Origin of the sequence: Pseudarthrobacter sp. AG30 (assembly GCF_003116525.1) — a bacterium.
Lineage (GTDB): Bacteria > Actinomycetota > Actinomycetes > Actinomycetales > Micrococcaceae > Arthrobacter.
The window spans coordinates 1-56,855 of the sequence record NZ_QEHL01000006.1 but is presented as its reverse complement, the minus strand read 5'-3'; the positions used below and the strand labels follow the sequence as shown (position 1 = coordinate 56,855).

The following is a 56,855-nucleotide window of genomic DNA, read 5'->3' as shown; positions in this document are numbered from 1 at the left end:
CGTCCTGACCATGATCCGCATCGCGCTGGTCCCGTTCTTCGTGTGGTTCCTTGTGGCGGATGCCCCCGGCCTGCACAGTGGGGCAGGGCCGTGGCGCTGGGCCGCAGTGGCGGCGTTCGCCGTCGCCATCTACACGGACAAGCTCGACGGCGACATCGCCAGGAGCCGGAACCTTGTCACGGACTTCGGCAAGATCGCCGACCCCATCGCGGACAAGCTGCTCATCGGATCGGCCCTGGTCATGCTTTCCCTGCTGGGTGAACTGCCGTGGTGGGCAACGCTGGTGATCCTGGTCCGGGAATGGGGAATCACGGCCCTGCGCTTCTTTGTCATCCGCTATGGGGTCATTCCCGCTTCCCGCGGCGGAAAGCTCAAGACCGTCGTGCAGACCGCAGCGATCTTCCTGTATTTGCTCCCCTTGGGCGCCTTTGCGCCGTGGCTGGTGTGGGTTGCTTTCGCCGTCATGATGGCGGCGCTGGCCATCACCGTGTGGACCGGCGTCGAGTATGTCATCGAAGCCCTGCGCCTGCGCGCGAAGGGGCGGCAGGCAGGAACGGCGAAAGGACAGGAACCGTGAGCAACCTCCACCATCTCGCCGGACAGGCCGTGCGGCAGGCACTTGACGCGGGACTGACCGTTGCCACGGCAGAGTCCCTGACCGCCGGCATGGTATCCGCCGTCCTCGCCGACACCCCCGGCGCCTCCGGCATGCTTCAGGGCGGCGTCGTGGCGTACCAGAACTCGGTCAAGGAAGGCGTACTCCACGTCCCCGCCGGGCTCCTGGCAAGGGTCGGCTCCGTCGACCCGGACGTCGCCCGCGCCATGGCGGCAGGAGCCCGCGACGTCCTGGGCGCCCACCTCGGGGTTTCCACCACCGGCGTGGCCGGTCCCGAGCCGCACGACGGCAAACCCGTGGGGCGGGTCTATGTGGGGATTGCCACCGCCGCCGGTACCGCGGCATTTGAATACTCCTTCACCGGCAGCAGGCCTGATATCCGCGCCGAAGCGTGTGCGGCGGCCCTCGAAAGACTCCTCGAGGCGATCTCCGCCTGACGCTTGCCCGCTCAAGTTACCGCACGTAAAGTTGCCGGGAACAAAAGCCGGTACCGATTAGTTATTACATTGTGTCGCTTCCGGAGAGCGGAGGCGCCTAGGATGAAACGACCAGACGGTCCGCCTTTCGGCGGACCTGACCAATGAGGGAGCAAGGCGATACAGATGGTAAAGCAGCCCGTATCCGTAAACGGCGTTGTCCGCTGGAAGGATGTGGGCCTCGCCGAACAGGCTAAGAGCGAACAGAAGGAGCGCAAGATGGTGGTACTTCGTCACGAAATCGGTGATGTGCTGCGCGATGTCCGCCAGCGTCAGGGGCGCACGCTCCGTGAAGTTTCGCACAGCGCCCGCGTTTCCCTGGGGTACCTCAGCGAAGTGGAGCGTGGCCAGAAGGAAGCCTCGTCGGAGCTCCTGTCCTCGATTTGCTCTGCCCTGGACGTGCCGTTGTCCAGCATGCTTCGGGAGGTCAGCGACCGGGTGGCGGTAGCCGAGGGCGTTGCAGTTCCGGACACCGTACCGCAGGAATTCTCCCAGCGTTACGGCCGTGACCTGGAACGCGACCTCAACGCTGAACTGAACGACGAACTCTCCACAGGCCTTCTCTCCGGCGCCCGTTAGGGGCAGCCCCCACCCGTTGGGTGGGCCGTGGAACCAGGAAGCCCCCGGCATGGCCGGGGGCTTCCCTGCGTGAAGGCGGTTAGCTCTCCTGTGCCGGCGACGCGCCCGGTGCTTCCTTCGGGAATCCGTCGGGCTCGTAGGTGGCGTTCAACTTGGCCATGTAGCGGGCCAGCTCCTGCAGGTCCTCCACCGGCCATTCCCGCAGCCGTTCCTGAAAGACCTGGCGCCGGGCGTCCTGGACCTGGTGCATCTTTTCCTCCCCCTTGGGCGTCAGCCGGATGGCCTGCGCCCGGCGGTCCAGCGGGTCGGCCTCCTTGGAAACCAGCCCCAGGCCTTCAAGGAATGCGATCTGCCGGCTGACGGAGGGCTTGCCCACCCCGATGTTCATTGCCAGTTCGGTCAGCCGGATGGGCCCCTCCCGGCGGATCACGGTCAACAGCCCGTACGCCGCAGGCTCCATGTCCGGGTGCACTTCCCGGGACAGCTGGTTCGAGATGGCCCGGGCCCGCCGCCAAAAAAGACTGATCTGGTGTTCGACGTTCTGCAGGGCCGTGTCGGCGGCAGCCTCGATTGAGACATCAGCCGGCGTGCCATCGGGGGAGTTGCTCATGGCAACAATTCTAGGGTCCCCAATCATGAGAGGATTTACCGATGCGAATCAGCGACTACTGGCGGCTCATGGATGACGAGTTCGGCGCGGGCTACTCCCGAGTGCTGAGCAGTACCCTGGTCCTGGCCGGGGTGGGCGGGCGCACCGCGGACCAGGCGCTGGCCGCCGGCGTGGAACCGCGCAAGGTCTGGCTTGCCGTCTGCGATCTCCAGGACGTGCCGGCGGACCGCCGGCTCGGCCGGGACATAGCCCCCCGCCGCGACTGATTCCCGCGGGGCACCCTCCATCCGCCGGCCGGCCGGGCCCTCCTGCCGACCGGTCCGGGAACCCTTGCCGGACACGCCGCGCGGCCATCCTCTTCGAATACCTGTTCGGATAACGCTATGCTTTTTGTATTGGGTTTATCCACATAGCCGATGCCCTGAGGCCGGAATGTCAGTGGGTCCCCTTAGCGTCAGAGATGACCAACAAGACGGCCGCACAGGCCACCATCGAGAAAGCATTAGAGGTGTCAACCATGGCGGCAGCCCCGGATCGTGCAAAAGCGCTGGAAGCAGCACTTGCCCAGATTGACAAGCAGTTCGGCAAGGGATCGGTGATGCGCCTGGGCGACGAAGTCCGTGCCCCCATCGAAGTCATCCCTACCGGGTCCATTGCCCTGGACGTCGCCCTGGGCATTGGCGGGCTGCCCCGTGGCCGTGTGGTGGAGATCTATGGGCCGGAATCGTCAGGTAAGACCACCGTGGCACTGCACGCCGTTGCCAACGCCCAGCGGCTGGGCGGCATCGCTGCCTTCATCGACGCCGAGCACGCCCTGGACCCGGACTATGCCGCGAAGCTCGGCGTGGATACCGACGCCTTGCTGGTCTCGCAGCCGGACACCGGTGAACAGGCCTTGGAAATCATGGACATGCTGGTGGGCTCCGGCTCCCTGGACATCGTCGTCATCGACTCCGTCGCCGCCCTGGTTCCGCGTGCTGAAATCGAAGGCGACATGGGCGACAGCCACGTTGGCCTCCAGGCACGGCTCATGAGCCAGGCACTGCGTAAAATTACCGGCCGCTTGAGCCAGACCAAGACCACCGCCATCTTCATCAACCAGCTCCGCGAAAAGATCGGCGTGTTCTTCGGTTCCCCCGAAACCACCACCGGTGGCAAGGCGCTGAAGTTCTACGCGTCGGTCCGCATCGACGTCCGGCGCATCCAGACCCTGAAGGAAGGCGCTGATTCGGTCGGCAACCGGACCAAGGCCAAGATCGTAAAGAACAAGATGGCCCCGCCCTTCAAGGTGGCCGAGTTCGACATCATCTACGGCCAGGGCATCTCCCGCGAAGGCGGCATTATCGACATGGGCGTCGAGCACGGCATCATCAAGAAGTCCGGCTCCTGGTTCACGTACGATGGCGACCAGTTGGGCCAGGGCATGGAGAACTCGCGCCGGTTCCTCCGCGACAACCCCGAGCTTGCCGCCGAACTGGAGCGCCTCATCAAGGAGAAACTCGGTGTGGGCGTGAAGCCGGCGGAGGACGAGTCCAAGGACACGCCCAAGCTGAAAGCCGTCGACGGGTTCTAGCCCTTGACATGGTCTCCCGAGGCGCATCCTCCCGACGCCAGGTCACCCAAATCCGGTTCCCGGCGGCGCCGCTCCGCCAACCCCGCCCGTGGGGCAACGGAGCGGTCTGCTGTGCCCGAAGATCCCCTGGCAGAGGACGCCGAACCGGATCCTGCCGGGGTGGCCAAGGCCATCGTGTACCGGCAACTGACGGCCTCGCCGAAGAGCAGGCTGCAGCTTGCCCGGAAACTGGCCGAACGGAACATTCCGGAACGCGTTGCAGAGGAAGTCCTGGACAAATTCCAGGAAGTCCGCCTGATCGATGACGCCGAATTTGCTGACATGTGGGTCAGGAGCCGATCCCAGTCCCGCAAGCTCGCCAGGGGAGCCCTCCGGCGCGAGCTGTCGGAGAAGGGCATCGACCCCGAAACCGCCGCCGCGGCCCTGGAACAAGTGACGGACGCCGACGAGGAAACTGCCGCCAGGACCCTGGTTGAGCGCAAGCTGCGGCCCGGAACAAACCTGTCGGACCCGGCCGAACGGGATAAAGCAGTGCGCCGTCTGGCGTCCATGCTGGCGCGAAAGGGCTACCAACCCGGGCAGGCGTTCAGGATCGTCAATGAGGTACTCGGTTCAGTCCAGGATCCCGACGGTGACCCGTTCCAAAGCCGGTACCCTTAACGGGTGAGTTTGACCATTCCTTCCCCCCATTCCGGCACCACCCCTTCCGTTGAACCCGGGACGGGTCCGCAGCCCGGAGCCCGGCCGCGTACCTACCAGGTGCGGACGTTCGGGTGCCAGATGAACGTCCACGACTCGGAGCGGATGGCGGGACTCCTTGAAGACGCCGGGTACGTTCCCGCGGAAGGCGAGCAAGCCGACGTCGTGGTGTTCAACACCTGTGCGGTGCGCGAAAACGCTGACAACAAGCTCTACGGAAACCTCGGGATCCTGGCGCCCGTTAAGGCGGCGAACCCCGGGATGCAGATCGCGGTGGGCGGATGCCTGGCCCAGAAGGACCGGGAAACCATCCTCAAGAAGGCGCCCTGGGTTGACGCCGTTTTCGGCACCCACAATGTTGGTGCGCTCCCGGCCCTGCTCGACCGGGCCCGGCACAACGACGAAGCACAGCTGGAAATCCTGGAGTCCTTGGACGTGTTCCCGTCCACGCTGCCCACCAAGCGCGACTCCGTGTACTCCGGCTGGGTGTCCATCTCCGTTGGCTGCAACAACACCTGCACGTTCTGCATCGTGCCGGCCCTCCGGGGTAAGGAAAAGGACCGCCGCCCGGGTGAGATCCTCGCCGAAATCCAGGCCCTGGTGGACGACGGCGCCATCGAAGTCACGCTGCTTGGCCAGAACGTCAACTCCTACGGAGTGGAGTTCGGCGACCGCCAGGCCTTCTCCAAGCTCCTCCGTGCCTGCGGCGAAATCGACGGGCTGGAACGGGTCCGTTTCACCAGCCCGCACCCGGCGGCGTTTACCGACGACGTCATTGAGGCCATGGCGGAAACACCCAATGTCATGCCCCAGCTGCACATGCCGCTGCAGTCCGGCTCGGACAGCATCCTGAAGGCCATGAAGCGGTCCTACCGGTCCACCAAGTTCCTCGGCATCCTGGACAAGGTCCGGGACAGGATCCCGGACGCCGCCATCTCCACCGACATCATCGTCGGCTTCCCCGGCGAGACGGAAGAGGACTTCCAGGCCACGCTCGACGTCGTCGAGAAGTCGCGCTTTGCCACCGCCTTCACCTTCCAGTACTCCAAGCGGCCGGGGACCCCTGCCGCCGACCTGCCGGACCAACTGCCCAAGGCCGTGGTCCAGGAAAGGTTCGAACGGCTCACCGCACTGCAGGACAGGATCGCCGCGGAGGAGAACCGGAAGCAGCTCGGCCGGCGGCTGGAGGTCATGGTCACCGCCCAGTCGGGGCGCAAGTCCGAGGAGACGCACCGGCTCTCCGGCCGGTCCAGGGACCAGAGGCTGGTACATTTCTCGGTTCCTGAAGGCGCGCCGGCCCCGAGGCCGGGCGACCTCGTAACAGTCACCATCACCGAAGCCGCTGCCTTCCACCTGGTGGCCGACCCCACGCCCGAGGACTACCGCCTGCGCAGGTCGCGCGCCGGGGACGCCTGGGACCGGTCGCAGGCCGATTCCTGCGGCGCGCCGGTGCCAGGGAGCGGGGCTGGACAAAAGGGTGTCTCGCTGGGCATGCCTTCGCTGCCGCTGCGCACCCGCTGACCGGTGGCCGCCCCGCCCGTCATCGCCGTCGTCGGTCCCACTGGCTCCGGCAAATCGGATCTTGCCGTCAACCTTGCCCTGGAACTCGACGGCGAGGTCATCAACGCCGACGCCATGCAGTTCTACCGGGGAATGGACATCGGCACCGCGAAGATCTCCGTGGCCGAGCGCAAGGGCGTGCCGCACCACCTCCTGGACATCATGGACGTCACGCAGGAAGCGAGCGTCTCCACGTTCCAGGAGCAGGCCCGCAACGTGATAGCGGCTGTCCATGCCCGCGGCAAGAGGGCCATCCTCGCCGGCGGCTCGGGGCTCTACGTACGGGCCGCCCTGGACGTACTGGAGTTCCCCGGTACGGACGCCTCATTGCGCGCGCGGCTTGAGGCCGAATACGCGGAACGCGGGACGGCAGAACTCCTGGCAAGGCTCCGCGCCGTGGATCCCGTATCGGCCGAGCGGCTCTCTGATGCCCGGCGGATCATCCGCGCCCTGGAAGTCCACGAACTCACCGGACGGCCCTTCAGCTCCTTCATGCCCCGCCGGGAGTACCACCAGCCGGCTGTCCAGGTGGGCCTGGCCGCGGACCGTGATGTCCTGCGGGAGCGCCTGGCAGCCAGGGTCCACCGGATGGTGGACGCCGGGCTGCTGGCAGAAGTGGGGACGCTTGACGCCCAAGGCCTGCGGACCGGGAAGACAGCCTCCCGGGCCCTCGGCTATTCACAGTTCCTGCGGGTCCTCGACGGCGCCTCAACCGTGGCGGACGCTGCGGAGGAAACCATTGCGGCCACCCGCCAATTTGCCCGCCGCCAGCTCACATGGTTCCGCGCCGACCCCCGCATCACGTGGCTGGACTGGCAGGATCCGGAACTTGCCGGCAAGGCTGCACTGCTCTGCAGGTAGCCGCGGTTTCAGCGGCAGCGGCATCCGCCGCTACGCTTGGGACCATGAATGCTACCCCCGTCGAAACGTCCGGATCCGCCCTTCGTGCCATGGGCGGCCTCCGCTTTTCCAAGGGGCACGGCACGGGCAACGACTTCGTCCTGGTGGCCGATCCTGAGGGCACCCGCAGCTTCGATGCGCACCAGGCAGCGGCCCTGTGCGACCGGCACCAGGGAATCGGCGCCGACGGGCTGATCAGGGCCGTGCCCTCCCGCTTCCTGACGGAGGGCAGGGAACTGCTGCTGGACACCCCCGGCGCGGAATGGTTCATGGATTACCGGAACGCGGACGGTTCGCTGTCCGAAATGTGCGGAAACGGGGTCCGGGTGTTCGTCCACTTCCTGCGAACCGAGGGGCTGATCGACCTGCCCGACGGCGGTTCACTAGCCATCGGGACGCGCGGCGGGGTAAAGACCGTGGTCCGTACCGGGAACGACTACGCGGTGGACATGGGCCCCTGGGAGTTCATCTTTCCCGGCGAAGCCAGTGCCAAGGCCATGGATTCCCTCGTCGCTGCCGACGGGCTGGAGGTTCCCCGGCCGGCCTTGTCCGTGAGCATGGGCAACCCGCACACCGTGGTGGCCCTCGCCGAGCTGTCCGAGCTGGCCGGCACCCGGCTTTTCACCGCGCCGAAAGTCGATCCCGTCCCGGCAAACGGAACCAACGTGGAGTTCGTCGTTCCGGCTGAGCCCCTTGTGCACGACGGCGTCGGATCGGTGACCATGCGCGTGCATGAGCGCGGTGTGGGGGAGACGCAATCCTGCGGCACGGGCGCCTGCGCGGCCGCCGTCGCCATCCGGCACTGGGCAGGTGCCGAGGCTCCCGACGTCTGGCGCGTCCATGTTCCCGGAGGGGTCGTTGGCGTCAAGTTCTTCGCCGGACCCGGCGGCCACGAGCATGTTGAGCTCAGCGGTCCGGCGGTCATTGTGGCGAGCGGGACGCTTTCCTGACCTTCAGGATCCGGAAGGACTTGGCGGTCGATTCGCGCGTCACGGTGAAGGAGCTGTCCAGTTCGGCGGCCAGCCAGCGCTGCAGCGAGTCCGAGCCCAGGTTCTTCTGGACCACCAGCCACGCCGTCCCGCCCTCAGCCAGGCGGGGGAGCCACAGCTTCAGCAGGGCATGCAGTTCTTCCTTGCCGATCCTGATGGGCGGATTAGACCAAATGGTGTCGAAACGCACTTCGGGGTCTACGGCCTCAGGCGTGCTGGCAACGACATTGGACAGGCCCAGCGCCTCGGCATTCTCGTTGGTCAGGGTGATGCACCGTTCGTTGACGTCCACCGCGTAGACCCTTGACTGGGGCGCCAGCAGAGCCATGGTGAGGGCCACCGGCCCCCAGCCGCAACCAATGTCCAACAGGTTGCCGTGGGGGTTCGGCGCAGGGACCTCCGCCAGAAGTACTGCAGTGCCCTTGTCGATGCCGTCCGGGCTGAAAATGCCCGAGGAGGTCTGGAGCCTGCGCGTTCCGCCGGCCAGTTCCACGGTGAGGGGCTTGCGGGTAAAGGGCCCGGCGGGGGACGTGCTGAAATAGTGAGCGGACTCCATAACTGGCCAGAGTAGTTCCCCCTGCAGCGTAATGGGAAACTGTGCCTGCGCCCCTCTGTTAGGCTAATGCGCATGTTCTTGATCTTCGAGTAGCCGGTACGGGCCCCGCCCGTTCCTGCCGCTGCCCAGCAGAGGCAGCCCGTCCCACAGCGACGCAGGTTCCCATGCCTTCCGCTTGTGCACCGGACCGGACCATTCCGTCCAGGCCCGGCCGCCGGACAGTACTCGAACGTCAGCCTTCTGCTGCGCTTCCTGCAATTCTCCGGCCTCGCCCGCCCAGCCGCCCCTGCAACGCGGCATCCCGGCCCCGGCACCGCCGCCGGCGGCCCCACCATCAGGAGGACTGCATGACCGCAGGCCGTCAGCCCAGCGCGAATTCTTCCCACCTTCCAACTAATCGGCACTATTCTGGAAATGCCGAATCTTCAAAGGAGACCATGACCAGCCAGCCAAACACCGGGTCCGATCCAGCCGCCCAGGACATGAGTCCCGAGGAAATCCAGGCTGTCATCGACCGGATCCTCGCCAAGGACGTACCGGCCCGGAAAGTCAGCACGCCCAGCGGCGACGGCAGCGGCACCGGAAAAGCTGTGCTCGGCAAGGCCCAGGCCATATCCCGCCTCGACGAAGAACATTCAACGTACGACGGCGACCAGCAGGACCTCGAGGAACGCAGGGCCCTGCGCCGCAGGGCAGGGTTGTCCACCGAACTCGAAGACGTCACCGAGGTCGAATACCGCCAGCTCCGCCTGGAACGCGTGGTCCTGGCAGGGCTCTGGTCCGACGGAACACTGGCCGACGCCGAAAATTCGCTGCGCGAGCTTGCCGCCCTCGCCGAGACGGCCGGCTCCGAGGTCCTCGACGGGCTGGTACAGCGGAGGGCCAAGCCGGATCCCGGAACGTTCCTGGGCTCGGGCAAGGCGCTCGAACTGAAGGACATCGTCATGTCCACCGGTGCGGACACCGTGGTGGTGGACGCCGAGCTCGCACCCTCGCAGCGTCGTGGCCTCGAAGACATCGTCAAGGTCAAGGTGATCGACCGTACGGCCCTGATCCTGGACATCTTCGCCCAGCACGCCAAGAGCCGCGAGGGCAAGGCCCAAGTGGAGCTGGCACAGCTGGAATACCTGCTTCCCCGACTCCGCGGCTGGGGCGAATCGATGTCCCGCCAGGCAGGCGGCCAAGTGGGTGGCGCCGCCGCCGGCATGGGCTCGCGCGGCCCCGGTGAAACCAAGATCGAACTGGACCGGCGCCGGATCCGTACGCGCATGGCCAAGCTTCGGCGCGAGATCGCCGCGATGAAGCCGGCGCGGGAAACCAAGCGGGCCAACCGCCGTCGTAACGAGGTACCGTCGGTGGCCATTGCCGGGTACACCAACGCGGGGAAATCCTCCCTGCTCAACAGGCTCACCGACGCCGGCGTCCTGGTGGAGAACGCCTTGTTCGCCACCCTGGATCCCACCGTCCGCAAGGCCGAAACCGCTGACGGCCTGGGTTACACCCTGGCCGACACCGTGGGCTTCGTCCGCTCGCTGCCCACCCAGCTGGTGGAGGCCTTCCGCTCCACCCTCGAAGAGGTGGCCGATTCGGACCTGATCCTGCACGTGGTGGACGCCTCGCACCCCGATCCCGAGGGCCAGATCGCCGCGGTCCGGAAGGTCTTCAGCGAAGTTGACGCCCGCAAGGTGCCTGAGATCATCGTGCTGAACAAGGCCGATGCCGCCGATCCCTTCGTGATCGAGCGGCTGAAGCAGCGCGAACCACGCCATGTGGTGGTCTCGGCCCGGACGGGTGAGGGTATTGCCGAGCTGCTGAAGGCCATCAGCGACGCCATCCCGAGGCCCAGCGTGAAGCTTGAACTGCTCATTCCGTACGACCGGGGCGACCTGCTCAGCAAGCTGCACGAATCCGACGCCGAAATCATCCACCTCGACCACGTTGAGGAAGGTACCAGGGCCGTGGTGATGGTCCGCGAGGGCCTGGCATCCGAGCTGGAACCATTCGCCCTCAATGACTGACCTCGCGGCCGGGGAAGCTGCGCAGGCGGCCGGCGAGCAGTTCGTCCTTGAACTGCTCGACCGCGCCGTCGCCGGCATGGGCGGACAAAGCCGCACCGGACAACACGAAATGGCCCGCCAGGTGGCCCGGGCCATCAGTTCGGGCAACCATCTCCTGGTCCAGGCCGGCACCGGGACCGGCAAGTCCCTGGCCTACCTGGTACCGCTCATTGCCCACGCGTTGGAAAGCAATAAGCCCGCCCTGGTGTCCACGGCCACGCTGGCCCTGCAAACCCAGATCGTGGGCAGGGACCTGCCCCGGCTCCTGAAGAACATCACCCCGGCCCTGGATCGGCCCGTCAAAGTGGCCCTGGTCAAGGGGCGGTCCAACTACCTCTGCCGCCACAAGGTGGAGGGCGGGTTCCCTTCCGAAGAGCCTTCGGAGGGCCAGCTGTTCTCCCTCGGCGAGGACACCAGCGTGCCGCACTTCGCCGCCTCTGTGGGCGGTCCCGCCTCCCAGCTGGGCAAGGAAGTGGTGCGGCTGCGGGAGTGGGCCGAGAAGACCGCCACCGGCGACCGTGACGAGCTTCTTCCCGGCGTGACCGACCGTGCATGGCGGCAGGTGTCCGTGACCTCCATGGAATGCCTGGGGGCGCAAAAATGTCCCATGGCCGCTGAGTGCTTCAGTGAACTGGCGCGGCAGGACGCGGCCGAGGCAGACGTCGTGGTGACCAACCACGCCATGCTCGCCGTCAGCGCCTTCGAGGGGCTCGCCGTGCTGCCCGAATATGACGTCGTGGTAGTGGACGAGGCGCATGAACTGCAGGACCGCGTCACCGGGGCCGTCTCCGGGCAGTTGTCCGTCGCCATGGTGCACGCCGCCGCATCAGGTGCCCGCAAACACACGGCCATCACCGTTGACGCCCTGAACGCTGCGGCCGCCAACCTTGAGCTGGCCCTCGCCGGGGCCCCGAACGGCCTGCTGCCCAACGGCCTGAACGACGAACAGCTGGACTGCGTGGACCAGCTGCGTGAGGCCTGCCGCGCGGCGCTGTCCGATTCCAAGGGGGACAGCAACACCACGGCCGACGGCGGGCGGCAGCTCGCCCGGTCCCGCCTCATGCTGATCCTTGAATTATGCGAACGGCTGCTGGCTGCCCGGGAGAACCGCGAAGTGGTCTGGTTCTCGCGCGCGAGCACCTTCGACCCCGGCCAGGGCTACTCCCAGCCTGACGAGAATGCGCCGGTGCTGGTCAACATCGCGCCGCTGTCCGTTGCCGGGCGGCTGAGGGAAGGACTCTTCGCCGGCCACACTGTTGTGCTGACCTCTGCCACCCTGGCCATCGGGTCCGCGTTCGAACCGGCAGCGGGCGGGCTGGGACTGATAGGCGACGGAGCTCCCAGCTGGACGGGGGTGGATGTCGGCTCACCCTTCGACTACCCCAAACAGGGCATCCTCTACGTGGCGGGACACCTGCCCAAACCGGGCCGGGGTGTTTCGCCGGAAGCCCTGGAGGAGCTCGAGGCGCTCATCAAAGCATCCGGTGGCGGGGCTCTTTGCCTCTTTTCCTCGCGTCGGGCTGCGGAGGAGGCCGCCGATGCCCTGCGGCCCAAGCTCGATATGACCGTGCTCTGCCAGGGCGAGTCAACCATGACCGCCCTGGTCAAGCAGTTCGCGGACGAACCGGATACCTGCCTCTTCGGGACTATGTCCCTGTGGCAGGGGGTGGACGTTCCGGGCGGGTCGTGCCGGCTCGTGGTGATCGACCGGATTCCCTTCCCCAGGCCGGACGATCCCCTCATGACAGCTCGGTCGCGGGCCGTGGCCCAGGCCGGTGGCAACGGTTTCATGTCGGTGTCGGCTACCCACGCGGCCATCCGGCTGGCGCAGGGCGCCGGGCGGCTGATCCGGTCAACCGGCGACAAAGGAGTGGTGGCGGTGCTGGATTCGCGGCTGGCAACCGAACGTTATGCGGGCTTCCTGCGGGCCGCGCTGCCGCCTTTCTGGTCCACTACGGACCGCAGCAAGGCGCTGGCCGCACTCACCAGGCTCGGCGCGGAGGCCTCTGAATAGAGGCCTGCCGCGGCCGGAGGTGACAGGCGGTGTCAGAGGGACCGCAGCACCGAAACCACTTTGCCCATGATGGTCGCGTGGTCGCCCAGGATGGGTTCGTACTGCGTGTTCTGCGGGAGCAGCCAGGTGTGGCCGTCCCGCTGGCGGAAGGTCTTGACGGTTGCTTCGTCATCGAGCAGGGCAGCGACGATATCACCGTTGACGGCGTCCGCCTGGCGGCGCACCACGACCCAGTCTCCGTCGCAGATGGCGGCGTCCACCATGGAGTCCCCGGCCACCTTGAGCATGAACAGTTCACCCTGGCCCACAAGTTGGCGGGGGAGCGGCATGACATCCTCAACGAGCTGCTCGGCGAGGATGGGACCGCCGGCGGCAATCCGGCCCACGAGCGGAACCATGGCGGTGTCCAGCGCGGTAGGCAGCTCCGTTACGGTGGCGCCGGGTGTCTGCGGCGCTGAGGCGGCAATCGGCTTCCCGCCGCCGCCGTCAAGCGTGAGGGGCATGAGCACCTCCATGGCCCGCGGCCGCTTCGGGTCGCGCCGGAGGTAGCCAAGCTTCTCCAGCTGGGACAGCTGATGGGTCACGCTGGACAAGCTCGCAAGGCCCACCGTGTCGCCGATCTCGCGCATTGAGGGCGGGTAGCCGTTGTCATTGACGGACCGCTGGATGGTCTCGAGGATCTTCTTCTGCCGCGGGGTAAGCCCCTTCGGAGTCCTCTTTGGTTGCGGGGCCGTCCTGCCCCCGGCGGCTGCTGCTGCCATGTTCGCCAATGCCTTTCGCTTGCCGCCGGATCTTCCGCCCCACGCCGTAGGCCGGCGTTGCGTGAAGGGTCACCGCTGTCATTGTCAGACCCTGCTGTTCAACTTCAGTGGTGGTTGTTCTTGGTTTCCAAGCTAGGCCAGCCACATTGCTTTTTCAAACATTTGTTCTAGCGAGTCTCGACATTGTTCGTTGATAGGTGCTAAAACTTAGTAAGCAAAGTTCGAATATGTGTTCTAACCATTGCATGGCCTGTTCGAAGACCTGGCCGGAAGAGATTGGTATTCCGGCACGGCAGGCAGGACGGCAGCGGCGGACACCCGGGCAGCACGGCAGGTCCAGGAGGGCTCAGTTCATGTCAGCTTTAACTCTTTCCCACATATCCCGTCCAGAGTTCCTGGCCGGGGAGCGCCACTCGTCCGGCAGCCGGCGGATCAGTGCCGGAACTGCGCCATCACCGGCGCCGCTTCGGTTGACCCGGCGGGGGCGGATCGTCCTGGTGGGAGTGCCGCTGATTCTCCTCGCGGTCCTGCTGCTCTCCTTGGCGGGACTTTTCCACTCCCCGGCCAAGGCCTCCGATTCCGCCGCGGACCTCGCCGTGACGCCCACGGTGACAGTCACGGTCCAGCCCGGCCAGTCCCTGTGGTCCATCGCCGGTGCCGTGGCCCCGAACCGGGATGCACGGGACGTCGTGGCCGACATCGTCCAGCTCAACAACCTGTCCGCCGGCGCGGTCCTGCCCGGGCAGCAGCTCTTCGTCCCCAGCCACTGACCCCTTCTTGAGCGGGTACCGCGGAGCGGCAGCCTGGCGCCGCGGCCTGGTGACTGCGGGTGCGCGTCCCCCGGAGGCTGCCGCCAGCTCTTCGTCCGGGCGTTTCCGAGGCAGGCCAAAAGTGTCATATTTTCCGGTAGTTGCCACGGCAACTAAACTGTTCAGGTGAACGACCAGCTAGAACGCCTGAACCGGCTACCCCTCCGCAGCAACCTTCGCGGGCTGACTCCCTACGGGGCGCCCCAACTGGACGTCCCCATTCTCCTGAACGTCAACGAGAACACCCATGGCGTCCCGGCGGACGTGCGTGCCGCCATCAGCGCCGCCGTGACGGAGGCCGCCGCCGGCCTGAACCGCTACCCGGACCGGGAGTTCACCGAGCTCCGCAAGGCCCTGGCCGAATACCTTGGCCATGGCCTCGACGAAACCAACCTGTGGGCCGCCAACGGCTCCAACGAGGTCCTGCAGCAAATCCTCCAGGCGTTCGGCGGCCCGGGCCGCACCGCCCTGGGCTTCCCGCCCACGTACTCCATGTACCCGCTGCTGGCGAGCGGCACCGACACCGAATACATCACCGGTGTCCGGGCCGAGGGCTACGACCTCAGCGCAGAATCCGCTGCCCGGCAGGTCAGGGAGCTGCAGCCGAACATCGTGTTCCTCTGCTCGCCGAACAATCCCACCGGCACCGGCCTGGGACTGGACGTCGTCGAGGCTGTCTACGAGGCCGGTGCTCCAAGCCAGACCATCGTCATCGTGGACGAGGCGTACCACGAATTCGCCCACGACGGCACGCCCAGCGCCCTGACCCTGTTGCCCGGCAGGGAGCGGCTGATTGTCTCCCGCACCATGAGCAAGGCCTTCGCACTCGCCGGCGCACGCCTCGGCTACATGGCCGCGGCCCCGGAGGTCACCGATGCCCTGCGCCTGGTGCGCCTTCCGTACCACCTGTCCGCGATCACCCAGGCAACCGCCCTGGCAGCCCTGCAGCACCGCGAAGCGCTCATGGCCGATGTGCAGGACATCAAGCAGCAGCGCGACCGCATTGTGGCTGAGCTGACCAGGATGGGCCTCAAGCCTGCCGCGTCCGACTCCAACTACGTGTTCTTCGGCGGCCTGGAGAACCCGCACCAGGTCTGGCAGGAACTGCTGGACGCGGGCGTGCTGATCCGCGACGTGGGAATTCCCGGGCACCTGCGGGTCACGGCCGGTACCGAGCCGGAAACCACGGCCTTCCTCACGTCCCTGGAGCGCATCCTTGCGGGCCACGCCGCGCTTCCCGCCTAGACTTGATACAGCGGCGCTGGGCGCCCTGAACCACTCCTTCTCCCACTAAGGATCCTTCACCATGAGTTCAACCGGTTCGAATACTGCTGCGGCCCGGACCGCCCGCATGGAGCGCGCCACCAGCGAGTCCTCCGTCCTCGTGGAGATCAACCTCGACGGAACGGGTGTGTCCAACATCGACACCTCGGTGCCGTTCTACGACCACATGCTGACCGCCCTGTGCAAGCACTCGCTGATCGACATGACCGTCAAAGCCACCGGCGACACCCACATCGACGTCCACCACACCGTGGAGGATGTCGCCATCACGTTCGGCGAGGTCCTGCGGACCGCGTTGGGAAACAAAGCCGGGATCCGCAGGTTCGGCGAGGCCACCGTGCCGCTGGACGAAGCCCTCGCCAACGCGGTGGTGGACGTCTCCGGCCGTCCCTACCTGGTCCACGGCGGCGAGCCCGCTGGCCAGGAGTACCACTTGATAGGCGGCCACTTCACCGGCTCCCTGACCCGCCACGTCTTTGAGGCCATCACGCTGCACGCCGGCATCTGCCTGCACATGAACGTCCTGGCCGGCCGGGACCCGCACCACATCGTGGAGGCGCAGTTCAAGGCCTTCGCCCGCGCGCTCCGCGCCGCCGTCGAACCCGATCCCCGGGTTGAAGGCATCCCCTCCACCAAGGGTGCGCTGTGAGCGGGCAGGTCCTCAAGGACGGAGCGATCATCGATCCCACCGCCTCACAGAAGCTCCCGTCGCCCGAGGGCAAGCCGACGGTGACGGTGCTCGACTACGGGTCCGGGAACGTCCGCTCGGCCGTGCGAGCCCTGGAGCGCGCCGGTGCGGAAGTGATCCTCAGCGCCAAACCGGACGATGTGCTCAACGCCGACGGCCTGGTGGTCCCCGGCGTCGGCGCATTCGAGACTGTGATGCGCGAACTCAAGGCCGTGGACGGCATCCGCCTCATCGGCAGGCGCGTCGCAGGCGGACGCCCCGTGCTGGGCATCTGCGTGGGTTTGCAGGTCCTCTTCGAGGCCGGTGTGGAACATGGCACGGAAGCCGAGGGCATCGGTGAATGGCCTGGCAAGGTGGAGGCATTGCGCGCCGAAGTTGTCCCGCACATGGGCTGGAACACCGTCAAGGTGCCCGAGGGATCCAAGCTGTTCGCCGGCGTCGAAAACGAACGGTTCTACTTCGTGCATTCCTACGGCGTGCAGGAGTGGAACTTTGAGGTGATCCAGCCGCGGATGGCGCCACCGCTGGTCACCTGGTCCGAGCACGGCGGTCCCTTCATTGCCGCCGTGGAGAACGGGCCGCTCTGCGCGACGCAGTTCCACCCCGAAAAGTCCGGCGACGCCGGCGCCCGGCTCCTGCGCAACTGGGTGGAAGGCCTCCGCAAGCCCGCCACCGGCGACGCCGCCCATGGCACCTCCCCGGCCGAAGCCGGCAGTGGCGCCTAGATGTGGTCCGTACTCCTGATGGGCCTCGCCGGCATCCTGATTGGCGGCGGCATCTCGTTCCGTCAGCAGCACAAGCCGCTCTGGACGCAGGTGTCCTTCTACGTCCTGGCCGCCATGTCGCTGCTGGCCGCCTATTTGCTCACGCTGCCCGCCAGCTGACCCCGCCGGCCGCCGGCGACCATGCCGGCGTCGGCGCCCCAGCCCCTGTCCCGAAGAACCAACACTGAGGATGAGTATGACCACCGCACATGACCTGCCGGTCCTTGAACTGCTGCCTGCCGTCGATGTCGTCAACGGGCAGGCCGTCCGGCTGGTCCAGGGGGAGGCCGGCAGCGAAACCAGCTACGGCACGCCCTTGGACGCGGCACTGAACTGGCAGCAGCAGGGGGCCGAGTGGGTGCACCTGGTGGACCTGGATGCGGCGTTCGGGCGCGGTTCCAACGCGGACCTGCTCCGCGACGTGGTGGGCCGCCTGGACATCAAGGTGGAGCTTTCCGGCGGCCTGCGCGACGACGAGACCCTCGAAGCGGCCCTGGACCTGGGCGTGGCCCGGGTCAACCTGGGCACCGCTGCGCTGGAGAATCCGGAGTGGACCGCGCGGGCCATCGAACGCTTCGGCGACAAGATCGCCGTCGGCCTTGACGTCCGGGGCACCACCCTGGCCGGCCGGGGCTGGACCAAGGAAGGCGGGGACCTCTGGGACGTGCTGGGCCGCCTCGAGGAGGCCGGGTGCTCCCGCTATGTGGTGACCGACGTGACCAAGGACGGCACCCTGCAGGGACCCAACGTTGAACTCCTGCGCCAGATGGTGGAGAAGACCGGCAAACCCGTGGTCGCCTCCGGCGGCATCTCCAGCCTCGATGACCTCAAGGTCCTCCGCTCGCTGGTGCCGCTGGGCGTGGAAGGCGCCATCGTGGGCAAGGCCCTGTACGCCGGGGCCTTCACGCTGCCCGAAGCCCTCGACGTCGCCGGCCGGCGCTAGGCGCCCGGAAGGTCCAGCCAATGCCCAGCGCCCAGGAACCGGGACATCCCCCAGCCCGCCATCTGCCAGGACATATCGCCGCAGCCCTCGCCGGGGCCGGCGGGCCGGCGGACTCCGCGGGCCGGCCATGGGCCGGGCGCAGCCTCGCCGGTGAAGACGGCAAGATCCACAACTTCGAGGACGACGACGGCACGGCCGACGCCGGCTACCTCACCGCTGTTGCGGCGCTCCGGCAGGGGAGCGGCAGCGAGGCCGGGGTGGTGGCGGCGCTGGCAACGGCACGGGTCTTCATCCCCATCGTGGCGCAGCTTGCTGAGGAAGCGGAAACGGACCACGGGCTGCACGCCGACAAGCAGGCGGACATGGCCCTGGTCACGCTGAAGGCCGCCGACGGCCGGATCGCGCTCCCGGCATTCACCTCTGCAGCCGCGCTCTCCGCCTGGCACCCCGAGGCCCGGCCGGTTGCCGTGTACGCGGCCCGCGCCGCGCTCTCTGCCGTCGCTGAGGGTGCCGAACTCCTGGTCCTGGACCCGGGGGCCGGCTTCACCTTCGTGGTCCGCCGCCCGGCCGCCTGGGCCCTGGCCAAGCAGCACCACTGGGTCCCTTCCTACGAGGACGGTGAGCTTGCCGCCGAACTTGGCCGCGCCTCCTCCGGGTTTCCCGCGGTGCGCGGTATCGAACTCCTCCCTGGCAGGGGAGTGTCCGCCACTGCTGCCGACGGCACCGTGGTTCCCGGCGGCGGCGCCGGACCCGAACTCCAGGTGGTGCTCTACCTTGAGGACGGGTTGGACGCCGCCGGGGTCCAGGAACTGGTGGCCGGCCTGCAGGCCGAGTGGTCCCGGAATGTATTGTTTGGGGAGCGCGTCGATTCCCTGGAGATCAAGCTCAGGCGCGCTCCCGACTAGCTGCCGGCCGGATGGGTGAACCCCGCCCGCGCCGGGGCGGACCCTAAGGATCGCTTCGTGAATTTCGCTCTCTACCGGGAGTTGCTCGCCGTCCGGCCCATCCGGCGGCTGCTGCTGGTGGGCATGGTTGCCCGGATCCCGCACTCGGCTGCCGGAGTCCTGCTCACCCTGCATATCGTCCTGACCCTGGGCCAGGGCTACGCGGCGGCCGGCGCCGCCGCGGCGGTGATGACCATTGGCATTGCCCTTGGCGCCCCGTGGCGTGGCCGGCGCGTTGACACCGTGGGCCTGCGGACGGCGCTTATTCCGTCGGTGATCTCGGAGACCATCATCTGGTCCGTGGTGCCCCATGTGTCCTACCAGTGGCTCCTGCCGCTCGTCTTCGTCGGCGGCCTGCTCACACTGCCCATCTTCAGCGTCGTCCGGCAGTCCTTGGGCGTCCTGGCCCAAGGCGACCAGCGCCGCACGGCCTTTGCCCTGGACGCCATCACCACCGAAATGGTGTTCATGATCGGCCCGGCCGCGGGCGCCGTCGTGGCCACCAGCGGGTTCACCACCGCAGGCTTGACCGTCGTGGGCATAGCGACGTCACTGGCCGGACTGTTCCTCATGTGGTTCAACCCGCCCACCCGCAGTGCGGACCCGGGAATGGGACGCGAAGCTGACGAGCAGCACGCGGCGGAGGCCGCCGTCGTCTCCACCGCCCCGGCCCATGTCCAGGAAGCCGCCGCGGAACTGGCGCCCGCGGGTGCCGCTGCACCGCAAGAGGGCTCGAGGGGAAGGCCGGCGGGCGGCTTCTCCTGGTTCACCGCCACAGTGGCGGCCCTCTTCGCGGTCGCCGCCGGCGCCGGCATGGTCCTGAGCGGCACCGACGTTGGCATTGTTGCCGCCTTGGAGATCGGTGGACACCAGAGCGAAATCGGCATCGTCTTCGTCTTCTGGTGTGCCGCCTCAGTGGTGGGCGGCATCATCTACGGCGCCATGCACAGGCCCGTCCCGCCCGTCATCCTGCTGCTGGGCATGGCGGCCCTGACGCTGCCCATGGCACTCGCCCACGACACCTGGACGCTCGCTTTCGTCTCCGTCCTGCCCGGCTTGCTGTGCGCCCCGGTGCTCTCGGCGGCCTCCGAGAAGGTGGCGGACCTGGTCCCGGAGGAGCGGCGCGGGGAGGCGATGGGCTGGTACGGCTCGGCCCTCACCGCCGGGGTTGCGCTCGGTTCACCGCTCGCCGGCATCTTCATCGACCTGATGGGCCCCTCCGGCGGCTTCGTCTCGGTCGGGGGTGCGGGTGTGCTGCTGTGCCTGGTGGGGCTGGCCCTGCAGCTGCGCCGGCGCAGGGCCGCCGCCTGAACCCGCTTCCAACGGTTGCTCCCCGCCCGCGTGGACGAGCCGCGGGCCATGTTCCCGGGGAAACGACGACGGCGGGACGACCTCGGATGGTCGTCCCGCCGTCGGGCGCTGCGTGGGGGAGTCCGGCGTTAGTTCACGGCCCCGGTGTACTTTTCGCCCGGGCCCTTGCCCGGAGCATCGGGAATCAGGGACTCCTCACGGAAGGCGAGCTGGAGGGAGCGGAGGCCATCGCGCAACGGTCCGGCGTGCTGGGAGCCGATTTCCGGGGCGGCCGCGGTAACCAGGCCGGCAAGGGCGGTGATCAGTTTCCGGGCTTCGTCCAGGTCCTTGAGTTCGGCTGCGTTGTCTTCAGCGGCGAGGCCCAGCTTCACGGCGGCGGCGCTCATGAGGTGCACGGCGGCCGTGGTGATGACCTCGATGGCGGGGACCTCCGAGATGTCGCGGATCTGCTGTGAAACGTCCGCGCCTGCGTCAGCGGGCTCGAAAACGTACGAATTACTGTCTGAGGTGCTCATACTGGTAAGCTTGACACAGACCGACTGGATGTCGTTATTTCAGAGATCGTTCCAAACGATGGGGTTCCCAGCAGCGCTTCGCGGCGTTGGCGGGAATTTTTTCTGTAGAATGGCATCCAGTTTGCAAGCGGAGTTCTCTCCCACCCGCGTCAGCCGCTGTTTCCCAGGTTCCTTGCGAACCGCCAGGGGACGAAAGGTTGCCGGGTACCTGGTTGGGCATGGAACCGGTAACAACCGGAACTGTGCGCGTGCTTCCCGTTTTCGGGACGGCTTTGCCAACCTGTTTGAGGCCTTCGATTGCTCCGGCAATTGGGGGCCTTCTCTATTTGCCGGACACAACAACAAACACAGGAGCTTTAACATTAGCGAGCCAAGAATCAATGAGCGTATCCGCGTCCCCGAGGTGCGGCTGGTCGGACCTGCAGGTGAACAGGTAGGAATCGTCCGTATTGAGGATGCCCTGCGCCTGGCTGCCGAATCCGACCTTGATCTCGTTGAAGTTGCACCTCAGGCGAAGCCTCCGGTGTGCAAGCTGATGGATTTCGGCAAGTACAAGTACGAAGCCGCGGTCAAGGCACGTGAGGCCCGGAAGAACCAGACGAACACCGTTCTGAAGGAAATCCGCTTCCGCCTCAAGATCGACACCCACGACTACGAGACCAAGCGGGGCCACGCCCTTCGCTTCCTCGGCGCCGGGGACAAGGTCAAGGCCATGATCCAGTTCCGTGGCCGCGAGCAGCAGCGCCCCGAAATGGGCATCCGCCTGCTCCAGCGCTTCGCGGACGACGTCGCCGAAGTTGGCGTGGTGGAGTCCAGCCCCCGCATCGATGGCCGGAACATGGTCATGGTTGTCGGTCCGCTGAAGAACAAGGCCGAGGCAAAGGCTGAAGCCCGTCGCGCCACCCAGCGCGCCGAGGCGAAGGCACAGAACGAAGCCAAGGCCTCCGGCCGTGTGGACACGTCCGGCACGGACCAGGCGCCCATGACCCAGTCACTGGCTGACCTCCTGCCGGAAGGCTTCACCGTTTCCACCGAACCGGAGACGGCTCCGGAGGAAACTGCCGCCGCCGAGGCGCCTGCTGCACCGGCTCCCGAGCAGGAAGCCGCCAAGGAGGAAGCTCCCAAGGCTGCCCCGGCTCCCCGGCAGGAAGCACCTAAGGCCGCCGCGCCCAAGGCTGCTGCACCCAAGCAGGAGGCTCCGAAGCAGGAGGCTCCGAAGGCTGCCGCAGCACCGAAGCCCGCGACGGCCGCCAAGCCGGCGGCAGCGGCGCCGAAGCCCGCCGCCGTGCCTGCACCGCCGAAGCCGGTGGCCAGGCCTGCTGCACCGAAGCCTGCTGCCCGCCCTGCCCCCAAGGCAGTGCCCAAGCCGGCGGGTAAGAAGACCAACTAGTTCACAGCTGCCGGAGGTTCCGCCCTCCGGCAGTCAGCAACCAGCATGCTGCCCGCAGGGGCGGCTGCGCGATAGAACTGCCGGCCCCAGGGCCCGCAGACACGTAAGGAGATCGGTTCCCATGCCGAAGATGAAGACCCACAGTGGTGCTAAGAAGCGCTTCAAGCTGACCGGCAGCGGCAAGCTGCGCCGCCAGCAGGCCAACCGCCGCCACTACCTGGAGCACAAGTCCAGCCGCCTGACCCGCCGCCTCGCCGGCGACAAGATCGTCTTCAAGGGCGATGCCAAGGTCATCCGGAAGATGCTCGGCATCTAGTTTCCAAGTTTATTGATGGGCCGCCCCCTGGCGGTTCGTCTTCTGCCAAACAGCCTTCTCAGGCCGCCGGATTTCCGGCAACAGATGCTTGGGATCAGATTTTCGAAGGAGTACGCACGTGGCACGTGTGAAGAGGGCGGTAAACGCCCACAAGAAGCGCCGGGTTGTCCTTGAGCGGGCAAAGGGTTACCGCGGACAGCGTTCGCGCCTGTACCGCAAGGCCAAAGAGCAGCTGCTGCACTCGTTTGTGTACAGCTACGGTGACCGCAAGAAGAAGAAGGGCGACTTCCGCCGCCTGTGGATCCAGCGCATCAACGCTGCGTCCCGCGCCAACGGCCTCACCTACAACCGACTGATCCAGGGCCTGAAGGCCGCTGAGGTCGAGGTTGACCGCCGCATGCTGGCCGAGCTCGCCGTCTCGGACGCCAACGCATTTGCCGCACTGGTCCAGGTGGCCAAGGACTCCCTGCCGGCTGACACCTCCGCCAAGAAGGTCGCCGCAGCCTAGAGGCCGCGCAGTGCTCCTCCCTGAGGGGCCGGTTCAAGAACTGGTGGCAGCAGCTACTACAGTTTCTTGTATGAACGACACCGGGCGCCCGCAAGATTTTCCACTGTCCAACCCCCGAGCCGATCGGGTCAGGGACGTGGCAAAGCTTGCAGGGCGCCCGGCCCGTTTAAAGCGTGGCCAGTTCCTTGCTGAGGGGCCGCAGGCAGTGCGCGAGGCACTCAAGCTCCACCAGCAGCGCCTTGCGGCCGGAGCCCCGGGCATCGTCACGGACGTCTACGCAAGCGAAAGCTGCCTGGACCGTTTTCCCGAGTTCGAGGAGCTTGCCGAGGGGACCACGGCACGGCTGGCCACCGATGAGGTCCTGTCGGCCATGGCTGACACGGTCAATCCGCAGGGAATCGTGGCCGTCTGCCGCTTCGTGGACGTTTCCCTGGCGGACGTGCTCGACGCCGGACCACGCCTGGTAGCCGTGCTCTGCCAGGTCAGGGATCCCGGTAACGCCGGAACAGTTCTCCGCGCCGCCGATTCCGCCGGGGCCGACGCCGTGGTGTTCACTGCGTCCAGCGTCGATATCTACAATCCCAAGGCAGTCCGCTCTACGGCCGGTTCCCTGTTCCACCTGCCCGTTGTCCTGGCTGCCGACCCGGCCGAACTCGCGGCTGCGTGCAAGGCCCGCGGCATCGGCATCCTCGCTGCGGACGGCTACGGACAGTTGGACCTGGATGTCCTCCAGGACGAGAGCGCCCGCCGCAGGCTCACCGGAAAGGGCCCGGATTCCGTGTACGACCTGGCCGGGCCCACAGCCTGGTTCTTCGGCAACGAGGCGCAGGGGTTGTCGGAGGAAGAACTTGCCCTGGCCGACCACCGGGTGGCTGTCCCCGTCTACGGGGCGGCGGAGAGCCTGAACCTCGGTACTGCGGCCACCGTCTGCCTCTACGCCAGCGCCAGGTCCCAACGCCGGGATGGGGCAGTTCCGGAATAAGTTGCCGGCGGCCAGCCAGGAAGGCGCCGCCGACGAAGGAGTGGCCGGGGAAGAAGCGGCCGGGCAAAAAGAAAGGCCCCGGATATCCGGGGCCCGGTGGTTATGTGGTGACGGAGTGGTCAGGGCGCGCGGGTGGCTTTTCCGCGTCCGGTGACGAATCCGTAGATGCCGGCGACAATGAGGCCACCGACGATAGCGAGAATCCACGTGCCGAGGTCGAAGAAGCCCATGTCGCCCTTGGCGAAAAGGAGGCTGCCAATCCAGCCGCCAACAATGGCACCAACAACACCGAGGATGAGGCTGGTGACCCAGCCGCCGCCGACCCGTCCGGGCATAACGGCCTTAACGATGGCCCCGACAATCAGGCCCAAAATAATCCAAGCAAGAAAACCCATGTCTCCTCCTTATTGTGACCGGGAAAAATAGTCCCGATGAGCCTCAAGCTAACATAAGGGCCCCGCAAAGTCAGTAGCCGAACCTGCGCCGTTGCTGCATCGTTAGGGGCGTCCCGGTACGGTATGGACCGGGTGGGGCCACGGCGGGATCCTGGACTGTCCAGCAGCGAAGAACCGGCGACGAGGAAGCTCCCTGGCTGTACATGGCGGTACCGCGGCGATGGTGGGTCGCGGGCGGGATCAGGCTGCCAGCGGACGCTTGCGCTCCAGCACGCCACTGAGCAGCGCGACGCCGAACCCGAGGACGGCGAGTACGGCGCCCACGAGCGCCGGGGCTACGAAGCCCCACCCGAGGGCAATGACGAGGCCGCCGAGAAAGGCCCCCAGGGCGTTGGCAACGTTGAGCGCGGCGTGGTTGAGCGAGGAGGCCAGGGACGGCGCATCCGGTGAAGCATCCAGCAGCCGGGTTTGCAGGGCGGGGACCAGCATGGAACCGGCGGCCCCCACCACGAACACCATGACCAGGGCGCTCCATGCCCAGTGTGCTGCCACGGCGTAGAGCACCAGGGCAACTGCAATCGCGGGCAGGACGCGGTAGAGGGTGCCCATCACCGACTTGTCGGCCAGCCTGCCGCCGATGAGGTTCCCGGCCACCATACCCAGTCCGTACAAGGCCACCACCAGCGGGATCAGCATGGAGGGGATTCCGGCCACGTTGGTCATGGTGTGGGCGATGTAGGTATAGGTTGCGAAGAAGCCGCCGAAGCCAACAATCCCCACCAGGAGCGCCAGCCACACCTGCAGCCGTTTCAGCGCACCGAGTTCGCGCCGGATGCTCGCGTCCGGGTGCGTCTTCTGGAACGGCACGAAGATCCAGACGAGCACCAGTGCCAGCAGCCCGATGCACCCCACCAGGACGAACAGCAGCCGCCAGCCGAAGGCCTGGCCCAGCCAGGTGGCAAAGGGCACTCCGACGACGTTGGAGATGCTGAGGCCGGCCATCACCATGGAGATGGCCCAGCCGCGCCGCGTCGGCGGGACCAGGGAGGCGGCTATCACGGCGGCCACGCCAAAGAACGCCCCGTGCGGCAGCCCCGCAGCGAACCTCGAGACGAGCATGGACCCGTAGTCAGGTGCGATGAACGAACTGAGGTTGGCAACCGTAAAGAAAAGCAGGAGCCCGAGCGCCAGGTATTTGCGGGGTAGCTTGGCCCCGACGACGGCAAGCAGCGGGGCGCCGACCACGACGCCCAGGGCGTAGGCGGAGATCAGGTAGCCGGCCTGGGGAGTGCTGATCGCCAGTCCCTGCTCCACCTCCTTCAACAGGCCCATCATGGTGAACTCGGTCACACCGATGCCTACCCCGCCCATGGCCAGCGCAAAAATGGCCATCCCAAGGTTTGGGGTCTTGGCGGGTGTTGCCGTGGACTGGGAAAGAACGCTGCTCATGTGCCTGCTTCTCAAAGATGGGTGGAAAAGACCGGATGCCACGGCAGTGGGGCAGGAACGTCCGGACAGAGTCGCAAACCCTTGGCGGCCAGGACCTATTCCCTGAGGCTGGAATGCTGTTCCGGGACATTCCATTGTGGACCATAGAATGGCCGAATGACTGGACTGATTCAGGTTGTGGGCGGAGCCATCGTGGACGAGCTGGCGGACCCGGCGGCCCTGCTGGTCGCCAGGCGAAGTGCGCCGGAGCACCTGGCCGGTCTGTGGGAGTTCCCGGGCGGCAAGGTTGAACCCGGCGAGGAGCCCGAGGCCGCGCTGGTGCGGGAACTGTCAGAGGAACTCGGAATCGGTGTCCGGCTGGGACCCGAACTGCCGGCGGAGGATCCCGGTGGCTGGCCGCTGAACGAACGGGCCAGCATGCGGGTCTGGTTCGCGGAGGTCAGCGACGGCGAGCCGCGGCCCCTTGAAGACCATGACGAACTGCGGTGGGTGGAACTCCGGGACCGGGACGCGGTCCTGGGCCTGCCGTGGATCCCCGCGGATTTTCCGATCGTCCGGGCTTTGCTGGACTCGGTGGCATCCCCGCTGAACCAGGCCCGCTGAACCAGGCACTCTGAACCAGGCCCGCTGAACCAGGGCCTCTGACACGGGACCGCCACCACAGGACCGCTAGAAGAGGGCGTCCTGCTGCAGGGGCCGGGCGGGAACCCCCGCGGTGCCCTCTGTAGCCGGGGCGGGGATGCTGCCGGCGGGGTACTGCGCTTCCTCGGCGCGGGGATCGTCCAGGTCCCGGTGGCTGAAGCCGGAGGAATGCGAGAAACCGTGGCGTGCCTTGAAGTACCGGACCTTGGCGGCCAGCCAGGTGCGGTACTCCTTGGAGGCGTAGGACCCCGTCCCGTACAGCCGCCGGTAGCGCCCCGCCAGTTCGGGGTGGTGGGCTGCGATCCACTTCATGAACCACTCCCTGGTCCCGGGCTTCAGGTACAGGGCACCCGCGGTGACTCCCGTTGCGCCCGCGGCCGCCAAGGAGCCGAAGAGAGCATCCAGGGCTTCGTCACTGTCGGAAAGCCACGGCAGGATGGGCATGGCCATCACCCCACACGGGAGCCCGGCTTCGCGCAGCCGGGACACCAGCCTCAGCCGCGCCCTGGGCCCGGGTGTGCCGGGCTCAATGGCTTCCGAAAGGGCCTCATCGGTCATGGCCAGCGAGATTCCCAGGCCTACCGGCACCTGCGTGGCGGCACTTTTCAACAGGGGGATGTCCCGCGCCAGCAACGTGCCCTTGGTGAGGATGGACAGGGGAGTGCCGGAGTCCGCCAGGGCGGAGATGATGCCCGGCATGAGGCGGTACCGTCCCTCGGCCCGCTGATAGGGGTCGGTGTTGGTGCCGAGCGCCACTTGCTGGCGCGTCCAGGACGCCCTGTTCACTTCCTTGCGCAGGACTTCCGCCGCGTTGACCTTAACCACCACCTGGTTGTCGAAGTCCATGCCGGCGTCGAAATCCAGATACGTGTGGGACTTCCTGGCAAAGCAGTACACGCAGGCGTGGCTGCAACCCCGGTAGGGGTTCACCGTCCATTCGAAAGGCATCCTGGACCCCGCCGGGACCCTGTTGAGCACCGATTTTGCGGTGACCTCATGGAACGTGATGCCGGCGAACTCGGGAGTGGTGACGGACCGGACCAGGCCGGCCAGCGGCAGCAATGCCGGAGCAGCCCCACTGGCAGTTTCGGGGGTCGGAACCAAAGCCTGTGCTTCCCATCTCATGGCCTCCATTCGAAGACATGTTCGAACGGAAGTCAAGGGCGGCGCGCTGCCTCAGGGCTTCTCCCAGCCAACGCCGGCTAGTGCAGCAGCTCCCACGTGACCGTCACGCCTGCCTCCACCCGGTTCCGGCCGGACTCAAGGGGCAGCCCCTCAACGGCGGAGGCCCGTTGCAGGCCGGCGGCCGGTACCGGGCCGGGAGCCGCCCGGAGGTCGGTCACGGACAAGACCCGGCCCAGTGTGGCCGAGGCGAGCGACGCGAACTGGGCGGCTGCGCGGAGTGCGTCCTGCCAGGCAGCCTCCCTGGCCTGTGCACGGGTGGCTGAGTCATCGGAGAGGACCAGCTGCAGGCTCTCCAGCCGGACGTCGTCACCGCCCGACCCAACGGCGGCGGAGATGGCCGCCGGTGCGTTGCCGACGTCCCGCAGCCTGACAGCAAGGCTGCCGACCGCAACGTAGCCCACGAGTTTCTGCCCTTCGCCGTCCCGCCACGCGAGGTCTGCCCGCACTGACAGGCCGCCCGTCCGCAGGTCGGCAGGGGCAACGCCGTGTCCCCGGAGGGCCGCGGCCACGGCGGCAAGGCCCTGGCCGGCCGCCGCATACGCGTCCGCCACTGACGGCGCGCGGCACTCCACCGCCACGGACACCGTCACCAGGTCAGGGACCGCCTCCGCCCACCCGCTCCCGGTGACGGTCACCGTGCCGGCATCTGTGGAGGCCCGCTCCGCGGCGTTCACAGGACCGCGCTCCCCGCAGGAACCGGGTAGCCGCCGGCGGCCAGGCCGGCCCTGCGTTCGAAAATATTCGCTGTTCCCGGATTTCCGCTCCGCAGCACGGACCAGCCGGCCGCGGCCAGGTATAAGGGAATGAACGGCAGGCCGAGGCACCAGGCGTACTGGCTGCAGTGCCGCTCCTCATGGCCCAGCAACGCAGGCCGGGACAACAGGTCGGCGGCCGGACCGCGGTACAGCACCACGTTCCCCACCGTGAAGGCGCGGGCGGCCGGAAGCCGCCAACGGTACCCGGCGGCCAAGACCATGCCACGCGGGCCGCGGCTTAGCCGGGTCCCCGCGGCGAGGGCGACGGCGAGGCCCGCGACAGTACTCCCGTTGAGGAGGTTCGCTGCCCGCCTGAGCCGCTGGGCCGTCGTCGGGACATCCTGGGTACCCGCGCGCTGCCGCAAAGTCATGAGGCCATGGTAGCCGGAGGGTTCAACTAGACTGGAGGGCAGTGGCCGCCGGTCCTGCCGGCGAGCCCTGACCTGGTCATTGAATGAACTGACGTTCAGCGCATTCATCCATGACCTGCCAGCGACGGACGCGCCAAGCGGGAAACCGCGTACGGCTGCCCCGCCCGCCGGCAGCCACGACTCGTAGCTAAGAACAGTAGATGACTGAAACTTTGCCGGGCGCCGCCATTCCGAACCCCACGGATGAGGCCGCCATCAACGCCGCTGTAGACCAGGCCATCACCGCCATCGACGGTGCGGCCACCCTTGACGAGCTGAAGGCGGTGCGGCTTGCCCACAGCGGCGAGAAATCCCCGCTGAGCCTTGCCAACCGTGAGATCGGCCGGTTGCCCAAGGACCAGAAGGCGCTCGCCGGAAAGCTGATGGGCGCCTCCCGCGGCCGGGTCAACAAGGCGCTCGCCGACCGCACGGCCGTCCTGGAAGCCGAGAACGATGCCCGCATCCTGGTTGAGGAAACCGTGGACGTCACCGCCGCGCCGCGCCGTCGCCGTGCCGGTGCCCGCCACCCGCTCTCCACCCTCCAGGACCGCGTGGCGGACATCTTCGTGGGCATGGGCTGGGAAATCGCCGAAGGCCCCGAGGTCGAATCGGAGTGGTTCAACTTCGATGCGCTGAACTTCAAGCCGGACCACCCGGCCCGCGAAATGCAGGACACCTTCTTCGTTGAGCCGCCCGAAGCCCACCTGCTGATGCGTACGCACACGTCCCCGGTGCAGGTCCGGTCCATGCTCGAGCGCGAAGTACCCATCTACGTGCTGTGCCCCGGCAAGGTGTTCCGCACCGACGAACTCGATGCCACCCACACCCCGGTGTTCCACCAGTTCGAGGGCCTTGCCATCGACAGGAACCTCAGCATGGCGGACCTGCGCGGCACCCTTGAGCACTTCGCCCGGCAGATGTTCGGCGATGAAGCCCAGATCCGGCTGCGCCCCAACTACTTCCCGTTCACGGAGCCGTCCGCCGAACTGGACATCTTCCATCCCGGGGCCAAGGGGGGCCCGGCGTGGATCGAGTGGGGCGGCTGCGGCATGGTCAATCCGAACGTCCTGCGCGCCGCCGGCATCGACCCGGACGTCTATTCAGGTTTTGCCTTCGGCATGGGCATTGAGCGCACCCTCATGTTCCGCAACGAGGTGGGGGACATGCGCGACATGATCGAAGGCGATGTACGGTTCAGCGAGCACTTCGGGATGGAGATCTAAGCGTGCGTATCCCACTTTCCTGGCTGCGTGAATTCGCGGCCGTACCGGCCGATGCAACGGCCGAAGACGTCATGGCCGAACTGGTCAAGGTCGGTTTCGAAGAGGAAGCGGTCCACCGCCCCACCGACGCCCTGCGCGGGCCCGTGGTGGTGGGCCAGGTCCTGAGCCTGGTCAAGGAACCGCAGACCAACGGCAAGACCATCAACTGGTGCCAGGTCCGCGTCGTGCCCGAAGGGCAGGAGCAGACCCTGACAGGAGACGGCATCGACCCCTCCGGCGTGCAGGGCATCATCTGCGGCGCCCACAACTTCGTGGAAGGCGACAAAGTGGTGGTCACCCTGCCCGGCGCCGTGCTGCCCGGCGACTTCCACATCTCCGCCCGCAAGACCTACGGCCACCTCTCCGCCGGCATGATCGCCTCCGTCCGCGAACTGGGCATCGGCGATGACCACGACGGCATCCTGGTGCTCTCCCGCATCGGGCTGGACCCGGAAATCGGCACCGACGCCATGGAGCTCCTGGGCCTCTACGACCAGGCTGCGGAAATCAACGTCACCCCGGACCGCGGCTACGCCTTCTCCATCCGCGGCGTGGCCCGCGAGTACGCGCACGCCACCGGCACCGCCTTCACGGATCCCGCCACGAAGGTCAACGCCCCGGCCGAGCTGTCCGGCGGATACGGCGTTAAGCTCAACGACGACGCCCCCATTTACGGCACGCCCGGCTGCGACCGCTTCGTGGCCCGCACGGTGCGCGGCGTGGATGCCACGCGGCCCACCCCGCAGTGGATGGTATCCCGGCTGCGGCTGGCCGGCATCCGCTCCATCTCGCTGCCGGTGGACATTTCAAACTACGTCATGCTTGAGCTGGGCCAGCCCACGCACTGCTACGACCTGGACAAGCTGTCCGGCGACATCGTGGTGCGGCGCGCGTCCGCAGGGGAGAAGATCACCACCCTGGACGGCAAGGAGCGCACCCTTGACGCGGAGGACCTCCTGATCACCGACGACTCCGGCGCCATCGGCATCGCGGGCGTCATGGGCGGCGCGGCCACCGAGGTGAGCGATTCGACGTCGAACATCCTCGTTGAGGCGGCACACTTCGACGACGTGTCCATCGGACGTTCCCGGCGCCGGCACAAGCTGCCGTCCGAGGCGTCCAAGCGCTTCGAACGCGGCGTTGACTGGCAGGTTGCGGGCATCGCCGCGCAGCGCGTGGTGGACCTCCTGGTGGAACTGACCGGGGGATCCGCTGATGAGGCGGGGACCGACGTCGGCACCGCCCCCGAAACCGTCACCATCGAGCTGCCGGCCGGCTTCGCCGCGGCCCGCATCGGGATCGACTTCACCGAAGCGCAGATTGTCACCTCGCTGGAGGACCTGGGTGCCGTCGTCGTAAAGCACGACGCCGGCTGGACCGTGACGCCGCCCAGCTGGCGCAGCGACCTGGAAACCAAGGAAGACCTCACAGAGGAAATCGCCCGGCTGGTGGGCTACGACAAGATCCCTGCCACGTTGCCCGTGGCCCCTCCCGGCCGCGGCCTCACCCGGGTCCAGCAGCAGCGCCGGCGCCTGATCCAGGCCCTGGCGGACGCCGGACTCACCGAGGTCCTGTCCTACCCGTTCGTGTCCAAGGCGGCCAACGACACCTTCGGCACGGCCGACGAAGCCACCCCCCGGAGCGCCGTCAAGCTCGCCAACCCGATCAGCGAGGAGCAGGGCTACCTGCGGACCTCGATCCTTCCGGGCCTGATCGAGGTGGCCAAGCGGAACCATTCCCGCGGCTTCCGCGACCTCGCCCTGTTCGAGTCCGGCCTGGTCTTCCTTCCCGGCGCCGCCATGGGTACCGCCGCCATCCCGCCACTGGGCGCCAAGCCCGCCGACGAGGTGCTCGACGCACTTTACGACGGCGTCCCGGACCAGCCGTTCCATGTGGCCGCCATCCTCACCGGCCACGATTCCCCGGCTGCTGCCGGCCACACTCCGCGGACGTGGGACTGGGCTGACGCGCTGGATGTTGCCCGCCTTGCGGGCGACGTCCTCGGCGTCGACCTTGTGGTCACGCAGGGCAGCCACCAGGCGTTCCATCCCGGCCGCACCGCCCGGCTCGCACTGCGGACGGGAGAGACCGTGGGGTACGCGGGCGAACTGCACCCCAAGCTGCTGGCGGCCTCGGACATGCCGGCCCGTTCGGTGGCACTTGAACTCAATGCCGACGCCCTCTTCGACGCCGCACCGGACGTGATCGTGGCCCGCCACATCTCGACCTTCCCTGTGGCCACCCAGGACGTGGCGCTCGTGGTCCCGGCCGATGTCCCGGCCGATGAGGTCCTGGCCGCCCTGCGTGAAGGTGCCGGCGAGCTGCTGGAGGACGTCGCCCTGTTCGACGTCTACGCCGGCAAGGGCATCGAGGACGGCAAGAAGTCGCTGGCCTTCGGGCTCCGGTTCCGGGCCGCCGACCGCACCTTGACCGCGGACGAAGCCTCGGCCGCGCGCGAAAGCGCCGTGGCCCTGGCCGCGGAACGCTTCGGAGCCGTGCAGCGCTAGGTCCTGTTCGCAGCCTCCGGAAGGGCGGGTCATGACGCACTGTGAAATGCGTGCAGTCCCGCCCTTCCTGCTGCCCGGCGACGCCGCCGCGGTGCGGAAGGACGCCGAACGCCTCCTGGGCGGCGTGGAACTGGCGCGGGCCAAGGCCATGGCGGCTGCCGCCGGGACGGCGTTCCTGGCCGGGCGTTTGGCCCAGCGGGACTTCGCCGCCAGCCTGCTGTCAGTGTCCGCCGCAGACCTCGCCACGGCCTACGGCTGCCCGCGCTGCGGCACGGGCCCGGACCTGGGCCACGGCAGGCCGGGGTACACCTATCGGGGTGCCCTCGTGCCCCTGGCCCTCAGCCTGTCCCGGGCCGGCGGCTGGACCCTGCTCACGGCCGTGCCGGATGCCGCACCCGGAACCCGCCTCGGGACGGACATCGAGGATCCGGCCCGCACCGGTTTCGACGGGTTCGACGGACTGGCGCTGACACCTGCCGAACGGCTTGCGCTCCGGGACGTCACGGCCGACCTCCTGCCGGCCGCCAGGGCAAGGTTGTGGGCCCGCAAAGAGGCCTGGCTGAAGATGACCGGCGAGGGACTCAGCAGGGCGCCGTCCTCCCTTGGCGTCCTGGAACGTCCCGGACTGAGCGACCTTGGCCCGGCAAAAACCGGGCTGCCCGCCCACCTTGCCGCCGCCGTCGCGCTTTCCTGCCCTGGTCAGGATGCCGGCAATGGCGGCAGCGGCTCCTCGTAGAGCCACGGGTGCAGCAGGGATTCTGCATCCACGGCTGTTGCCCGGCTGACGGCCATGATGAAGTCCTGTGTGGTCACCGAGCCATGCCGGTGGCTGGCGGTCCAGTCCTGCAGGACGGCAAAGAAGGCGAGGTCGCCCACGGCCATCCTGACGGCATGGACAGCCAGCGCGCCCCGCTTATAGACGCGGTCATCGAACATCCGCCCGGGTCCGGGGTCGCCCACCAGGATGTCTTGCTCCTCGGCGGCCAGCCGGCGCCAGGCAGCCCCGGCCCGGTCCGCCACGGCCATGACGCCGGCTTCTTCGGACCAGATCCATTCCGCGTAGCAGGCAAAGCCCTCGTGCAGCCAGATGTCCTGCCAGCTGGCCGCCGTCAGGGCATTGCCAAACCATTGATGGGAGAGCTCGTGGGCGATCAGGCGCTGGGACTCCCAGTCCAGGCCCAGGTGGTTGGGGCCAAGGATGGACATGGCCTGCGCCTCAAGCGGGATTTCCAGTTCGTCCTCGGTGACCACCACGACGTAACCGGGAAAAGGGTAGGGGCCAAAGCAGCTGCTGAAGGTGCGCATCATGGCCGGCTGGAGCGCCAGGCCGGCTCGTGCCCGGTCGGCCAGGGCGTGGGAGACGGCCACGGTCTGCGGAACGGGGGTGCCGTGCCGTCCGCTGTCCAGTTCCAGCAGAGCGTACCTGCCGATCTGCACGGTGGCCAGGTAGGCGGGCATGGGATCGGCTTGTTCATAGACCCAGGTTTCGCGGCTGGAACGGGCGGTGTGCGATTGCAGGACGCCGTTGCACACCACGCGGTAGTTCGCATCGGTGGTCACGGTGAACCGGTAGCTGGCTTTGTCCCCGAGGTGGTCGTTGCACGGGAACCAGGAGGGCGCCCCGTTGGGCTGCCCAGCCACCAGGACGCCGTCCGTGAGCTCCTCCCAGCCCACCTCACCCCAGAGGCCCCGACGTGGCCGCGGGTTGCCTTCGTAGCGCACCTCCAGCGTGAACGGCTGCCGGGCCTCGAGAGGGTTCTGCGCCGAAACCACGAGTTGCCCTGCCCGCTGGCTGAACCGAAGGGGCTTGCGGCCGTCCAGCAGAACTTTGGTGGCGCGCAGCCCGGCAAGGTCCAGCACAATGGCCGACGCCGGGACGCACGTGACGCCGTGCAGCACCGCCCTGCCGCTGAGCCGGTTGCTGGCCACCCGGTAGTCCAGGTCCAGTTCGTACCGCTCCACCCGGAAGGCGTTGGTCCCGGCGCCGGGCAGGTAAGGATCCGGGGCAGCGCCGCCGGCCTCGTTGACACTGCCGCGCGCGGATGATGCTGAAGAACTCATGGGGACCTTCGGTTGGCAGACGGCGATCCGGGGCCGCTCCAGGGACTGACGGGGTTGCCCATCCAGTACGTCGCGGCGGGAACTGCTTCGCCGCGCATCACCAGGGACGCCGGCCCCACTGTTCCGCCTGCGCCGACCCTGGCCTGGGGAAGGATGACCCCGTGCGGGCCCATGGTGGCCCCGTCCTCGAGCGTAACAGCGTCAATGCTCATCACCCGGTCATGGAACAGGTGCGTCTGCACCACGCAGCCCCGATTCACCGTGGAGTTGCGGCCAAGCGTCACCAGGTCGGCTTCGGGCAGCCAGTAGCTTTCACACCATGTGCCGCTGCCGATCTTCGCGCCGAGCGCACGCAGCCACCAGACCAGGGCCGGCGTGCCGGAAGCAGCCCGCGCAAACCATGGCGCGGACACCATCTCGATAAAGCTGTCCACTACTTCGTTGCGCCAGATGAACGAGCTCCAGAGCGGGTGCTCGCCGGGGCAGATCCGGCCCACCAGGATCCACTTGGCGACGACGGACGCGGCTGCGGCGACAAAGCCCGCCAGCAGCATGACCACGCCCGTGAGTACGGCTGCGGCGCCATAGCCCAGGGCTGCAGCGATCCAGTCGAAGGCCAGCATGGTGCCGGCAGCGATGGCCACCGTGAGCATGACCGGCATAAACCGGCCCAGCTCCCACAGGGTCCGGGCCACCTTCAGCTGCGCCGGGGGCTGGAAAGTGCGGGAACCGTCTGAGGCGATCGCGGTCCGCCGCAGCCGGACCGGCGGGCTTCCCAGCCAGGAGGTGCCCGCCTTGGCTTTTGCCGGCGTCGCGGACAGGACGGCCACCAGCGAGTTCTTGGGCACGTTCCGGCCGGCGGCGGTCATGCCGGAATTGCCGAGGAAGGACCGCTTGCCGATCTTGGCCGGCGCCACGCGCAACCAGCCGCCGTCGAGGTCGTAAGAGGCCACCATGGTGTCATCGGCCAGGAAGGCACCCTCTCCAACGGTGGTCATCTTCGGTATCAGCAACACGGTGGAGGCCTCGACGTTCTTCCCGACCTTGGCGCCCAGCAGGCGAAGCCACACCGGGGTGAACAGGCTGGCGTAGATCGGGAACAGCAGGTCCCTGGCCACGTCCAGCACCCGCTCGGTGGCCCAGATCTGCCAGCCCACCCGGCTGCGGATCCGGTAGTAGCCCTCCGCGATCCCGATGGACAGCAGGCGCGTGGCAGCCAGCACCAGGACGGCGTTCACGGCAAACCACACCAGCGACGCGGGGGCAAGGGCCGGCACCAGCCGGGGGAGTGCTTCGGTGAGAGAGGTACTGCCCCGGATGAAGGCGAACGCGACCCACAGCGCGGCAGCGGCGGACACGTAAGGGATGACGGAAAGGCAAGCCGACGCCAGCGCGAAGCCGGCGAACCAGGCGCGTGCGGCAAACCTGCCTTGGGCTGCGGCATCCGGCACGCTGTGTTTGGCCTTGCCCTGCCGGCGCGCCGGAGACCCGGCCGCCAGCTGGCCTGCCTTGACCTTCCCCAGCACCGCGGAACCGGCTTCCACCTGCGCCCCGGCTCCGATCGAGGCGCCGGGCATCAGCGTGCTGCGTGCGCCCACGCTGGCTCCGCGGCCAATCCGGATGGCTCCAATATGGACATCGTCGCCGTCGATCCACCAGCCGGAGAGGTCCACTTCCGGTTCCACGTTGGCTCCGCTGCCCAGCGTCAGCATCCCGGTAACAGGAGGCAGCGAATGCAGCTGGACGTCCCGGCCGATCTTTGCACCCAGCGCCCGGGCGTAATACGGGACCCATGGCGCACTGGCGAGGCTGACGGCGCCGGCGAGGTCCTGGATCTGTTCGGCGAGCCACAACCGCAAGTGGACGCGCCCGGACCGCGGATAGATGCCCGGTTCCACCCCGCGCAGCAGGAACCGGGCCGCGCCGATAGCCAACAGCATCCGCCCCGCCGGGCTGACGAACACCAGCCAGGACACCGCCACCCACCACCACGAGACCGTGGGAGCGGCAGTGAACCCGGCAAGCCCGGCCAACAGGTTGTTCAGGGCCATGACGTAGGTCAGCCACCGCATGCCCACCAGGATGTGCAGCGGCACACCCATCAGGGTCTGGAAAACCTGGGACTTCCTGGCAGTGGGCCGCACGGAGCGCTCCGGTGCCGGGGCCGCCGGGCCGCCGGGACGGGACTGGCGTGCCACTTCCACCAGCGCACCGATCCGCGGCGTCGCGTAGATATCGGCCACGGTGATGGTGGGGTAGCGGACCCGCAGGGCCGAGACCAGCTGGGCGGCCGAGAGTGAACCGCCACCGTACGCGAAGAAATCGGCGTCCAGCGAGCTGACCGGGCTCCCCAGCACGTTGCTCCACTGCTCCACGATCCAGGCGGCGTCATCCGGAATATTCAGGGGGGCGGCGTTAGCCTCCGCGGCGCCAGCCCCGGCCAGCGGCCATGGGAGCTCGTGCCGGTTTACCTTGCCGCTGGTCTTGGTCGGCAGGGAGTCCACCACGGTGAGCATGGGAACCAGGGCCGCAGGCAGGCTTGCCGTCAGCTGCTCCCGGGCAACCGAAAGGTCAAGGACCACCCCGGCCGCCGGCGCCAGGTAGCCCACCAGGACGTGGTTTCCGGCGGCCGTGGTTTGGACTGCCGCGGCGCCGCCGGCCACCCCGGGAAGGGACTGGAGCGCGGCATCGATCTCGCCCAACTCAATCCTGCGGCCGCCGAGCTTGACCTGTTCGTCGGCCCGGCCCTGGAAGACCAGGCCGGCCTGCTCGAAGCGCACCAGGTCACCCGACCGGTAGGCCCGGTCCCACCCCAGGGTGGGCATGGGCGCGTACTTCTCCGCGTCCTTGGCAGGATCGAGGTAGCGGGCCAGGCCAACGCCGCCGATGATGAGTTCGCCTACTTCGCCTTCGGCTACCGGTACCGCGTTCCCATCCACGATGGCCAGGTCCCAGCCGTCCAGCGGCAACCCGATCCGCACGGGACCGGGTGCACCCAGGGGCGCCGCGCAGGCCACCACCGTTGCTTCCGTTGGACCGTACGTGTTCCAGACTTCGCGGCCTTCAACGGCCAGGCGGCTGGCCAGCTCGGGCGGGCAGGCCTCGCCGCCGAATATGAGGAGCCGGACGTTCTCGAGCGATTCCGCCGGCCAGAGCGCAGCGAGGGTGGGCACGGTCGAAACGGCGGTGATGCCGTGGTTGATCAGCCAGGGGCCAAGGTCCATGCCGGTTCGGACCAGGGCGCGCGGTGCGGGCACCAGGCAGGCGCCGTGCCGCCAGGCGAGCCACATTTCCTCACAGGAAGCGTCGAAGGCGACCGACAGTCCGGCCAGGACCCGGTCCTGCGGACCGAGGGGTTCGTCCTGGAGGAAGATCCTTGCCTCCGCATCCACGAAGGCAGCGGCAGACCGGTGCCGGACCGCCACGCCCTTGGGTGTTCCGGTGGAGCCGGAGGTAAAGATGATCCAGGCGTCGTCGCCAGGTTCCGGGGGCCGTGCGCCTTTGAACGGGCCTTTCCGCCCCTGCCCGGCCGGCCCCGTCCCGATCGATGCGCCCGGCCTGATCGAACCGCCCTGCCCCAGGAAGGCTGCCACGTTGGCCTCGCCGAACACCAGCCGTGCGCGTTCCTCGGGATCGTCGGCATCCACGGGAACATAAGCGGCTCCCACCAGGAGGACGGCGAGGATGGAGACGTAGAGTTCGCTGGTGCCGGACGGGATCCGGATGCCAATCCTGTCCCCGGCGCCGAACCCGGCCTGGTGCAGGCGGCGGCCGGTGGCGCGGACAGCGTCCAGCAGCTGCGCGTAGCTCAGTGAGGTACGGCCGTCGTCCAGCGCCGAGGCGTCGGGAAAGCGGGCCGCGGTGTCCTGCAGGATATCGATCAGCGTCCGGGCCGCCGGTGCAGCCGCGGCCCCCGGCAGCTGGGGCCCGTACAGGGCGACGTTCCTGCCGGCCCCACCTGCCGGGGGCACGGCTGCCGAGGCCGCAGGATCCTGGTGGACGGTGCTGGCCGGCGCTGCACCGGGATGGTCATCCCCGAAGGGGACCTGCTGCTGGGTCACCCGTGCATTTTCCCGGGAGAAGATGAACAAAAGGTGTCCGGCGCGCCCGAAACCGCCGTTTGCGGCGGCCCGGGCGTTTGCCCGGTGTTCACGTTGCCGGAGGTTACGGGACCAGGAGGACTTTGCCGGTGGTCTTCCTGCCCTCAAGGTCGCGGTGCGCGAGGGCTGCCTGCGACAAGGGGTAACGGGCCCCGACCCGCACCTTCAGGCTGCCCTCGGCCGCCGCTGCGAACACCTCGTCGGAGCGCCAGCGCCGTTCCGTGGCATCCCGGAGGTAGTGGCCCATCGTGGGGCGGGTCAGGAACAAGGAGCCGCCGGCGTTCAGGCGCTGCGGGTCGACCGGCGGGACGGGACCGGACGCGGCACCGAACAGCACCAGCATCCCCCTGATGCGCAAGGCGGCAAGGGAACCGTCGAAGGTGTCCTTGCCCACGCCGTCGTACACCACGTCCACGCCGGTACTGCCCGTGATGTCCCTGACGTGCTCCGCGAATCCTTCGTAGCGGAGAACGTGGTCCGCGCCGGCGTCGCGCGCCAAGTCTTCCTTTTCGTCCGTGGACACCGTGGTGAACACCTCAGCGCCCCGTGCCTTAAGGAGCTGGATCAGCAGCAGTCCCACGCCTCCGGCGCCGGCATGGAGCAGGACCTTGTGGCCAGGTTCCACCTTGAAGGTGGAGTTCATCAGGTAGTGGGCAGTCATGCCCTGCAGGGGCAGCGCCGCGGCGGTAAAGACGTCCAGGCCCCTTGGTACCGGCAGCGCGGCGTCTTCGTCCACCAGCGCGTAGTCCGCGTAGCAGTTGATGCCTTCAGCCGTGGCAATCCGGTCGCCGACGGCAAATCCGGTCACCCCCTCTCCCACCGCCTCCACCGTGCCGGCGGCCTCGGAGCCGGGGGTGAAGGGGTACTGCACTTTGTAGGTGCCGCTGCGCTTGTAGGTATCGATGAAGTTCACGCCGGCCGCGCCCACCTTGAACAGCAGCTGCCCCGGGCCGGGAGTGGGGGGCTCAACCGCGGCGTAGTCGAGGACTTCCGGTCCGCCTGCCTGCCGTGCGACGATTGCGTGCGTCATGGCGCTCCTTTCCCGGGTTCCGGTATTTCCGGCCCGGCTGCCGAAGTCCATCCTAGGGACACCCTGTGCCGGACGGACACGGATGCGGAACAACCGTCCCCGGATTGCGCATGCATAAATATCGGCCCCATTGCATAATTATTGTTGTATGGTGGAGGCATGACTATTTCTGTTGCGGTTTCGGGAGCCAGCGGATACGCCGGGGGAGAGGTCCTCCGCCTCCTGGCCGGGCACCCCGGTGTGACCATCGGCGCAATTACGGCGCACAGCAACGCGGGCTCGCGGTTGGGCGAACTGCAGCCGCACCTGCACGGACTGGCAAGCCGGATCCTGGAAGACACCACGGTGGAGAACCTCTCCGGCCACGACGTCGTCTTCCTTGCGCTCCCGCATGGCGCTTCCGCCGAAATCGCCGCCCAGCTGCCGGAAGGAACGGTCGTCATTGATGCCGGAGCCGACCACCGGCTCGAGGACCCCGCGGCCTGGGAAAAGTTCTACGGTTCCGCCCACGCCGGCACCTGGCCGTACGGACTTCCGGAGTTGCCCGGCCAGCGCGAGGCCCTGAAGGGTGCCAGGCGCATCGCCGTCCCCGGCTGCTATCCCACCTCCGCCCTGCTGGCGCTCACTCCCGGGTTCGCAGCCCACCTGCTGGAGCCCGACGACGTCGTCATCGTTTCCGCCTCCGGCACCTCCGGCGCGGGCAAGGCGGCCAAGGTCAACCTCATCGGCTCCGAAGTGATGGGATCCATGAGCCCGTACGGAGTGGGCGGCGGACACCGGCACACACCGGAAATCGAGCAGGGACTGTCCAACGCGGCGGGGGAGCAGGTCACGGTGTCCTTCACCCCCACGCTGGCTCCGATGAGCCGCGGAATCCTCACCACCGCCACGGCCAAGGTCAAGGCCGGCACCACCGCGGCGCAGCTGCGCCAGGCCTGGACGGACGCGTACGACGACGAGCCGTTCGTCCACGTCCTGCCCGAAGGCCAGTGGCCAGCCACCAAGTCCGTCCAGGGCTCCAACCACGCCGCCATGCAGCTCGCCCTCGACCCCCACACCGGGCGCGTGATCGTGACCTGCGTGATTGACAACCTCACCAAGGGCACCGCCGGCGGCGCCGTCCAGTCCATGAACATCGCACTCGGCCTGCCGGAAACCGACGGCCTCAACCTGCAGGGAGTTGCCCCGTGACCATCACCGCACCCCAGGGATTCCGGGCAGCCGGCGTCACCGCCGGCCTCAAGGCTTCCGGCAACCCGGACCTCGCCCTCGTGGTCAACGACGGCCCGGCCAAGGCCGCGGCCGCCGTGTTCACCAGCAACCGGGTGGCAGCGGCTCCGGTCCACTGGTCCCGCCAGGTGGTCTCCGACGGTCGCGTTGACGCCGTGATCCTCAATTCCGGCGGCGCCAACGCCTGCACCGGCCCCACCGGCTTCCAGAACACCCACAGCACCGCGGAGAAAGTGGCAGAGGTCCTGGGGATTTCGGCCACCGACGTCTTTGTCTGCTCCACCGGCCTGATCGGTGAACAGCTGCCCATGGACAAGATCCTGCCGGGCGTCGAAGCGGCGGCGGCAGCATTGAGCGCCGACGGCGGTCCGGCGGCGGGCACCGCGATCATGACCACCGACAGCGTTCCCAAATCGGCGCTGTTCATCGGCACCGACGCCGACGGCCAGGAGTTCAGCATCGGCGGCATCGCCAAGGGTGCCGGCATGCTGGCCCCCGGCCTGGCCACCATGCTGGTAGTCCTCACCACCGACGCCGCCGTCGAATCCGAAATGCTCGACGTCGTCCTGCGGGACGCCACCCGCGTCACCTTCGACCGCGCCGACTCCGACGGCTGCATGTCCACCAACGACACCGTGGTCCTGCTGGCCTCCGGCGCGTCCGGGGCCGTACCTTCCGCAGCGGACTTCGGTGCCGGCCTCACCCAGGTCTGCGCCGAACTGGCCCGCAAACTGATCGCCGACGCCGAGGGTGCCAGCCACGACATCGCCATCCGCACCTTCAATGCCGCCAGCGAAGCGGACGCCGAAACGGTCAGCCGTTCCGTGGCCCGCTCCAACCTGTTCAAGGCCGCCATCTTTGGCAAGGACCCGAACTGGGGCCGCGTGCTGTCCGCCGTGGGCACAACGGACGCTGCGTTCGAACCGGACAAGCTCAACGTGGCCATGAACGGGATCCAGATCTGCCGCAACGGCAGCATCGGCGACGACCGGAACCTGGTGGACCTGGAACCGCGCGAGGTCCTGGTGGAGATCGACCTGCAGGCAGGCGACGCCGAAGCCACCATCTGGACCAACGACCTCACCCACGACTACGTCCACGAGAACAGCGCCTACTCCAGCTAGGAGCTCCTGCTCCCGGCAGGAACCGCTGCGGAAAGTGACAGCATGAACACCCAGACGCGTGAAACCACCAGCACGTCCGCTGCCCAGGACAAGGCCGCCACCCTGATCGAGGCGCTGCCCTGGATCCAGCGGTTCGCAGGCACCACCATGGTGATCAAGTACGGCGGCAACGCCATGGTCAACGACGAACTCCGCCGGGCCTTCGCCGAGGACATCGTCTTCCTGCACCACGTGGGTATCCACCCGGTGGTGGTCCACGGCGGCGGCCCCCAGATCAACTCCATGCTGGGCCGGCTGGGCATCGAATCCGAGTTCAAAGGCGGCCTGCGCGTCACCACCCCGGAAGCCATGGACGTGGTCCGCATGGTCCTCACCGGCCAGGTGGGGCGCGAACTGGTGGGCCTGATCAACTCCCACGGGCCCTACGCCGTCGGCATGTCCGGCGAAGACGGCGGGCTGCTGCGCGCCGTCCGCACCGGCACCGTGGTGGACGGCGAAGACATCGACCTCGGGCTCGTGGGCGAGGTGGTCGGCGTCGACCCCGCGGGCATCGTGGACATCCTGGCCGCCGGCCGCATCCCGGTGATCTCCACCGTGGCCCCGGAGATTGTCGACGGCGGGGAGAACGTGCCAGGTGCCGGGCGTTTCCAGCCCACCGGCCAGGTCCTGAACGTCAACGCGGACACCGCGGCCGCCGCCGTCGCCTCGGCACTGGGCGCCTCCAAGCTGGTCATCCTGACCGACGTCGAAGGCCTGTATGCCAACTGGCCGGACAAGTCCTCCCTGATTTCATCGCTGACGGCCTCCGAGCTGCGGAAGATGCTGCCCCGGCTCGAATCGGGCATGATCCCCAAGATGGCCGCGTGCCTGAAGGCCATCGACGAGGGCGTGGAGCGCGCGCACATCGTGGACGGGCGCCTGCCCCACTCCATGCTTCTTGAAACATTTACGACGGCGGGCATCGGCACCCAGGTGGTCCCGGACGAGGAGAACAACGCATGAGTAAGCACACCGCCGAGGTTGAGCTTGTCGAAACCCCGGTGGCCGAACTGGTGCAAACCAGGGGCCACGCGGGCTCCGAGTGGCTCTCCCGCTACTCCACCTCGCTGATGAACGTCTTCGGCACGCCCCAGCGCGTCCTGGTCCGCGGCGCCGGCTGCCTGGTGTGGGACGCCGACGGCAAGGAATACCTGGACCTGCTCGGCGGCATCGCCGTCAACGCCCTCGGCCACGCCCACCCCTTCGTGACCTCAGTCATCGCCAGCCAGCTGGCAACCCTGGGCCACGTCTCGAACTTCTTCACCAGCCCCACGCAGGTGGCCTTGGCAGAGAAACTTTTGGAGCTGACCCACGCCCCTGCCGGGTCCAAGGTGTTCTTCAGCAACTCCGGCACGGAAGCGAACGAGGCAGCGTTCAAGCTTGCCCGCCGCAACACCGGCGCCGGCGACACCAAGCGGAGCAAAATCATCGCCCTCGAAGGCGCTTTCCACGGCCGGACCATGGGTGCCCTGGCGCTGACCGCCAAGGAAGCCTACCGGGCACCGTTCGAACCGCTGCCCGGTGGCGTGGTGCACATTCCGTTCGGCGACATCGCTGCGCTGCAGGCAGCAGTGGATGACACCGTTGCCGCCGTCTTCCTGGAGCCCATCCAGGGCGAGGCCGGCGTCCGGCCGCTGCCCCCGGGCTACCTGCAGGCTGCCCGTGAGGCCACCACCAAGGCGGGAGCACTCCTGATCCTCGACGAGGTCCAGACCGGCATCGGGCGGACCGGCAAGTGGCTGGCCAGCGAAGACGCCGGGATCGTCCCCGACGCCGTCACCCTGGCCAAGGGCCTCGGCGGCGGATTCCCCATCGGCGCCCTGATCACCATGGGTGAGAAGACGTCGTCGTTGCTGTCCGCCGGCCAGCACGGCACCACGTTCGGCGGCAACCCGGTGGCCACGGCGGCCGCCCTGGCCACCCTCCACGCGCTCGAAAGCCAGGACGTCCTGGCCAACGCCACCGCGGTGGGTGCGCACCTGCGCTCCGCACTGGCCGCGGTCCCCGGCGTCACCGAGGTCCGGGGTGAAGGGCTGCTGGTCGGCTTCGACCTCGACGCCGACGTCGCCCCCGCCGTCGTGCAGGCCGCCCTCGACGCAGGCTTCATCGTCAACAGCCCCGGCCCGCGCACCATCCGCCTCGCACCCCCGCTGATCCTCACCACAGCCCAGACGGACACCTTCCTCGCCGCTTTCCCGGCAATCCTCCAGACAGCTAAGGACGCCCAGTGACCACCGCAACCCGGCACTTCCTCAAGGACACCGACCTCAGCCCCGCCGAGCAGGCAGAGGTCCTGGAACTCGCAGCCCGGATGAAGGCCGCCCCGTACAGCGTCCAGCCGTTCGCCGCTGAGCGCAGCGGACGCAAGACCGTGGCCGTCATCTTCGACAAGACCTCCACCCGGACCCGCGTCTCGTTCGCCACGGGCATCGCCGACATGGGTGGCAATGCCCTGATCATCAATCCCGGCGAGGCGCAGATCGGGCACAAGGAATCCGTGGAGGACACCGCCAAGGTCCTCGAACGGATGGTGTCCACCATCGTGTGGCGCACCGGCGCGCACTCCGGGCTGGTGGCCATGGCTGCCAACTCCAAAGTCCCGGTCATCAACGCCCTGTGCGATGACTACCACCCTTGCCAGCTCTTGGCCGACCTCCTCGCCGTCAAGGAACACAAGGGCGAACTGAAGGGGCTCACCATGAGCTACCTCGGCGACGCCGCCAACAACATGGCCAACTCCTACCTGCTGGCCGGCGTCACGGCCGGGATGCACGTCCGCATTGCCGGTCCGGAAGGCTACCTGCCGGCCGCGGACATCGTGGCGGCCGCGAAGGAACGGGCGGCCGAAACCGGCGGTTCCGTGCTGGTCACCACCGATGCGAAGGAAGCCCTGCAGGGAGCGGACGTGGTGGCCACCGACACGTGGGTTTCCATGGGGCAGGAAGCCGAGAAGGAAGCACGGCTCCAGCTGTTCCGGGACTACTCCGTCGATTCGGACGCCCTGGCACTCGCCGCGGAAGACGCCGTCGTGCTCCACTGCCTGCCTGCCTACCGCGGTTACGAAATCTCAGCGGACGTCATCGACGGACCCCAGTCCATCGTCTGGGACGAGGCGGAAAACCGCCTGCACGCCCAGAAGGCCCTGATGGCCTGGCTGATGCACCGGTCCGGCCTGGCCGTCGTTGACGGCCTTTCCCCCGTTGAAGGTGCCGGGGAGAGCACGTTCCAGTGACCGCCCAGCCGTCCTCCCCGGGCAGCAGCCCGGCCACCAAGACCGCCCGGCAGGCACGCATCACCGCCATCCTTACCGGGCAGTCCGTTCGTTCGCAGGCTGAGCTTGCGGCGCTGCTGGCGGACGACGGCGTGCAGGTCACCCAGGCAACCCTGTCCCGGGACCTGGTGGAACTGGGTGCGGTCCGCGTCCGTGGCAAGGAAGGCGTCCTGGTGTACGCCGTCCCCGGCGAAGGCGGTGAACGGGCCGCGAAGAGCGGCGTCACGCAGGAAATCCTGGACGCGCGGCTGGCCCGGCTGTGCAGCGAACTGCTGGTCACGGCGGAAGCCTCCGCCAACATCGCCGTCCTGCGGACCCCGCCCGGTGCCGCGAACTTCCTGGCCCTGGCCATCGACCACTCGGTGATGCCATCCATCCTGGGCACCATCGCAGGGGACGACACCGTCCTGCTGGTGTCACGCGATCCGCTGGGCGGCCCGGACCTCGCAGCCCGCTTCCTGCAACTGGCCGAGGAAGCCGGGCAATAAGCTTGACGTCAGAACATCAACCAACCCCAACAAGGAGCATTTAAAGTGACTGAACGCATTGTGCTGGCCTACTCCGGCGGCCTGGACACGTCAGTAGCCATCGGCTGGATCGGTGAAGCCACCGGTGCCGAGGTCATCGCCGTGGCGGTCGACGTCGGACAGGGCGGCGAATCTCTGGAAACCATCCGCCAGCGCGCCCTCGGTTGCGGCGCCGTCGAGGCCTACGTCGCAGACGCCTCGGACGAGTTCGCCAACGAATACTGCGTGCCCACGCTGAAGGCCAACGCCCTGTACCAGGGCCACTACCCGCTGGTGTCCGCCATCTCCCGCCCGGTGATCGTCAAGCACCTGGTGAAGGCCGCCCGCGAATTCGGCGCCACCACCGTGGCCCACGGCTGCACCGGCAAGGGCAACGACCAGGTCCGCTTCGAAGTGGGCATCCAGACCCTCGGCCCGGACCTGAAGTGCATCGCCCCGGTCCGCGACCTCGCCCTGACCCGCGACAAGGCCATCGCCTTCGCCGAGGAAAAGGGACTGCCCATCGAGACCACCAAGAAGAACCCGTACTCGATCGACCAGAACGTCTGGGGCCGCGCCGTGGAAACCGGCTACCTCGAGGACATCTGGAACGCCCCCACCAAGGACATCTACGACTACACCGCCACCCCGGAGTTCCCGCCGGCACCGGATGAAGTCACCATCTCCTTCGAGGCAGGCGTCCCCGTCGCGATCGACGGCGTCAAGGTCACCCCGCTGCAGGCCATCAAGGAACTCAACCGCCGCGCCGGTGCCCAGGGCGTGGGCCGCATCGACGTCGTCGAGGACCGCCTGGTGGGCATCAAGTCCCGCGAAATCTACGAGGCCCCCGGTGCCATGGCGCTGATCACCGCGCACAAGCACCTGGAGGACATCACCATCGAGCGCGAGCAGGCCCGCTTCAAGGCCACCGTTGGCCAGCGCTGGGCCGAACTTGTCTACGACGGACAGTGGTTCTCCCCGCTCAAGCGCTCCCTGGACGCCTTCATCGAGGACACCCAGAAGTACGTCTCCGGCGACATCCGCATGACCCTCCACGGTGGCCAGGCCATCGTCAACGGCCGCCGCTCCGACACCTCGCTGTACGACTTCTCGCTGGCCACCTACGACACCGGCGACACGTTCGACCAGTCCCAGGCCAAGGGCTTCATCGAGCTGTGGGGCATGTCCGCCAAGGTTGCCTCCGGCCGCGACATCCGCGTCGCAGGAAAGTAACCCGGATGGCTGAGTCGAATTCCAAGCAGGGCCCACGAGCGCAGGGGTCCCCGGCCGAGCGCAGCGAGGTTGGGGTGCGCTCGGGGACGAACACGGGTGCGTTGTGGGGCGGCCGGTTCGCCGGCGGCCCCGCGGACGCCCTCGCGGCGCTGAGCAAGTCCACGCACTTCGACTGGCGCCTGGCCCGTTACGACATGGCCGGCTCCAAGGCGCACGCGCGCGTGCTGCACAAGGCCGGACTGCTCGACGACGGCGAGCTGGCGGGGATGCTGGACGCCCTGGACCGCCTGGACGCGGACGTCGCCTCCGGCGCATACACCCCGGCCGAGTCCGACGAGGACGTGCACGGTTCGCTGGAACGCGGCCTGATCGAGCGCGCCGGCGCCCAGCTCGGCGGCAAGCTCCGCGCCGGCCGGTCGCGTAACGACCAGGTGGCCACTTTGGGCCGGATGTTCCTGCGCGACCACGCCCGGATCATTGCCCGGGGCGTCCTGGCAACAGTGGATGCCCTGGTGGAGCAGGCCAAGGCGCACCACGGTGTTGCCATGCCGGGCCGCACCCACCTGCAGCACGCCCAGCCGGTCCTGCTCAGCCACCACCTGCTGGCCCACGCCTGGGCACTGCTGCGCGACGTGCAGCGGCTCCAGGACTGGGACAAGCGGGCCGGGGTCTCGCCCTACGGCTCCGGTGCGCTGGCCGGCTCCTCGTTGGGGCTGGACCCCGAAGCGGTGGCGGCTGACCTCGGGTTCTACTCCGCCACGCACAACTCGATCGACGGCACCGCGTCCCGCGACGTCTTCGCCGAGTTCGCCTGGGTTTGCTCGATGATCGGCGTGGACCTGTCCCGGATCTCCGAGGAAGTGATCTTCTGGGCCACGAAGGAGTTCTCCTTCGTCACCCTGCACGATTCCTATTCCACCGGCTCCTCGATCATGCCGCAGAAGAAGAACCCGGACGTGGCAGAGCTGGCCCGCGGCAAGGCAGGGCGCCTGATCGGCAACCTGACCGGGCTGCTGGCCACGCTTAAGGGCCTGCCGCTCGCGTACAACCGCGACCTGCAGGAGGACAAGGAACCGGTGTTCGACGCCGCCGACACCCTGGAGCTCTTGCTCCCGGCCGTCTCCGGCATGATCGCCACCCTCACGTTCAATACGGAACGGATGGAGTCCCTGGCCCCGCAGGGTTTCGCGCTGGCCACGGACATCGCCGAGTGGCTGGTCCGCCAGGGCGTGCCGTTCCGCGAGGCGCACGAGCTCTCCGGTGCCGCGGTCAAGCAGGCCGAGTCCCGCGGCGTGGAGCTGTGGGATCTGACGGATGAGGAGTACGCCGCCATTTCGGAGCACCTCACGCCGGAGGTCCGCACGGTCCTGTCCACGGAAGGTTCGCTGAACAGCCGCAACTCCCAGGGCGGCACGGCACCGGCCGCCGTCGAACGCCAGCTTGTCGCCCTGGAGAGTGAACTCGCGGACGTCCGGGCGTACGCCGGCTGAAACGCCCGCTCACTTCCTGCAGGTTTTGCGTCAACGCCCGCTCACTTCCTGCAGGTTTTGGGCCAACGCCCGCTGACTTCCTGCCGGTTTTGGGCCAACGCCCGCTCACTTTCTTTACGGAAGTGAGCGGGCGTTGGCGTTTTAGGGGCAGGAAGTGAGCGGGCGTTGGTAGTTCCACTGCAATACCTGAGCGGGCGTCGGGGGCGGGCGTGGGTGGTTGGGCGTGCTGAAACCCGCATGTGGCTAGGCTGGGTCCATGAGCGAAACGTTCCGGAAGTTCCTTCGCACGCTGCCCGATTTCCCGGCCGACCTGCCCGCCTTCCATCCCGGCAGTGCCCCGCAGGATCCGGCTTTGCTCTTCAAACAATGGCTGGACGAGGCCTTGGACGCGGGGGAGCAGCAGCCGCACGCGTTCAGCCTCGCCACGGTGGATGCCGCGTCCGGTGGCGGCCCGCAGCCTTCTTCCCGGATGCTGATCCTGAAGAACATCGACGACGACGGCTGGCACTTCGCCACGTCCCGCACCTCCCGCAAGGGCAGGGAACTCACGGCGGAGCCGAGGGCTGCGATGAACTTTTACTGGCCACGCCTGGGCCGGCAGGTCCGGCTCGCCGGGACGGTGACCGGTCTCTCCGCCGAAGCCTCCAGCCTCGACTGGCACGAACGGCCCCGCGCGGACGGCACCGAAAACCCGAACTGGCAGCTCTATGCACTCCAGCCTCGCGAGATTGAGTTCTGGCAGGCAGCCGCCGACGGCCGGCACGTCCGGCACCGCGTTGGACCGGACGGAACACCGCTGGAATAGCCGCCGCCGCGCCGGGCGCTCCGCTAGGCTGACCGCATGAGCTCACCTTCCCCTGCGGCGCTCCAGGCCGAAGTGCACAAGGCCGCCGAAGCGCTTGCCACCGCCCTGGACCGCCTTCCCGACGGCGGCGAAAAGGCGCCGTCAACGCTTCCCGGCTGGAGCCGCGGCCACCTGCTGGCCCACATCGCCGGCATCTGCGACGCCCTCGCCCGGCAGGTGGAGCACGGCCGCCGCGGCGAAAAGGTGGCGCTCTACGACGGCGGCGTGGAGGGACGCAACCGTGCCATCGATCTTGCAGCGGGGCACAGCCTCGGCCAGCACCGCGCCGACATCACCGCAGCCCTCCACCGTGCGCTGGCCGCCTTCGATGCTCTGACCGGTCCTGAGTGGCAGACGCCAATCGCCTTCCGCGACGGAGTCATCTACGACGCAGGCCTGGCGCTGTGGCGCGAACTTGTCATCCACACCTCGGACCTGGATGCCGGCACGGGCCCCGAAACCTGGAACGGGGCCTTCTGCTCGCACCTTTTCGACTTCCTGGCCGCCCGGGTTCCCACGGGAACCCGGCTGGTCCTGCAGCCCGTTGCCCTGCCGCCGATGGGACTCGGCGCCGGCGGCAGCACCGTCGTCGTCAGCGGCATGGTCACTGACATCGCCGCATGGCTCGCCGGCAGGCAGCCATCGCTGGACAGCCTGCGCGCCACCGCCGCCGGCGACGGCACGGACCTTCCGGAGCTGCTGCCCTGGCCTTCGGCGATGCCGGACCCCAAGTAGCCCTACGCGGCCTCGCGGGCCAGCAGGCTCTCCTTGATAGGCAGGCCCCAGCGGAACCCGCCCAAAGAGCCGTCAGTCCGGATCACCCGGTGGCATGGGACAAAAAGGGCCGCCGCGTTGAAGGCGCACGCACTGGCCGCCGCCCGCACTGCCTTGGGGTTCCCTGCCAGGGCCGCGTACTCGCTGTACGTCACCGGGAAACCCGGTTTGACCTCCCGCAGCACATCCCAGGCGTGCGCGCGGAACGGCCCGGACCGCTGCAGGACCGGGACGGCCATGGCGGGCGCCGGGTCGCCGTCGTAGAAGGCCTCGACGGCGGACGAGATTCCCGCCAGGCCGGCCACCTCCTCCACGTCCTCGGGACGCAGCGCGGGGTGAACCTGCCCGATCAATTCCGGCAGGCCGGCCGTCCAGCCCGAGGCCAGGACCATGCCGTCCCTGGCGAGGATGGTGAACGGGCCGTCCGGGGTGGACAGCTTGAGCAGTTGGGCTTTCATGGCATCCCTTTCGCGGGGGTGGATGGAGTGGCGGGCCGTGCCGCGGCGCGCCACAAGTGCATGGTGGCGTAGGAACGCCAGGGGCTGGTTTCCCGGAAGTCCGGTGTGAGGGTGTGGCCTCCGGTGCCGAGGGCGCGGATGCCGTTCCGGACGGCGGCGTCGTTGGCGAGGAAGATGTCCGGGGCGCCCAGGACGCGCATTGCCACGTATCCCACCGTCCATGGTCCCACCCCCGGCAGGGGAAGCAGGGCCCCGGTGAGGCTTGGCACATCGTCGCCGTACCCGAATTCGAGCCGCCCGCCGGCCATCGCCTCCGCCGCGTTCAGCAGCGATTCGATCCTTCGCCGGGGTCCGCGCAGCACATGCCCCGCTGAGGCGATCTGCGCCGGCGTCGGAAACAGCCGTTCCAGGCCCCCGCCGGGGTCGCTGGCGGGGCTGCCGGCGGCGGCCAGTTGCGTGAGTGCGGTCCGGGCGGCCGCCACCGTGATCTGCTGCCCCACCATGGCCCGCACCAACAGTTCCTGCGGGTCCAGCGCCCCGGGCAGCCTCATCCCGGGGGCAGCTGAAACGGAGTCCGCCAGCCGGGGGTCCGCAGCAAGGGTGCTGTCGATCGCTTCCGGGTCCGCGTCGAGATCGAACAGCCGCCTCACGCGGCTCAGCAGCGCCGGCAGGTCGCGCAGGTCCACCGCGCCGACGGTGAGGGTCAGCGGCCGCCCCCGCGCGGCGTCGTCGTACTCCACCCGGAACCGGGCGTCGCCGTGCGGGAGGCGGAGGGTCCGGGCATAGGAGGTGGGCGTGCCCTCCTCGATTCCCGGAATGGCACGCACGGCCAGGAAGGAGAAAATACCGGTATCGAAGGGCGCCCGGTAGGGCAGGCTCAGGGTCAGGGCGGTGGCGCCCCCGGCGGCTGCCGGATGCCGGGTGGTCCGCCGCAGTGCCGTGGGGGTCAAATCGAAGACTTCGGCAATGGTGTCGTTGAACTGCCGGATGCTGCTGAAACCGGCTGCGAAGGCCACATCCGCAAACTTCATGGACGTGGACACCAACAGGGTGCGCGCCGTCTGTGCCCTCGCCGCCCGGGCCAGCGACAGAGGACCGGCACCCAGTTCCTGGCCGAGGATGCGGTTGAGCTGCCGGGCGGAGTAGCCCAGCCGGGCAGCAAGACCCGCCACGCCGTCCCGGTTGATGACGCCATCGTTGATCAGGCGCATCGCCCGGCCGGCAACGTCTTGGCGCACGTTCCATGCGGGTGTCCCCGGGACAGCCTCCGGCAGGCAACGTTTGCAGGCCCGGTACCCTGCCTCGTGCGCGGCCGCGGACGTCTCGTAGAACGTCACGTTCGATGCCTTTGGCGTCCGGGCCGGGCACGAGGGACGGCAATAGATCCCGGTGGTGCGGACCGCGGTGAAGAACTGGCCATCGAACCGGGGGTCGCGGGCATCGATTGCCCGGTAGCGCTGCCAGAAGTCCATGCCTCCATCCTGCCAGCCCCGCATCACTGCTACTAGCGGAAATCGGACATGGCCGTGGTTGGTGCCGGATGCCCGTTGGTTCCCGCGGGAACAGCGGATTTCTGGGTACAGTCGAGCAATGGATGAGAGCCCTTCAACCACCGGGCCGCTCCGGGATTTCCTGTCCGGGGACGCCCGGGAACTCGCGCCGCTGCTGCTTGGCGCCGTGCTGACCCACGAGTCCCGGGACGGCACCGTGTCCGTGCGGTTGACCGAGGTGGAGGCCTACCTTGGGCCGGAGGACTCCCTGCATCCAGATCCCGGCTCGCACACCTACCGCGGCCCGACGCCCCGCAACGCGCCGATGTTCGGTCCCGCCGGGCACCTCTACGTCTACTTCACCTACGGCATGCATCACTGCACCAACATCGTGTGCGGACCCGACGGGGTGGCTTCCGCCCTGCTGCTGCGGGCCGGGGAAATCGTCGGCGGGCTGGACGTGGCGCAACGCCGGCGTCCGACGTCGAAAACCCCCGCCGACCTCGCCAGCGGCCCGGCCCGCCTGGCCAAGGCGCTGGGTATGACGACGGCGGACAGCGGCCGGGATGCGCTGGCACCGCCGTTCGGGCTGGAGCTTCCCTCCGGTCCGGCCGGTCCCGTCAGTTCCGGTCCGCGGGTGGGTGTGGCCGGGGCCGGGGGATCGGACCGCTACGCCTGGCGGTTCTGGCTCACCGGCGACCCCACGGTTTCCAAATACAAGGCAGCCAAGCCGCGGACCCGGAGGCCCGCGGCCGGTGGGCCGCCCGGGGCGGGCACGTTTCGCCTGCGTTAATCGAAATGGTTGTAGAATGGACGGTCTGTCTTTCGCGATAGGGGAACGTTGATGCTCGACGCCGAATTGGCCCACGAACGGGACTATGTTGCCGGCCTGTATGCCCGGCTGGAGGAGCTCCGTGAGGAAAAGCGCCGCCAACTGGCGCAGGTCCGCCGTGCCGGAGCCGTGGGCACCATGCAGAACGTTTCCGAACGTGATGCGTTCGCCGCACTGTATGAGGACCGCCTGGCCCAGCTGGACGCCGTGGATGACCGGCTGGTGTTCGGCCGGCTGGACCTGGATTCCGGCGAGGCCCAGTACATCGGGCGCATCGGGCTGACCACCGAGGACCTGCAGCGGTTGATGGTGGACTGGCGGGCACCCGAGGCCGGCCACTTCTACCAGGCCACCGCCTTCGACCGGCAGGGTGTGCGGCGCCGCCGGCACCTGATCCTGCAGGGCCGCGACGTCAAAGCCATCGAGGACGACGTCCTTGACGCAGGCATGCTGACGGACGCCGAATCGCTCCAGGGCGAAGGGGCCCTGCTCGCCGCCCTGAACTCCAAGCGGACCGGCCGGATGTCGGACATCGTCAGCACCATCCAGTCCGAGCAGGACCGCATCATCCGGTCCTCGATCTCCGGTGCCGTGGTGGTCCAGGGCGGCCCCGGCACGGGCAAGACCGCCGTGGCGCTGCACCGCGCCGCCTACCTGCTCTACACCCATCGTGACCGGCTCAAGAGCGCCGGCGTCCTGCTGGTGGGGCCGTCGTCGTCGTTCATGAAATACATCGAACGGGTGCTGCCCTCGCTCGGCGAGACGGGGGTTGTCATGGCCAGCGTTGGCCGCTTGATGCCGGGCATCCACGCCGTGCCCGAAACCAACGCCGACGTGGCGGCCATCAAGGGTCGCCTGGACATGGCCGCCATCGTGGCCAACGCCGTGTCCAACCGGATGCGTGTCCCCGCCCGGAACCGGATCCTCGAGGTGGACGGGCGCAAGCTGACCTTGACGCCCCGGCAGGTCCGTCGTGCCCGGGAACGTGCACGCGCCACCGGGAAGCCGTACAACGAAGCCCGGGTGACGTTCGTCAAGATCCTGCTGCGCGAGCTGACCGAGCAGATGACCGAACTCGTTGAGGCCGGGAGCATCGGGAACAATGCGGACCGCTCGTACCTGGCCGAGGATGTGCGCACTGCCCGGGACGTGCGGATTGCGCTGAACCTGTGCTGGATGCCGATGACTCCGGAAAAGCTGATCTCGGACCTTTTCAGCAAGCCGGAAATCCTGGAATTCTGCACCCCCAACATGACACCGGAGGAGCGGGCGCTGCTGCTGCGCCCCGCTGACGCTCCCTGGACCGAGCCGGACGTGCCGCTGCTGGATGAGGCCGCCGAGCTGCTGGGCGAGCTGGACCCGGCCGCCGGACGGGGGCTGGCCCAGCAGGAGCACGACCGGGCCCGGGACCTTGCCAACGCAAAACAGACCCTGGTCAACATGCAGGCCGCCGGCGTGGACCCGCTGATGTCCGCTGAGGAGCTTGCTGAACAGAACCAGGAGCAGGGCGCCCGGCAGACCGCTGCCGAGCGTGCCACGAGTGACCGGACCTGGGCATTCGGGCACATCGTGGTGGACGAGGCGCAGGAACTCTCGCCCATGCAGTGGCGGCTGCTGGTCCGGCGCTGCCCGCTGAAGTCCTTCACCATCGTGGGGGACATCGCCCAGACCAGTTCCGTGGCCGGTGCCAACTCCTGGCAGGGCGCACTGGCCCCGATGTTCGGTGACCGGTGGCAGCTGGAAGAGTTGACGGTCAATTACCGTACGCCGTCCCAGATCGCCGAGGCCGCGGTCAGGATGGCCAACGCCGCCGGCCTGGTGGTGTCCGCTCCCAAGGCCGTACGTGAAGGACGCTGGTCACCCATCATCGATGAGGTTGCTGCCGGCGGCGTGGTGGACCGGCTCCTCGAGGTCCTTCCGGAGGAGTTGGGAGCGCTCGACGGCGGCCTGCTCGCCGTCATCGCCGACGGTGACCTCCTGCCCCAGGCAACTTCCGCCCTGCGTGCGGCCTACGGCCGGCGGATCGGTACCGGCGCGGGAAGCTACGAACAGGACATCGTGGTAATCAGCCCGCGTGAGGCGAAGGGACTGGAGTTCGACGGTGTGGTGGTGCTGGAACCTTCCGTCATGCTCAACCACGAGCACGGCAAGGTGGGGGATCTCTACGTTACCATGACCCGCGCCACGCAGCGGCTGCGGTTGATTGCCGCCGAACCGGTACCGGCCGGAATAGCCGGCTGACCGGGGTCCCGGCGTTACTGCTAACTTAGGAAGCGTGCCTGAACTGAACAACCTCGAACCGCAGCGCAACGACCCCACTTTCGCCAACATTTGGCAGGAACTGAAGTGGCGTGGGCTGGTCCATGTCTCCACGGACGAAGCAGAGCTGGAGAAGCTCCTCGCCAACGGGCCGGTCACCTACTATTGCGGCTTCGACCCCACCGCGCCGAGCCTGCACCTGGGCAACCTGGTCCAGCTGCTGGTCATGCGGCGGCTCCAGCTGGCCGGGCATAAACCGCTGGGGCTGGTTGGCGGTTCCACCGGCATGATCGGCGATCCGCGTCCGACGGCGGAGCGCACCTTGAACACCAAGGACACGGTTGCGGAGTGGGTCGGCTACCTCCAGGCCCAAGTCAGCCGCTTCCTCAGCTTTGAAGGGGACAACGCTGCAAGGATCGTGAACAACCTGGACTGGACGGCGCCGTTGAGCGCCATCGACTTCCTGCGTGAAGTGGGCAAGCACTTCCGGGTGGGCACCATGCTGCGCAAGGACGCTGTGGCCTCCCGGCTGAACTCCGATGAAGGCATCAGCTACACCGAATTCAGCTACCAGATCCTGCAGGGCATGGACTACCTCCAGCTCTACCGCGACTACGGCTGCGTACTGCAGACCGGCGGCTCTGACCAGTGGGGCAACCTCACCAGCGGTACGGAGCTGATCCGCAAGGTGGAGGGCAAGAGCGTACACGCCCTCGGTACTCCCTTGATCACCAATTCCGATGGAACCAAGTTCGGCAAGAGCGAGGGCAACGCCATTTGGCTCGATGCCGGCATGTGCAGCCCGTATGCGTTCTACCAGTTCTGGCTCAACACGTCCGATGCCGACGTCGTGGACCGGCTCAAGGTTTTCACCTTCCTGACGCGGGCCGAGATCGAAGAGATCGCAGTTTCGGTGGCGGAGCGTCCCTTTGCCAGGGAAGGCCAGCGGAAGTTGGCTTTCGAGGTCACCTCGCTGGTGCATGGCGTCGACGCCACCGAGAAGGTCATTGCCGCCTCGGCGGCGCTCTTTGGCAACGGCGACCTGGCCGCGCTGGACAAGGCAACCCTGCAGGCGGCAACCTCCGAACTTCCCAACACCACGGTGCAGGTGGACGGGATGGGAATCGTCGACCTCCTGGTGGCGTCCGGACTTTCTGAAAGCAAGTCGGCTGCCCGGAGAACCGTGGGGGAGGGCGGCGCCTACGTTAACAACGAGAAAGTCTCGGATCCTGAGGCCGTGATTTCCGAGTCTGAACTCCTGCATGGCCAGTATTTGCTCCTGCGCAGGGGCAAGAAGAACCTGGCCACGGTTGAGGTGCTGGTTCCCTAGCACCTTCGGATGCTTGATGCACGCCTCTCGGCAGCCGATTTGCACGGCCGCCGGGGGGCGTGTATTGTTTTCTGAGTCGCCGCCGCTGAGTGGCGACAAACCCCAACTTATGAGAAGCAATTCTTACCGCGCACAGCGTGGAACTGGAGAAATTGCTTCCCATTCTGCTGGGCGGATTCATTCCACTGAGTGAATTCCGGGAAAATAACCGGATTTGCGAAAGTGAATATGAATGAAATAAGATGGGAACATCGCAGCGAAGAAATACGGAATATATAATTCAGTTTACTGAATTTCTTCCGGGAATATTCGAATGTGTCTGTTGTTTGAGAACT

Annotated in this window: 54 protein-coding genes (1 of these 54 running past the window's edge); 40 read left to right on the top strand and 14 right to left on the bottom strand. The window is 67.8% G+C overall.

What is annotated here, in order from left to right:
* From pgsA to DC347_RS07065, 3 genes are all read left to right on the top strand, one after another.
* Positions 1-577: the 3' portion of a CDP-diacylglycerol--glycerol-3-phosphate 3-phosphatidyltransferase gene (pgsA, locus tag DC347_RS07075; protein ID WP_018763634.1), read on the top strand. 62 nt of this gene lie to the left of the window's left edge; 577 of the gene's 639 nt are visible here — the last part of the coding sequence; its start codon lies off the left edge, out of view; it ends in the stop codon at positions 575-577.
* Entirely contained in the window at positions 574-1,053 is a 480-nt protein-coding gene (locus tag DC347_RS07070) for a CinA family protein (protein ID WP_109044899.1), read from the top strand. Before pgsA ends, DC347_RS07070 begins: the two co-directional genes overlap by 4 nt.
* 165 nt (positions 1,054-1,218) lie before the next feature.
* Entirely contained in the window at positions 1,219-1,671 is a 453-nt protein-coding gene (locus DC347_RS07065; protein WP_018763632.1) for a helix-turn-helix domain-containing protein, read from the top strand.
* 79 nt (positions 1,672-1,750) lie between these two features.
* Here DC347_RS07065 and DC347_RS07060 read toward each other — a convergent pair whose 3' ends face one another.
* On the bottom strand, positions 1,751-2,281 hold the full coding sequence (locus DC347_RS07060) for a MarR family winged helix-turn-helix transcriptional regulator (RefSeq protein ID WP_109044898.1): 531 nt from the start codon (positions 2,279-2,281) through the stop codon (positions 1,751-1,753).
* Between the two features lie 41 nt (positions 2,282-2,322).
* Here DC347_RS07060 and DC347_RS07055 point away from each other — a divergent pair, with 41 nt between their 5' ends.
* The 6 genes from DC347_RS07055 (at position 2,323) to dapF (ending at position 7,963) form a co-directional block, all read left to right on the top strand.
* The gene (locus tag DC347_RS07055; RefSeq protein WP_018763630.1) at positions 2,323-2,547 is read left to right on the top strand and encodes a DUF3046 domain-containing protein; all 225 of its coding nucleotides are present in this window, start codon (positions 2,323-2,325) and stop codon (positions 2,545-2,547) included.
* Between the two features lie 251 nt (positions 2,548-2,798).
* Complete coding sequence (gene recA / locus DC347_RS07050; protein WP_026265110.1) at positions 2,799-3,854, top strand: recombinase RecA; 1,056 nt, start codon at positions 2,799-2,801, stop codon at positions 3,852-3,854.
* A gap of 111 nt (positions 3,855-3,965) precedes the next feature.
* Positions 3,966-4,514 carry a regulatory protein RecX gene (locus tag DC347_RS07045; RefSeq protein ID WP_109044897.1) on the top strand — a complete coding sequence of 183 codons (549 nt, stop codon included), beginning with the start codon at positions 3,966-3,968 and terminating at the stop codon, positions 4,512-4,514.
* A 3-nt stretch (positions 4,515-4,517) separates the two neighbouring features.
* A complete protein-coding gene (gene miaB / locus DC347_RS07040) occupies positions 4,518-6,074 on the top strand; it encodes a tRNA (N6-isopentenyl adenosine(37)-C2)-methylthiotransferase MiaB (RefSeq protein ID WP_109044896.1) in 1,557 nt (518 codons plus the stop codon).
* A 3-nt stretch (positions 6,075-6,077) separates the two neighbouring features.
* On the top strand, positions 6,078-6,974 hold the full coding sequence (gene miaA, locus DC347_RS07035; protein WP_109044895.1) for a tRNA (adenosine(37)-N6)-dimethylallyltransferase MiaA: 897 nt from the start codon (positions 6,078-6,080) through the stop codon (positions 6,972-6,974).
* 44 nt (positions 6,975-7,018) lie between these two features.
* Positions 7,019-7,963: a diaminopimelate epimerase gene (dapF, locus tag DC347_RS07030; protein ID WP_026265106.1), complete on the top strand. Its 945-nt coding sequence runs from the start codon at positions 7,019-7,021 to the stop codon at positions 7,961-7,963.
* Here the strand turns inward: dapF and DC347_RS07025 are convergent.
* Complete coding sequence (locus DC347_RS07025; RefSeq protein ID WP_018763624.1) at positions 7,935-8,558, bottom strand: class I SAM-dependent methyltransferase; 624 nt, start codon at positions 8,556-8,558, stop codon at positions 7,935-7,937. The genes dapF and DC347_RS07025 overlap by 29 nt on opposite strands.
* A gap of 437 nt (positions 8,559-8,995) precedes the next feature.
* Between DC347_RS07025 and hflX the strand changes: the two genes are divergently transcribed.
* Together hflX and DC347_RS07015 are read left to right on the top strand one after the other, a co-directional pair.
* Positions 8,996-10,576 carry a GTPase HflX gene (hflX, locus tag DC347_RS07020; protein WP_109044894.1) on the top strand — a complete coding sequence of 527 codons (1,581 nt, stop codon included), beginning with the start codon at positions 8,996-8,998 and terminating at the stop codon, positions 10,574-10,576.
* The gene (locus DC347_RS07015; RefSeq protein WP_109044893.1) at positions 10,569-12,629 is read left to right on the top strand and encodes an ATP-dependent DNA helicase; all 2,061 of its coding nucleotides are present in this window, start codon (positions 10,569-10,571) and stop codon (positions 12,627-12,629) included. Before hflX ends, DC347_RS07015 begins: the two co-directional genes overlap by 8 nt.
* 32 nt (positions 12,630-12,661) lie before the next feature.
* Here the strand turns inward: DC347_RS07015 and lexA are convergent, their stop codons facing one another.
* Positions 12,662-13,390: a transcriptional repressor LexA gene (lexA, locus tag DC347_RS07010; protein WP_109044892.1), complete on the bottom strand. Its 729-nt coding sequence runs from the start codon at positions 13,388-13,390 to the stop codon at positions 12,662-12,664.
* A gap of 353 nt (positions 13,391-13,743) precedes the next feature.
* Here lexA and DC347_RS07005 point away from each other — a divergent pair, with 353 nt between their 5' ends.
* The 8 genes from DC347_RS07005 (at position 13,744) to DC347_RS06975 (ending at position 20,133) form a co-directional block, all read left to right on the top strand.
* Positions 13,744-14,160, top strand: coding sequence for a LysM peptidoglycan-binding domain-containing protein (locus tag DC347_RS07005; protein WP_231369931.1), 417 nt, complete (start codon positions 13,744-13,746; stop codon positions 14,158-14,160).
* A 165-nt stretch (positions 14,161-14,325) separates the two neighbouring features.
* Positions 14,326-15,444 carry a histidinol-phosphate transaminase gene (locus DC347_RS07000; RefSeq protein WP_018763619.1) on the top strand — a complete coding sequence of 373 codons (1,119 nt, stop codon included), beginning with the start codon at positions 14,326-14,328 and terminating at the stop codon, positions 15,442-15,444.
* Positions 15,445-15,505: 61 nt separating this feature from the next.
* Positions 15,506-16,132 (top strand): imidazoleglycerol-phosphate dehydratase HisB, encoded by a 627-nt coding sequence (gene hisB / locus DC347_RS06995; protein ID WP_018763618.1) that lies wholly within the window; start codon positions 15,506-15,508, stop codon positions 16,130-16,132.
* Complete coding sequence (gene hisH / locus DC347_RS06990) at positions 16,129-16,896, top strand: imidazole glycerol phosphate synthase subunit HisH (protein ID WP_109044891.1); 768 nt, start codon at positions 16,129-16,131, stop codon at positions 16,894-16,896. Before hisB ends, hisH begins: the two co-directional genes overlap by 4 nt.
* A complete protein-coding gene (locus tag DC347_RS21630; protein ID WP_018763616.1) occupies positions 16,897-17,055 on the top strand; it encodes a hypothetical protein in 159 nt (52 codons plus the stop codon).
* Positions 17,056-17,131: 76 nt separating this feature from the next.
* Entirely contained in the window at positions 17,132-17,878 is a 747-nt protein-coding gene (priA, locus tag DC347_RS06985) for a bifunctional 1-(5-phosphoribosyl)-5-((5-phosphoribosylamino)methylideneamino)imidazole-4-carboxamide isomerase/phosphoribosylanthranilate isomerase PriA (RefSeq protein ID WP_018763615.1), read from the top strand.
* 20 nt (positions 17,879-17,898) lie between these two features.
* Positions 17,899-18,783: an SseB family protein gene (locus DC347_RS06980; protein WP_109044890.1), complete on the top strand. Its 885-nt coding sequence runs from the start codon at positions 17,899-17,901 to the stop codon at positions 18,781-18,783.
* Between the two features lie 57 nt (positions 18,784-18,840).
* Positions 18,841-20,133, top strand: a complete 1,293-nt coding sequence (locus DC347_RS06975) for an MFS transporter (protein WP_109044889.1) — start codon at positions 18,841-18,843, stop codon at positions 20,131-20,133.
* Positions 20,134-20,261: 128 nt separating this feature from the next.
* Here the strand turns inward: DC347_RS06975 and DC347_RS06970 are convergent, their stop codons facing one another.
* Positions 20,262-20,648 carry a DUF1844 domain-containing protein gene (locus DC347_RS06970; RefSeq protein WP_018763612.1) on the bottom strand — a complete coding sequence of 129 codons (387 nt, stop codon included), beginning with the start codon at positions 20,646-20,648 and terminating at the stop codon, positions 20,262-20,264.
* 280 nt (positions 20,649-20,928) lie between these two features.
* Between DC347_RS06970 and infC the strand changes: the two genes are divergently transcribed.
* From infC to DC347_RS06950, 4 genes are all read left to right on the top strand, one after another.
* Entirely contained in the window at positions 20,929-22,038 is a 1,110-nt protein-coding gene (infC, locus tag DC347_RS06965; protein ID WP_255414774.1) for a translation initiation factor IF-3, read from the top strand.
* Positions 22,039-22,159: 121 nt separating this feature from the next.
* Positions 22,160-22,354, top strand: a complete 195-nt coding sequence (rpmI, locus tag DC347_RS06960) for a 50S ribosomal protein L35 (protein WP_009358635.1) — start codon at positions 22,160-22,162, stop codon at positions 22,352-22,354.
* Positions 22,355-22,472: 118 nt separating this feature from the next.
* On the top strand, positions 22,473-22,862 hold the full coding sequence (rplT, locus tag DC347_RS06955; RefSeq protein ID WP_018763610.1) for a 50S ribosomal protein L20: 390 nt from the start codon (positions 22,473-22,475) through the stop codon (positions 22,860-22,862).
* 70 nt (positions 22,863-22,932) lie between these two features.
* Positions 22,933-23,844, top strand: a complete 912-nt coding sequence (locus DC347_RS06950) for an RNA methyltransferase (protein ID WP_026265103.1) — start codon at positions 22,933-22,935, stop codon at positions 23,842-23,844.
* 119 nt (positions 23,845-23,963) lie between these two features.
* Here DC347_RS06950 and DC347_RS06945 read toward each other — a convergent pair whose 3' ends face one another.
* Positions 23,964-24,239: a GlsB/YeaQ/YmgE family stress response membrane protein gene (locus DC347_RS06945; RefSeq protein ID WP_018763608.1), complete on the bottom strand. Its 276-nt coding sequence runs from the start codon at positions 24,237-24,239 to the stop codon at positions 23,964-23,966.
* A 240-nt stretch (positions 24,240-24,479) separates the two neighbouring features.
* Positions 24,480-25,688 carry an MFS transporter gene (locus DC347_RS06940; RefSeq protein ID WP_109044888.1) on the bottom strand — a complete coding sequence of 403 codons (1,209 nt, stop codon included), beginning with the start codon at positions 25,686-25,688 and terminating at the stop codon, positions 24,480-24,482.
* A 156-nt stretch (positions 25,689-25,844) separates the two neighbouring features.
* Here DC347_RS06940 and DC347_RS06935 point away from each other — a divergent pair, with 156 nt between their 5' ends.
* Positions 25,845-26,291: a (deoxy)nucleoside triphosphate pyrophosphohydrolase gene (locus DC347_RS06935; protein ID WP_109044887.1), complete on the top strand. Its 447-nt coding sequence runs from the start codon at positions 25,845-25,847 to the stop codon at positions 26,289-26,291.
* A gap of 66 nt (positions 26,292-26,357) precedes the next feature.
* On the opposite strand, the gene DC347_RS06930 is transcribed toward DC347_RS06935, so the two are convergent.
* From DC347_RS06930 to DC347_RS06920, 3 genes are all read right to left on the bottom strand, one after another.
* Positions 26,358-27,455 (bottom strand): Rv2578c family radical SAM protein, encoded by a 1,098-nt coding sequence (locus DC347_RS06930; protein ID WP_109044886.1) that lies wholly within the window; start codon positions 27,453-27,455, stop codon positions 26,358-26,360.
* A 77-nt stretch (positions 27,456-27,532) separates the two neighbouring features.
* A complete protein-coding gene (locus tag DC347_RS06925; RefSeq protein ID WP_109044885.1) occupies positions 27,533-28,189 on the bottom strand; it encodes an SIMPL domain-containing protein in 657 nt (218 codons plus the stop codon).
* Positions 28,186-28,641: a hypothetical protein gene (locus DC347_RS06920; RefSeq protein ID WP_109044884.1), complete on the bottom strand. Its 456-nt coding sequence runs from the start codon at positions 28,639-28,641 to the stop codon at positions 28,186-28,188. The genes DC347_RS06925 and DC347_RS06920 overlap by 4 nt, the downstream gene beginning before the upstream one ends.
* Before the next feature lie 200 nt (positions 28,642-28,841).
* Here DC347_RS06920 and pheS point away from each other — a divergent pair, with 200 nt between their 5' ends.
* The 3 genes from pheS to DC347_RS06905 are packed head-to-tail and all read left to right on the top strand — an operon-like array spanning position 28,842 to position 33,185.
* A complete protein-coding gene (gene pheS / locus DC347_RS06915; RefSeq protein WP_018763602.1) occupies positions 28,842-29,903 on the top strand; it encodes a phenylalanine--tRNA ligase subunit alpha in 1,062 nt (353 codons plus the stop codon).
* Positions 29,904-29,905: 2 nt separating this feature from the next.
* Positions 29,906-32,449 (top strand): phenylalanine--tRNA ligase subunit beta, encoded by a 2,544-nt coding sequence (gene pheT / locus DC347_RS06910; protein WP_109044883.1) that lies wholly within the window; start codon positions 29,906-29,908, stop codon positions 32,447-32,449.
* A gap of 31 nt (positions 32,450-32,480) precedes the next feature.
* On the top strand, positions 32,481-33,185 hold the full coding sequence (locus DC347_RS06905; RefSeq protein WP_240617716.1) for a 4'-phosphopantetheinyl transferase superfamily protein: 705 nt from the start codon (positions 32,481-32,483) through the stop codon (positions 33,183-33,185).
* Here the strand turns inward: DC347_RS06905 and DC347_RS06900 are convergent.
* From DC347_RS06900 to DC347_RS06890, 3 genes are all read right to left on the bottom strand, one after another.
* A complete protein-coding gene (locus DC347_RS06900; RefSeq protein WP_206073894.1) occupies positions 33,149-34,510 on the bottom strand; it encodes a M1 family metallopeptidase in 1,362 nt (453 codons plus the stop codon). The genes DC347_RS06905 and DC347_RS06900 overlap by 37 nt on opposite strands.
* Positions 34,507-38,445, bottom strand: a complete 3,939-nt coding sequence (locus tag DC347_RS06895; protein WP_109044961.1) for a Pls/PosA family non-ribosomal peptide synthetase — start codon at positions 38,443-38,445, stop codon at positions 34,507-34,509. The genes DC347_RS06900 and DC347_RS06895 overlap by 4 nt, the downstream gene beginning before the upstream one ends.
* Before the next feature lie 229 nt (positions 38,446-38,674).
* Entirely contained in the window at positions 38,675-39,640 is a 966-nt protein-coding gene (locus DC347_RS06890) for a quinone oxidoreductase (protein WP_109044881.1), read from the bottom strand.
* Positions 39,641-39,799: 159 nt separating this feature from the next.
* Here DC347_RS06890 and argC point away from each other — a divergent pair, with 159 nt between their 5' ends.
* The 10 genes from argC (at position 39,800) to DC347_RS06840 (ending at position 50,112) form a co-directional block, all read left to right on the top strand.
* Positions 39,800-40,831 carry an N-acetyl-gamma-glutamyl-phosphate reductase gene (argC, locus tag DC347_RS06885; RefSeq protein WP_109044880.1) on the top strand — a complete coding sequence of 344 codons (1,032 nt, stop codon included), beginning with the start codon at positions 39,800-39,802 and terminating at the stop codon, positions 40,829-40,831.
* Positions 40,828-41,994 (top strand): bifunctional glutamate N-acetyltransferase/amino-acid acetyltransferase ArgJ, encoded by a 1,167-nt coding sequence (gene argJ / locus DC347_RS06880; protein WP_109044879.1) that lies wholly within the window; start codon positions 40,828-40,830, stop codon positions 41,992-41,994. Before argC ends, argJ begins: the two co-directional genes overlap by 4 nt.
* A gap of 42 nt (positions 41,995-42,036) precedes the next feature.
* Positions 42,037-42,996, top strand: coding sequence for an acetylglutamate kinase (gene argB, locus DC347_RS06875; protein ID WP_109044878.1), 960 nt, complete (start codon positions 42,037-42,039; stop codon positions 42,994-42,996).
* On the top strand, positions 42,993-44,264 hold the full coding sequence (locus tag DC347_RS06870; RefSeq protein WP_109044877.1) for an acetylornithine transaminase: 1,272 nt from the start codon (positions 42,993-42,995) through the stop codon (positions 44,262-44,264). The genes argB and DC347_RS06870 overlap by 4 nt, the downstream gene beginning before the upstream one ends.
* A complete protein-coding gene (gene argF / locus DC347_RS06865) occupies positions 44,261-45,265 on the top strand; it encodes an ornithine carbamoyltransferase (RefSeq protein ID WP_109044876.1) in 1,005 nt (334 codons plus the stop codon). The genes DC347_RS06870 and argF overlap by 4 nt, the downstream gene beginning before the upstream one ends.
* Positions 45,262-45,792 carry an arginine repressor gene (locus DC347_RS06860; protein WP_018763591.1) on the top strand — a complete coding sequence of 177 codons (531 nt, stop codon included), beginning with the start codon at positions 45,262-45,264 and terminating at the stop codon, positions 45,790-45,792. Before argF ends, DC347_RS06860 begins: the two co-directional genes overlap by 4 nt.
* Before the next feature lie 45 nt (positions 45,793-45,837).
* On the top strand, positions 45,838-47,043 hold the full coding sequence (locus DC347_RS06855) for an argininosuccinate synthase (RefSeq protein WP_018763590.1): 1,206 nt from the start codon (positions 45,838-45,840) through the stop codon (positions 47,041-47,043).
* A 5-nt stretch (positions 47,044-47,048) separates the two neighbouring features.
* Complete coding sequence (gene argH / locus DC347_RS06850; protein ID WP_109044875.1) at positions 47,049-48,533, top strand: argininosuccinate lyase; 1,485 nt, start codon at positions 47,049-47,051, stop codon at positions 48,531-48,533.
* Positions 48,534-48,789: 256 nt separating this feature from the next.
* Complete coding sequence (locus tag DC347_RS06845) at positions 48,790-49,338, top strand: pyridoxal 5'-phosphate synthase (RefSeq protein ID WP_109044874.1); 549 nt, start codon at positions 48,790-48,792, stop codon at positions 49,336-49,338.
* A gap of 36 nt (positions 49,339-49,374) precedes the next feature.
* Positions 49,375-50,112, top strand: a complete 738-nt coding sequence (locus DC347_RS06840) for a maleylpyruvate isomerase family mycothiol-dependent enzyme (protein WP_109044873.1) — start codon at positions 49,375-49,377, stop codon at positions 50,110-50,112.
* Between the two features lie 2 nt (positions 50,113-50,114).
* On the opposite strand, the gene DC347_RS06835 is transcribed toward DC347_RS06840, so the two are convergent.
* Both DC347_RS06835 and DC347_RS06830 read right to left on the bottom strand, forming a co-directional pair.
* Complete coding sequence (locus DC347_RS06835) at positions 50,115-50,609, bottom strand: methylated-DNA--[protein]-cysteine S-methyltransferase (RefSeq protein WP_109044960.1); 495 nt, start codon at positions 50,607-50,609, stop codon at positions 50,115-50,117.
* Entirely contained in the window at positions 50,606-52,081 is a 1,476-nt protein-coding gene (locus tag DC347_RS06830; protein ID WP_109044872.1) for an AlkA N-terminal domain-containing protein, read from the bottom strand. The genes DC347_RS06835 and DC347_RS06830 overlap by 4 nt, the downstream gene beginning before the upstream one ends.
* 118 nt (positions 52,082-52,199) lie before the next feature.
* Here DC347_RS06830 and DC347_RS06825 point away from each other — a divergent pair, with 118 nt between their 5' ends.
* The 3 genes from DC347_RS06825 to tyrS are packed head-to-tail and all read left to right on the top strand — an operon-like array spanning position 52,200 to position 56,520.
* Positions 52,200-52,892: a DNA-3-methyladenine glycosylase gene (locus tag DC347_RS06825; protein WP_018763584.1), complete on the top strand. Its 693-nt coding sequence runs from the start codon at positions 52,200-52,202 to the stop codon at positions 52,890-52,892.
* A gap of 51 nt (positions 52,893-52,943) precedes the next feature.
* Positions 52,944-55,172, top strand: a complete 2,229-nt coding sequence (locus DC347_RS06820) for an AAA family ATPase (protein WP_109044871.1) — start codon at positions 52,944-52,946, stop codon at positions 55,170-55,172.
* Between the two features lie 34 nt (positions 55,173-55,206).
* The gene (gene tyrS / locus DC347_RS06815) at positions 55,207-56,520 is read left to right on the top strand and encodes a tyrosine--tRNA ligase (RefSeq protein ID WP_109044870.1); all 1,314 of its coding nucleotides are present in this window, start codon (positions 55,207-55,209) and stop codon (positions 56,518-56,520) included.
* Positions 56,521-56,855: the final 335 nt, after the last annotated feature.

Coding starts and splice junctions, on each gene's coding strand:
- DC347_RS07065 (WP_018763632.1), top strand. CDS start 1,219: ATGGTAAAGCAGCCCGTATCCGTAAACGGCGTTGTCCGCTGGAAGGAT.
- DC347_RS07060 (WP_109044898.1), bottom strand. CDS start 2,281: ATGAGCAACTCCCCCGATGGCACGCCGGCTGATGTCTCAATCGAGGCT.
- DC347_RS07055 (WP_018763630.1), top strand. CDS start 2,323: ATGCGAATCAGCGACTACTGGCGGCTCATGGATGACGAGTTCGGCGCG.
- recA (WP_026265110.1), top strand. CDS start 2,799: ATGGCGGCAGCCCCGGATCGTGCAAAAGCGCTGGAAGCAGCACTTGCC.
- dapF (WP_026265106.1), top strand. CDS start 7,019: ATGAATGCTACCCCCGTCGAAACGTCCGGATCCGCCCTTCGTGCCATG.
- DC347_RS07025 (WP_018763624.1), bottom strand. CDS start 8,558: ATGGAGTCCGCTCACTATTTCAGCACGTCCCCCGCCGGGCCCTTTACC.
- hflX (WP_109044894.1), top strand. CDS start 8,996: ATGACCAGCCAGCCAAACACCGGGTCCGATCCAGCCGCCCAGGACATG.
- DC347_RS07015 (WP_109044893.1), top strand. CDS start 10,569: ATGACTGACCTCGCGGCCGGGGAAGCTGCGCAGGCGGCCGGCGAGCAG.
- lexA (WP_109044892.1), bottom strand. CDS start 13,390: ATGGCAGCAGCAGCCGCCGGGGGCAGGACGGCCCCGCAACCAAAGAGG.
- DC347_RS07005 (WP_231369931.1), top strand. CDS start 13,744: ATGTCAGCTTTAACTCTTTCCCACATATCCCGTCCAGAGTTCCTGGCC.
- hisB (WP_018763618.1), top strand. CDS start 15,506: ATGAGTTCAACCGGTTCGAATACTGCTGCGGCCCGGACCGCCCGCATG.
- DC347_RS21630 (WP_018763616.1), top strand. CDS start 16,897: ATGTGGTCCGTACTCCTGATGGGCCTCGCCGGCATCCTGATTGGCGGC.
- priA (WP_018763615.1), top strand. CDS start 17,132: ATGACCACCGCACATGACCTGCCGGTCCTTGAACTGCTGCCTGCCGTC.
- DC347_RS06980 (WP_109044890.1), top strand. CDS start 17,899: ATGCCCAGCGCCCAGGAACCGGGACATCCCCCAGCCCGCCATCTGCCA.
- DC347_RS06970 (WP_018763612.1), bottom strand. CDS start 20,648: ATGAGCACCTCAGACAGTAATTCGTACGTTTTCGAGCCCGCTGACGCA.
- rpmI (WP_009358635.1), top strand. CDS start 22,160: ATGCCGAAGATGAAGACCCACAGTGGTGCTAAGAAGCGCTTCAAGCTG.
- DC347_RS06950 (WP_026265103.1), top strand. CDS start 22,933: ATGAACGACACCGGGCGCCCGCAAGATTTTCCACTGTCCAACCCCCGA.
- DC347_RS06945 (WP_018763608.1), bottom strand. CDS start 24,239: ATGGGTTTTCTTGCTTGGATTATTTTGGGCCTGATTGTCGGGGCCATC.
- DC347_RS06940 (WP_109044888.1), bottom strand. CDS start 25,688: ATGAGCAGCGTTCTTTCCCAGTCCACGGCAACACCCGCCAAGACCCCA.
- DC347_RS06935 (WP_109044887.1), top strand. CDS start 25,845: ATGACTGGACTGATTCAGGTTGTGGGCGGAGCCATCGTGGACGAGCTG.
- DC347_RS06930 (WP_109044886.1), bottom strand. CDS start 27,455: ATGAGATGGGAAGCACAGGCTTTGGTTCCGACCCCCGAAACTGCCAGT.
- DC347_RS06920 (WP_109044884.1), bottom strand. CDS start 28,641: ATGACTTTGCGGCAGCGCGCGGGTACCCAGGATGTCCCGACGACGGCC.
- pheS (WP_018763602.1), top strand. CDS start 28,842: ATGACTGAAACTTTGCCGGGCGCCGCCATTCCGAACCCCACGGATGAG.
- DC347_RS06905 (WP_240617716.1), top strand. CDS start 32,481: ATGACGCACTGTGAAATGCGTGCAGTCCCGCCCTTCCTGCTGCCCGGC.
- DC347_RS06900 (WP_206073894.1), bottom strand. CDS start 34,510: ATGAGTTCTTCAGCATCATCCGCGCGCGGCAGTGTCAACGAGGCCGGC.
- DC347_RS06890 (WP_109044881.1), bottom strand. CDS start 39,640: ATGACGCACGCAATCGTCGCACGGCAGGCAGGCGGACCGGAAGTCCTC.
- argC (WP_109044880.1), top strand. CDS start 39,800: ATGACTATTTCTGTTGCGGTTTCGGGAGCCAGCGGATACGCCGGGGGA.
- argB (WP_109044878.1), top strand. CDS start 42,037: ATGAACACCCAGACGCGTGAAACCACCAGCACGTCCGCTGCCCAGGAC.
- DC347_RS06870 (WP_109044877.1), top strand. CDS start 42,993: ATGAGTAAGCACACCGCCGAGGTTGAGCTTGTCGAAACCCCGGTGGCC.
- argH (WP_109044875.1), top strand. CDS start 47,049: ATGGCTGAGTCGAATTCCAAGCAGGGCCCACGAGCGCAGGGGTCCCCG.
- DC347_RS06845 (WP_109044874.1), top strand. CDS start 48,790: ATGAGCGAAACGTTCCGGAAGTTCCTTCGCACGCTGCCCGATTTCCCG.
- DC347_RS06840 (WP_109044873.1), top strand. CDS start 49,375: ATGAGCTCACCTTCCCCTGCGGCGCTCCAGGCCGAAGTGCACAAGGCC.
- DC347_RS06835 (WP_109044960.1), bottom strand. CDS start 50,609: ATGAAAGCCCAACTGCTCAAGCTGTCCACCCCGGACGGCCCGTTCACC.
- DC347_RS06830 (WP_109044872.1), bottom strand. CDS start 52,081: ATGGACTTCTGGCAGCGCTACCGGGCAATCGATGCCCGCGACCCCCGG.
- DC347_RS06825 (WP_018763584.1), top strand. CDS start 52,200: ATGGATGAGAGCCCTTCAACCACCGGGCCGCTCCGGGATTTCCTGTCC.
- DC347_RS06820 (WP_109044871.1), top strand. CDS start 52,944: ATGCTCGACGCCGAATTGGCCCACGAACGGGACTATGTTGCCGGCCTG.